The 54,838-nt window shown below is 60.6% G+C and carries 58 protein-coding genes, 2 tRNA genes, 1 pseudogene and 1 riboswitch; of the genes and pseudogenes, 41 read left to right on the top strand and 20 right to left on the bottom strand.

Annotated elements, in window-relative coordinates:
* Window positions 1-266 precede the first annotated feature (266 nt).
* On the top strand, window positions 267-1,085 hold the full coding sequence (locus NR164_RS21335; RefSeq protein ID WP_256823235.1) for a DUF6236 family protein: 819 nt from the start codon (window positions 267-269) through the stop codon (window positions 1,083-1,085).
* Window positions 1,086-1,960: 875 nt separating this feature from the next.
* On the opposite strand, the gene NR164_RS21330 is transcribed toward NR164_RS21335, so the two are convergent.
* The 5 genes from NR164_RS21330 to dapA form a co-directional block, all read right to left on the bottom strand.
* Window positions 1,961-2,050: transfer RNA gene (locus NR164_RS21330), tRNA-Ser, on the bottom strand.
* Window positions 2,051-2,133: 83 nt separating this feature from the next.
* Complete coding sequence (gene purC, locus NR164_RS21325) at window positions 2,134-2,847, bottom strand: phosphoribosylaminoimidazolesuccinocarboxamide synthase (protein ID WP_017844921.1); 714 nt, start codon at window positions 2,845-2,847, stop codon at window positions 2,134-2,136.
* A 27-nt stretch (window positions 2,848-2,874) separates the two neighbouring features.
* Window positions 2,875-3,633, bottom strand: coding sequence for an MBL fold metallo-hydrolase (locus NR164_RS21320; RefSeq protein WP_079443044.1), 759 nt, complete (start codon window positions 3,631-3,633; stop codon window positions 2,875-2,877).
* 4 nt (window positions 3,634-3,637) lie between these two features.
* Window positions 3,638-4,753, bottom strand: coding sequence for an outer membrane protein assembly factor BamC (bamC, locus tag NR164_RS21315; RefSeq protein WP_046384365.1), 1,116 nt, complete (start codon window positions 4,751-4,753; stop codon window positions 3,638-3,640).
* Between the two features lie 17 nt (window positions 4,754-4,770).
* A complete protein-coding gene (dapA, locus tag NR164_RS21310) occupies window positions 4,771-5,649 on the bottom strand; it encodes a 4-hydroxy-tetrahydrodipicolinate synthase (protein WP_017844918.1) in 879 nt (292 codons plus the stop codon).
* 273 nt (window positions 5,650-5,922) lie between these two features.
* Here dapA and NR164_RS21305 point away from each other — a divergent pair, with 273 nt between their 5' ends.
* Together NR164_RS21305 and NR164_RS21300 are read left to right on the top strand one after the other, a co-directional pair.
* The gene (locus NR164_RS21305; protein ID WP_003172487.1) at window positions 5,923-6,483 is read left to right on the top strand and encodes a glycine cleavage system protein R; all 561 of its coding nucleotides are present in this window, start codon (window positions 5,923-5,925) and stop codon (window positions 6,481-6,483) included.
* A 10-nt stretch (window positions 6,484-6,493) separates the two neighbouring features.
* Window positions 6,494-6,967 (top strand): peroxiredoxin, encoded by a 474-nt coding sequence (locus tag NR164_RS21300; protein ID WP_046384366.1) that lies wholly within the window; start codon window positions 6,494-6,496, stop codon window positions 6,965-6,967.
* Window positions 6,968-7,005: 38 nt separating this feature from the next.
* On the opposite strand, the gene NR164_RS21295 is transcribed toward NR164_RS21300, so the two are convergent.
* Both NR164_RS21295 and NR164_RS21290 read right to left on the bottom strand, forming a co-directional pair.
* A complete protein-coding gene (locus NR164_RS21295; RefSeq protein ID WP_017844916.1) occupies window positions 7,006-8,076 on the bottom strand; it encodes an AI-2E family transporter in 1,071 nt (356 codons plus the stop codon).
* A gap of 32 nt (window positions 8,077-8,108) precedes the next feature.
* Window positions 8,109-8,348 (bottom strand): sulfurtransferase TusA family protein, encoded by a 240-nt coding sequence (locus tag NR164_RS21290; protein ID WP_017844915.1) that lies wholly within the window; start codon window positions 8,346-8,348, stop codon window positions 8,109-8,111.
* A 95-nt stretch (window positions 8,349-8,443) separates the two neighbouring features.
* Here NR164_RS21290 and NR164_RS21285 point away from each other — a divergent pair, with 95 nt between their 5' ends.
* Window positions 8,444-9,877, top strand: a complete 1,434-nt coding sequence (locus NR164_RS21285) for a M48 family metalloprotease (protein WP_046384367.1) — start codon at window positions 8,444-8,446, stop codon at window positions 9,875-9,877.
* A gap of 65 nt (window positions 9,878-9,942) precedes the next feature.
* Here the strand turns inward: NR164_RS21285 and NR164_RS21280 are convergent, their stop codons facing one another.
* From NR164_RS21280 to rpoE, 4 genes are all read right to left on the bottom strand, one after another.
* Complete coding sequence (locus tag NR164_RS21280; RefSeq protein ID WP_108524274.1) at window positions 9,943-11,382, bottom strand: DegQ family serine endoprotease; 1,440 nt, start codon at window positions 11,380-11,382, stop codon at window positions 9,943-9,945.
* Window positions 11,383-11,617: 235 nt separating this feature from the next.
* Entirely contained in the window at window positions 11,618-12,580 is a 963-nt protein-coding gene (locus tag NR164_RS21275; RefSeq protein ID WP_046384369.1) for a MucB/RseB C-terminal domain-containing protein, read from the bottom strand.
* A 16-nt stretch (window positions 12,581-12,596) separates the two neighbouring features.
* Window positions 12,597-13,184: a sigma-E factor negative regulatory protein gene (locus tag NR164_RS21270; protein ID WP_046384370.1), complete on the bottom strand. Its 588-nt coding sequence runs from the start codon at window positions 13,182-13,184 to the stop codon at window positions 12,597-12,599.
* A 32-nt stretch (window positions 13,185-13,216) separates the two neighbouring features.
* On the bottom strand, window positions 13,217-13,798 hold the full coding sequence (gene rpoE / locus NR164_RS21265) for an RNA polymerase sigma factor RpoE (RefSeq protein WP_003172477.1): 582 nt from the start codon (window positions 13,796-13,798) through the stop codon (window positions 13,217-13,219).
* 462 nt (window positions 13,799-14,260) lie between these two features.
* On the opposite strand from rpoE, the gene nadB reads away from it, so the two are divergent.
* Window positions 14,261-15,877 (top strand): L-aspartate oxidase, encoded by a 1,617-nt coding sequence (nadB, locus tag NR164_RS21260; protein WP_017844910.1) that lies wholly within the window; start codon window positions 14,261-14,263, stop codon window positions 15,875-15,877.
* Here nadB and NR164_RS21255 read toward each other — a convergent pair.
* Window positions 15,846-16,295, bottom strand: a complete 450-nt coding sequence (locus NR164_RS21255) for a protein YgfX (RefSeq protein ID WP_017844909.1) — start codon at window positions 16,293-16,295, stop codon at window positions 15,846-15,848. The genes nadB and NR164_RS21255 overlap by 32 nt on opposite strands.
* Window positions 16,279-16,533, bottom strand: coding sequence for a succinate dehydrogenase assembly factor 2 (locus tag NR164_RS21250; protein ID WP_017844908.1), 255 nt, complete (start codon window positions 16,531-16,533; stop codon window positions 16,279-16,281). The genes NR164_RS21255 and NR164_RS21250 overlap by 17 nt, the downstream gene beginning before the upstream one ends.
* 139 nt (window positions 16,534-16,672) lie before the next feature.
* Between NR164_RS21250 and NR164_RS21245 the strand changes: the two genes are divergently transcribed.
* On the top strand, window positions 16,673-17,614 hold the full coding sequence (locus NR164_RS21245) for a folate-binding protein YgfZ (protein WP_256823234.1): 942 nt from the start codon (window positions 16,673-16,675) through the stop codon (window positions 17,612-17,614).
* A 36-nt stretch (window positions 17,615-17,650) separates the two neighbouring features.
* Window positions 17,651-18,472, top strand: coding sequence for an HDOD domain-containing protein (locus NR164_RS21240; protein WP_017844907.1), 822 nt, complete (start codon window positions 17,651-17,653; stop codon window positions 18,470-18,472).
* Here the strand turns inward: NR164_RS21240 and NR164_RS21235 are convergent, their stop codons facing one another.
* Window positions 18,473-19,858, bottom strand: a complete 1,386-nt coding sequence (locus tag NR164_RS21235) for a sensor histidine kinase (RefSeq protein ID WP_017844906.1) — start codon at window positions 19,856-19,858, stop codon at window positions 18,473-18,475.
* A complete protein-coding gene (locus tag NR164_RS21230) occupies window positions 19,851-20,522 on the bottom strand; it encodes a response regulator (protein WP_017844905.1) in 672 nt (223 codons plus the stop codon). The genes NR164_RS21235 and NR164_RS21230 overlap by 8 nt, the downstream gene beginning before the upstream one ends.
* 234 nt (window positions 20,523-20,756) lie before the next feature.
* Here NR164_RS21230 and NR164_RS21225 point away from each other — a divergent pair, with 234 nt between their 5' ends.
* From NR164_RS21225 to NR164_RS21200, 6 genes are all read left to right on the top strand, one after another.
* Window positions 20,757-22,049 carry an OprD family porin gene (locus NR164_RS21225; protein WP_046384374.1) on the top strand — a complete coding sequence of 431 codons (1,293 nt, stop codon included), beginning with the start codon at window positions 20,757-20,759 and terminating at the stop codon, window positions 22,047-22,049.
* Between the two features lie 41 nt (window positions 22,050-22,090).
* Window positions 22,091-23,080, top strand: a complete 990-nt coding sequence (locus tag NR164_RS21220; protein WP_164887021.1) for a tripartite tricarboxylate transporter substrate binding protein — start codon at window positions 22,091-22,093, stop codon at window positions 23,078-23,080.
* A gap of 60 nt (window positions 23,081-23,140) precedes the next feature.
* Window positions 23,141-23,599 carry a tripartite tricarboxylate transporter TctB family protein gene (locus NR164_RS21215; protein ID WP_046384376.1) on the top strand — a complete coding sequence of 153 codons (459 nt, stop codon included), beginning with the start codon at window positions 23,141-23,143 and terminating at the stop codon, window positions 23,597-23,599.
* Between the two features lies 1 nt (window position 23,600).
* Window positions 23,601-25,115 (top strand): tripartite tricarboxylate transporter permease, encoded by a 1,515-nt coding sequence (locus tag NR164_RS21210; protein WP_017844900.1) that lies wholly within the window; start codon window positions 23,601-23,603, stop codon window positions 25,113-25,115.
* Complete coding sequence (locus NR164_RS21205; RefSeq protein WP_256823233.1) at window positions 25,108-26,136, top strand: AbrB family transcriptional regulator; 1,029 nt, start codon at window positions 25,108-25,110, stop codon at window positions 26,134-26,136. Before NR164_RS21210 ends, NR164_RS21205 begins: the two co-directional genes overlap by 8 nt.
* A 130-nt stretch (window positions 26,137-26,266) precedes the next feature.
* Window positions 26,267-27,190 (top strand): YncE family protein, encoded by a 924-nt coding sequence (locus tag NR164_RS21200; protein WP_046384378.1) that lies wholly within the window; start codon window positions 26,267-26,269, stop codon window positions 27,188-27,190.
* Between the two features lie 16 nt (window positions 27,191-27,206).
* On the opposite strand, the gene ung is transcribed toward NR164_RS21200, so the two are convergent.
* Window positions 27,207-27,899, bottom strand: coding sequence for a uracil-DNA glycosylase (gene ung, locus NR164_RS21195; RefSeq protein ID WP_046384379.1), 693 nt, complete (start codon window positions 27,897-27,899; stop codon window positions 27,207-27,209).
* A 136-nt stretch (window positions 27,900-28,035) separates the two neighbouring features.
* Between ung and NR164_RS21190 the strand changes: the two genes are divergently transcribed.
* Window positions 28,036-29,148 carry an enoyl-CoA hydratase/isomerase family protein gene (locus NR164_RS21190; RefSeq protein ID WP_256823232.1) on the top strand — a complete coding sequence of 371 codons (1,113 nt, stop codon included), beginning with the start codon at window positions 28,036-28,038 and terminating at the stop codon, window positions 29,146-29,148.
* A gap of 3 nt (window positions 29,149-29,151) precedes the next feature.
* Here NR164_RS21190 and NR164_RS21185 read toward each other — a convergent pair whose 3' ends face one another.
* The gene (locus NR164_RS21185) at window positions 29,152-29,586 is read right to left on the bottom strand and encodes a DUF3757 domain-containing protein (RefSeq protein ID WP_177032279.1); all 435 of its coding nucleotides are present in this window, start codon (window positions 29,584-29,586) and stop codon (window positions 29,152-29,154) included.
* A 154-nt stretch (window positions 29,587-29,740) separates the two neighbouring features.
* Window positions 29,741-30,088: a hypothetical protein gene (locus tag NR164_RS21180; RefSeq protein WP_079443037.1), complete on the bottom strand. Its 348-nt coding sequence runs from the start codon at window positions 30,086-30,088 to the stop codon at window positions 29,741-29,743.
* A 313-nt stretch (window positions 30,089-30,401) separates the two neighbouring features.
* A riboswitch (guanidine-I (ykkC/yxkD leader) is annotated at window positions 30,402-30,503 on the top strand.
* Between the two features lie 60 nt (window positions 30,504-30,563).
* On the opposite strand from NR164_RS21180, the gene NR164_RS21175 reads away from it, so the two are divergent.
* The 23 genes and pseudogenes from NR164_RS21175 (at window position 30,564) to NR164_RS21065 (ending at window position 49,921) form a co-directional block, all read left to right on the top strand.
* Entirely contained in the window at window positions 30,564-31,631 is a 1,068-nt protein-coding gene (locus tag NR164_RS21175; protein WP_256823231.1) for a putative urea ABC transporter substrate-binding protein, read from the top strand.
* A gap of 12 nt (window positions 31,632-31,643) precedes the next feature.
* Window positions 31,644-32,459, top strand: coding sequence for an ABC transporter permease (locus tag NR164_RS21170; protein ID WP_256823230.1), 816 nt, complete (start codon window positions 31,644-31,646; stop codon window positions 32,457-32,459).
* Window positions 32,456-33,220, top strand: a complete 765-nt coding sequence (locus NR164_RS21165; protein WP_017844886.1) for an ABC transporter ATP-binding protein — start codon at window positions 32,456-32,458, stop codon at window positions 33,218-33,220. Before NR164_RS21170 ends, NR164_RS21165 begins: the two co-directional genes overlap by 4 nt.
* Window positions 33,217-33,942 (top strand): urea amidolyase associated protein UAAP1, encoded by a 726-nt coding sequence (locus NR164_RS21160; RefSeq protein WP_017844885.1) that lies wholly within the window; start codon window positions 33,217-33,219, stop codon window positions 33,940-33,942. The genes NR164_RS21165 and NR164_RS21160 overlap by 4 nt, the downstream gene beginning before the upstream one ends.
* Before the next feature lie 9 nt (window positions 33,943-33,951).
* Window positions 33,952-34,581 carry an urea amidolyase associated protein UAAP2 gene (locus NR164_RS21155; RefSeq protein WP_256823229.1) on the top strand — a complete coding sequence of 210 codons (630 nt, stop codon included), beginning with the start codon at window positions 33,952-33,954 and terminating at the stop codon, window positions 34,579-34,581.
* 230 nt (window positions 34,582-34,811) lie between these two features.
* Window positions 34,812-38,435 (top strand): urea carboxylase, encoded by a 3,624-nt coding sequence (gene uca, locus NR164_RS21150; protein WP_256823228.1) that lies wholly within the window; start codon window positions 34,812-34,814, stop codon window positions 38,433-38,435.
* Window positions 38,436-38,494: 59 nt separating this feature from the next.
* Window positions 38,495-38,707 (top strand): cysteine-rich CWC family protein, encoded by a 213-nt coding sequence (locus NR164_RS21145; protein ID WP_046384387.1) that lies wholly within the window; start codon window positions 38,495-38,497, stop codon window positions 38,705-38,707.
* Complete coding sequence (locus NR164_RS21140) at window positions 38,707-39,399, top strand: pseudouridine synthase (RefSeq protein ID WP_256823227.1); 693 nt, start codon at window positions 38,707-38,709, stop codon at window positions 39,397-39,399. The genes NR164_RS21145 and NR164_RS21140 overlap by 1 nt, the downstream gene beginning before the upstream one ends.
* Before the next feature lie 304 nt (window positions 39,400-39,703).
* Complete coding sequence (locus NR164_RS21135; protein ID WP_046384388.1) at window positions 39,704-40,588, top strand: alpha/beta fold hydrolase; 885 nt, start codon at window positions 39,704-39,706, stop codon at window positions 40,586-40,588.
* Window positions 40,589-40,826: 238 nt separating this feature from the next.
* A tRNA-Gly gene (locus NR164_RS21130) sits at window positions 40,827-40,900 on the top strand.
* Window positions 40,901-41,440: 540 nt separating this feature from the next.
* Window positions 41,441-41,863, top strand: a complete 423-nt coding sequence (locus tag NR164_RS21125; RefSeq protein ID WP_079443034.1) for an arsenate reductase ArsC — start codon at window positions 41,441-41,443, stop codon at window positions 41,861-41,863.
* A complete protein-coding gene (locus tag NR164_RS21120; protein WP_017844877.1) occupies window positions 41,860-42,216 on the top strand; it encodes a metalloregulator ArsR/SmtB family transcription factor in 357 nt (118 codons plus the stop codon). Before NR164_RS21125 ends, NR164_RS21120 begins: the two co-directional genes overlap by 4 nt.
* Before the next feature lie 24 nt (window positions 42,217-42,240).
* Complete coding sequence (locus NR164_RS21115; RefSeq protein ID WP_017844876.1) at window positions 42,241-43,524, top strand: arsenic transporter; 1,284 nt, start codon at window positions 42,241-42,243, stop codon at window positions 43,522-43,524.
* 16 nt (window positions 43,525-43,540) lie between these two features.
* Window positions 43,541-44,011: an arsenate reductase ArsC gene (locus NR164_RS21110; RefSeq protein WP_177032268.1), complete on the top strand. Its 471-nt coding sequence runs from the start codon at window positions 43,541-43,543 to the stop codon at window positions 44,009-44,011.
* A gap of 47 nt (window positions 44,012-44,058) precedes the next feature.
* The gene (arsH, locus tag NR164_RS21105; protein WP_017844875.1) at window positions 44,059-44,772 is read left to right on the top strand and encodes an arsenical resistance protein ArsH; all 714 of its coding nucleotides are present in this window, start codon (window positions 44,059-44,061) and stop codon (window positions 44,770-44,772) included.
* Window positions 44,773-44,792: 20 nt separating this feature from the next.
* On the top strand, window positions 44,793-45,215 hold the full coding sequence (gene arsC, locus NR164_RS21100) for an arsenate reductase (glutaredoxin) (RefSeq protein ID WP_256823226.1): 423 nt from the start codon (window positions 44,793-44,795) through the stop codon (window positions 45,213-45,215).
* A gap of 225 nt (window positions 45,216-45,440) precedes the next feature.
* Entirely contained in the window at window positions 45,441-46,520 is a 1,080-nt protein-coding gene (locus NR164_RS21095) for an ArsO family NAD(P)H-dependent flavin-containing monooxygenase (RefSeq protein WP_079443033.1), read from the top strand.
* 27 nt (window positions 46,521-46,547) lie between these two features.
* Window positions 46,548-47,585, top strand: coding sequence for a permease (locus tag NR164_RS21090; RefSeq protein ID WP_079443032.1), 1,038 nt, complete (start codon window positions 46,548-46,550; stop codon window positions 47,583-47,585).
* 19 nt (window positions 47,586-47,604) lie between these two features.
* Complete coding sequence (locus tag NR164_RS21085; RefSeq protein ID WP_017844871.1) at window positions 47,605-47,841, top strand: thioredoxin family protein; 237 nt, start codon at window positions 47,605-47,607, stop codon at window positions 47,839-47,841.
* 349 nt (window positions 47,842-48,190) lie between these two features.
* Window positions 48,191-48,715, top strand: coding sequence for a DUF3833 domain-containing protein (locus NR164_RS21080; protein ID WP_046384389.1), 525 nt, complete (start codon window positions 48,191-48,193; stop codon window positions 48,713-48,715).
* A 23-nt stretch (window positions 48,716-48,738) separates the two neighbouring features.
* Complete coding sequence (locus NR164_RS21075; protein WP_017844869.1) at window positions 48,739-49,044, top strand: DUF6482 family protein; 306 nt, start codon at window positions 48,739-48,741, stop codon at window positions 49,042-49,044.
* Window positions 49,045-49,267: 223 nt separating this feature from the next.
* Window positions 49,268-49,549, top strand: a pseudogene (locus NR164_RS21070) (BrnT family toxin).
* A gap of 3 nt (window positions 49,550-49,552) precedes the next feature.
* Complete coding sequence (locus NR164_RS21065) at window positions 49,553-49,921, top strand: BrnA antitoxin family protein (RefSeq protein WP_256823224.1); 369 nt, start codon at window positions 49,553-49,555, stop codon at window positions 49,919-49,921.
* 81 nt (window positions 49,922-50,002) lie between these two features.
* On the opposite strand, the gene NR164_RS21060 is transcribed toward NR164_RS21065, so the two are convergent.
* The gene (locus NR164_RS21060) at window positions 50,003-51,196 is read right to left on the bottom strand and encodes an MFS transporter (RefSeq protein ID WP_046384391.1); all 1,194 of its coding nucleotides are present in this window, start codon (window positions 51,194-51,196) and stop codon (window positions 50,003-50,005) included.
* A complete protein-coding gene (locus NR164_RS21055) occupies window positions 51,193-52,356 on the bottom strand; it encodes an MFS transporter (protein ID WP_256823223.1) in 1,164 nt (387 codons plus the stop codon). The genes NR164_RS21060 and NR164_RS21055 overlap by 4 nt, the downstream gene beginning before the upstream one ends.
* Window positions 52,357-52,451: 95 nt before the next feature.
* Between NR164_RS21055 and NR164_RS21050 the strand changes: the two genes are divergently transcribed.
* From NR164_RS21050 to NR164_RS21035, 4 genes are all read left to right on the top strand, one after another.
* A complete protein-coding gene (locus NR164_RS21050) occupies window positions 52,452-53,354 on the top strand; it encodes a LysR family transcriptional regulator (protein ID WP_046384393.1) in 903 nt (300 codons plus the stop codon).
* 147 nt (window positions 53,355-53,501) lie between these two features.
* Window positions 53,502-53,684: a type II toxin-antitoxin system HicA family toxin gene (locus NR164_RS21045; RefSeq protein WP_108526025.1), complete on the top strand. Its 183-nt coding sequence runs from the start codon at window positions 53,502-53,504 to the stop codon at window positions 53,682-53,684.
* A 22-nt stretch (window positions 53,685-53,706) separates the two neighbouring features.
* Window positions 53,707-54,117 (top strand): type II toxin-antitoxin system HicB family antitoxin, encoded by a 411-nt coding sequence (locus NR164_RS21040; RefSeq protein ID WP_256823222.1) that lies wholly within the window; start codon window positions 53,707-53,709, stop codon window positions 54,115-54,117.
* Between the two features lie 129 nt (window positions 54,118-54,246).
* Entirely contained in the window at window positions 54,247-54,747 is a 501-nt protein-coding gene (locus NR164_RS21035; RefSeq protein ID WP_256823220.1) for a methylated-DNA--[protein]-cysteine S-methyltransferase, read from the top strand.
* Window positions 54,748-54,838 lie beyond the last annotated feature (91 nt).

The raw sequence follows: 54,838 nt of genomic DNA, 5'->3' as shown, positions 1-54,838 counted from the left end.
GGGATCAAAGGGTCCACGATCACTGCGGCGCCGGTGCGACCGCGACGAGAGCATTCAGCACAAAGTGGATGATCCCGGAGCCAGCCGAGTCGAGTATTTTGCCAGTGGTAGCTATAGAGCCTGGGTTTACTCTCGCTCATCGCCGGGGAAATTTGATGCGTGCGAAACGTTATCAATTAGAACTTTTAAAAGCCTTCACTAGACTCAATCAGCAACCCCTGATAATTTAACTTAAAATCAGACCCAACTTATAAAGCACACACAACATGACTATTGAAAACAACATGAGAGGGATAGTTATAGCACCCTCACTAGATCTCGACACACATAAAAATATTAGCTACTTAGGAACCATTCACCCTGACACCTTTAAAAAATACTTACTTTACTTTGACAAAATTGACATCCCAAAAACTACCAGAATAGGTTTTGAATCAACACCTGACGATAAATTTCTCGAGAGCGCCGGAATCTTAGAACACACGCTGCACGACGAGGGCTCTACATTTCAACCAAAGCACACAAAACTAAACCTAATCGAAAATGCCCTGAAGATACGCCATAGTGTCCAACCTGGGCAGTGGAGCCTGGCGAATCACAAGCTCTCTCCGAGCGAGAACCAGCTTACGAAGAACCCAGGGATCGAAATAAAAATTTATGAATGCCTACCGATTCCAAGCCCAGAATCATCTTTCGATGACATATTAAACTACAAAGACAAGAGAAAAGATGAACTATTAGAATTTCGAAATCATCTGGACAACATCTACCAACTGATTCTTTCTCAGCCAGACACCGAGAGAGGTTTAGCGACAGCAATAGCAAACCTCAAAAAATCCATAACCAACGTCAATGCCTCAGCTACGAAAGGCCTACTACGAAGAGTTGCTTCCAGCTTCAACATCAGCCTTAACATCGAAAGCACTTTTTCGTTGGCCAGTGCTTTACTAGCAGGAGACAAAAGTCAGGTCGCCAAAGAAGCATTGGGTTTCATTAGCTTTGAACCTGCAAAACTATTTACAGCGACTGAAATCCCGAAGGATCTAAAGGCGCTCTCTTATTTGGTCAACCTCAACAAAATATGACATCACTCGTCCAACTTTTATAACTCGATAGCGATGGGGATCCGTCCTATACGGAGATGCAAGCAACCAACCTGAGATCTTTTTACTCTCTAACAGAAAACCTACAAAGTAGGCGTTTCAAGTGTGCTTCCACAACGACACAGTGATAAAGCTTTGACGCACTATCGGCTGACAGCTGGTCAAGTACCGCGTCTCTCAGAGCGTCTCGATAACTCAGCAATCATTCGATCATGCAGTCGCTGGGCCCAGTTGCGATAAGTCCTATCCGCCGATGGCTCCAGTCCCAGCTGCCGCATCTGCTCAGCAACGGACAGCTCCCGTTCCGGTAGATAGCGCAGGCTCGCCAATTTGGCTAACCGCTGGCCCTACTCACCTTGATGTTGCAACCAGGCCAATGCGGCTTCCACCTCGCGTGCCATGTGATCGGGACCGGCTCCCACGAGTAGATCCCGCGAGCCCGGCGTACCACGGGGCACCCCCCCAGTTTTGGCAAGACATTCGAAAGAGAATCGGTGCGCGTTTGGCAGCATCAACACGGACTCGAACAAAGTAAGCATCTTTCAGCTCGAAGTGATATTCGCTTTCGGGGGAGTTCATGGTTTTTTTCACCCCGATCCAAAAGCTGCAGGTACGTGCGCGCTTCGGCGTACTGAATAACGCCTGCTGCGCCTTCTACGGAGACCACCACATTGCTTGAGTAGGCAGCGGCGGGAGAGCCGCGCAACAAGGCGCGGTAGCGGGTATCGCATCACCAAATCCTTATGAGTGATGGAAGGCTGCTGGGCGAGCCTTGAGAATTGCCCTAAACCAAACTCCAACAACGAAAAAGCCCCTGAAATGTTCAACCATTTCAGGGGCTTAGTCGTATTCAATAATGGCGGAGAGATAGGGATTCGAACCCTAGGTACCGGTGAAGGTACAACGGATTTCGAATCCGTCCCATTCGGCCACTCTGGCATCTCTCCAACGGCGCGCATCATAACAGCCTGTCTCTGGAAAGCAAAGCGCCGAAGCGATTTTTTTCCGTGCTATCAGATGCTTGCGTCGATTACAGCGGTACGCCGAGGCGCTTGGCGACTTCTTCGTAGGCTTCGATCACGTCACCGAGGCCTTGGCGGAAGCGGTCCTTGTCCATCTTCTTCTTGGTGTCTTTGTCCCACAGGCGGCAGCCGTCCGGGCTGAATTCGTCGCCCAGGACGATGGAGCCGTCGTGGAACACGCCGAATTCAAGCTTGAAGTCGACCAGCAAGAGGCCGGCGTCGTCGAACAGCTTGCTCAGCACGTCGTTGACCTTGAGGGACAGTTCCTTCATGCGCGCCAGTTGCTCGGCGGTGCCCCAGCCGAACGCCACGACGTGGGATTCGTTGATGAACGGGTCGCCCTTGGCGTCGTCCTTCAGGAACAGCTCGAAGGTGTAAGGGTTGAGCTTGAGGCCCTCCTCCACGCCCAGGCGCTTGACCAGGCTGCCGGCGGCGTAGTTACGCACGACGCATTCGACCGGGATCATGTCCAGCTTCTTGACCAGGCACTCGTTGTCGCTCAGCAGTTTGTCGAATTGGGTCGGAATGCCGGCCGCTTCGAGTTTCTGCATGATGAACGCGTTGAACTTGTTGTTCACCATGCCCTTGCGATCCAGTTGTTCGATGCGCTTGCCGTCGAACGCCGAAGTGTCGTTGCGAAACAGCAGGATCAGGCGGTTGGCGTCGTCGGTCTTGTATACCGACTTGGCTTTGCCGCGGTAGAGTTCTTCACGTTTTTCCATGATGGGCTCCGCTTTGAGTGAGGTGGGCTAGGCGATGTGTCGCCAGTCGAGCCCTGAATCTTGATCGGCCAGTTGCAGCCAGTCCGGGTCGCACCCAAGGGTATCGACAAAACATTGCCGGGCCAGCTGCGGCAGGTTGTTCTTGCTGCTCAGGTGGGCCAGGACCAGGTGTTGCAGGTCTTGCCAGCCCAACTCATACACCAGGTACGCCGCCTGGTGGTTGTTCAAATGCCCGAGTTCGCCGCCCACCCGTTGCTTGAGAAAGTACGGGTAATGACCGCGAGCCAACAGGTCTCGGCAGTGGTTGGACTCGATCATCAATGCATCGAGATCCCGGTAACCGTCCAGCACCTTGGCGCAGTAGGAACCCAGGTCGGTGAGTACGCCGAAACGTCGCTCGCCGCCACTGAATACATACTGCGTCGGCTCCTGGGCGTCATGCGCCACGGCAATCACATCGATGCACAAGGCACCGATCTGCAGTTGCTCGCCACCGGCCAGGAAGCCTGCGGGTTCAATGGGTTTGCGCATCCCGCGCAAGGTGCCGCGACTCAGGTACACCGGAAGATTGTAGCGCCGAGACAGCAAACCCACGCCATGCACATGGTCGGCATGTTCGTGGGTCACCAGAATCGCGCTCAGCTGCGAGGGGTGAACCCCCAGGCGCAGCAGGCGCCGCTCGGTTTCCCTTAACGAGAAACCACAATCCACCAGCACATACGTGTCGTCTTGAGCGACCAGCGTGCCGTTCCCTTGGCTACCGCTGCCGAGAACGGCAAAACGCATCGGATCAGCCCAGGTTGTCCTGAATCACGCCCAACACTTTGCGCGCTGTTTCAGCTGGCGCAACGGTGTTGATGTTCTTCTCGACGGTGACTTGCACGCTGTCGCCAACCTTGCTCAAACGAATCTGATAACGCTCGGCGCGGGTTTCGATCTCTTCCTTGGTCGGCGCGCTGCCGAACAATTTGCTGAAGAAACCTGGCTCGGCGTCTTTCTTCTCGGCTTTTTCCGCCACGTTGATGTAGTACAGGCCCAGGCTGCGGTTGATGTCTTCAACACGCCAAGGGCCTTGTTCCAACGCGCGACCGACACTGGCCCAGGCACGATCCAGGTCTTCACCCAGGTTCAGCACCACGTTGCCGCTGCCGTCTTCGGTGAGGCTGACGCGGCTCGGGGTATCGTAATCGCGTGCGGCGAGCAGGGAGATCGAACCGCCCTTCTCGGAAATACGGCTCATGCTGGCCAGCATCTCGTCGACCAGTGCGGCGTCGACGCCGGTGTTGACCGAGCGGTTGGTGAACTCGACGTTGGATGTGCTGCCGGCAGGACGCTCGGCGCTGACCACATAGACTTCACTGGTATTGCGCTGCACGCCAGGCTCGATGCGTACACGTACACGGGCTTCGCTGTCAGCGGCGATACCGCCAGACTGCAAACGCTTGGCCATGCTGGCGGACAGCTCGCTGCCTTGCTGCCACGCCGTGGTGAACTCACCGGTCTGCGGGCGCTGCTCGTCGATGCGAAAGCCATTGTCCTGGAAGAACTGCACCGCCACCGGCCAGACTTCGGCAGGTGGGCGCTGTGCCACGATCCAACGCGAATCGCCGCTCTTCTGCAGGCTGTAGTCGCTGGTATTCGCCACGGCCGAGATCGGCTGTGGACGCGGCACCACGTACTCACCCTTGGCAGTGTCGTCGGCGACATTGCGCGGAATCGGCAGCAACGGGTCAAGGCGCTTGGCGACGTTGACGTCCGGCGGCAATTGCATCGGTTTGGTTGCTTGTGCTTCCAGGTAATCGCTGCCGCGGTCACGGAAGTAGCCTTCCGGGCCCCAGATCCAACCGCAGCCGCTGGTGCTGGAGATAATCAAGGCAAGTGCGGAAAGTCCGGCCAATCGCTTCATGCGTAGTGCTTCCTCAATTAAACCAGGACGCCGGACTGGCGCAGGGCCTGTCGCAGCGGTTCGTGACAGGCTTCGCTGAGGCGGGTGAGCGGCAGACGGATACCGTCCGGCATCATGCCCATCTCGAACAGCGCCCATTTCACGGGAATAGGGTTGGATTCGATAAACAGTGTCTTGTTGAGCGGCATCAGCTTCTCGTGAATCGCACGCGCGGTCACGGCATCGCCGGCGAGGGCGGCGGCGCACATGTCGCTCATGGCACGCGGGGCCACGTTGGCGGTCACCGAGATGTTGCCCTTGCCGCCCAGCAGGATCAGCTCGACAGCAGTGGCATCGTCGCCGGAATACACCAGGAAGTCGCTGCTCACGCCTGCCAGGATGTCCTTGGCGCGCTGCAGGTCGCCGGTGGCTTCCTTGATGCCGATGATGTTCGGCACGGTGGACAGGCGGATCACGGTCTCGGCCTTCATGTCGCACGCGGTGCGACCTGGCACGTTATAGAGGATCTGCGGGATATCGACCGCTTCGGCAATGGTGCGGAAGTGCTGGTACAGGCCTTCCTGGGTCGGCTTGTTGTAGTACGGGGTCACCAGCAGGCAGGCGTCGGCGCCGGCTTTCTTGGCGTTCCTGGTCAGCTCGATCGCTTCACGCGTCGAGTTGGCGCCCGTACCGGCGATCACGGCGATACGGCCCGCGACACGCTTGACCACGAACTCGATGACCTGGATGTGTTCTTCCACGTCGAGAGTGGCCGACTCACCTGTGGTGCCGACCGCCACAATGGCGTTGGTGCCCTCTTGCAGGTGGAAGTCCACCAGTTTGCCCAGGCTATCCCAGTCGAGACGACCTTGTGCATCCATGGGTGTGACCAGTGCCACCATACTGCCCGCAATCATGCAACCGCTCCTGCCGGAAAAAGAGAGCCGTAATGGTACTGGCGCCAAGATGCTTGTACAAGCGAAGTACCGCCTGAGGATGCGTTCTGGCGCAACTAAACGACGGGCATTGCCATCATTGCGCGAAAGTGCGGGTCGAGACGGGGTAAAAACCCGCCGATCACGCAATGAAAACGCCACCTCCTATCCCTTGGCGACGCTTTTCGCTACCCTTCATGCTTTGATCGATACAGCCCTCACCGTATCGACCGCTCATCGTTTTAGGAAGGCTGCATGTCCACCCCCACAGTTCGCGAACAATTCCTTGTTATCAGTGCCCTCGGCGCCAACCCCATGGAGCTGACCAACGTCCTGTGCCGCGCCAGCCATGAAAACCGCTGCGCCGTCGTCACCTCCCGCCTCACCCGCCATGGCGAGTGCAGTGCGCTGGTGCTGCAGATTTCCGGCACCTGGGACGCCCTGGCACGCCTGGAGACCGGCCTGCCGGGCCTGGCCAAGAAGCACGACTTCACCGTCAATGTGGTACGCAGCGCCGCGCTGGAAAACCGCCCGCAGGCCCTGCCTTATGTGGCGTATGTCAGCTCGGCCTACCGCTCGGACATCGTCAACGAGTTGTGCCAGTTTTTCATCGACCATAACGTCGAGCTGGAAAACCTCACCTGCGACACCTACCAGGCACCGCAAACCGGCGGCACCATGCTCAACGCCACGTTTACCGTGACCTTGCCGGCCGGCGTGCAGATCAGTTGGCTGCGCGACCAGTTCCTGGACTTCGCCGATGCCCTGAACCTCGACGCCTTGATCGAGCCGTGGCGCCCACAGAACCCAATGTAAGGAAGCCCCCATGGCGGTAGTCATCGACAAACCCGTAGCCGATTTCGAAGCCCAGGCCACCAGCGGCCAGACCTTCAGCCTCGCAGCCCTCAAGGGCAAGCAAGTGGTGATCTACTTCTACCCGAAGGACAGCACCCCGGGTTGCACCACCGAAGGCCAGGGTTTCCGTGACCAGTACGCGGCGTTCAAGGCAGCCAACACCGAAGTGTTTGGCGTGTCGCGCGACAGCGTGAAGTCCCATGAGAACTTCAAGGGCAAGCAGGAATTCCCGTTCGAGCTGATCAGCGACAAGGACGAAGCGGTTTGCCAGCTGTTTGATGTGATCAAGCTGAAGAAGCTGTATGGCAAGGAATACCTGGGCGTGGATCGCAGCACCTTCCTGATCGACAAGGATGGCGTGCTGCGCCAGGAATGGCGTGGCGTGAAAGTGCCAGGGCATGTGGACGCCGTGCTGGCGGCCGCCCAGGCTTTGCATAACGCGTGAGCATCATCGGGAGAGGGCGCACGCGCCCTCCCCTCGCTTCAGAGTAAGGGCGCCACCACCGGTTCCTGCCGCGGCCATGCATCCAGCACCGCCTTGAACAGCGTCGCCAGAGGGATCGCAAAGAACACGCCCCAGAACCCCCACAACCCGCCGAACAACAATACCGCGCAGATGATCGCCACCGGATGCAGGTTGACCGCCTCCGAGAACAGCAGCGGCACCAGTACGTTGCCGTCCAGGGTCTGGATGATGCCGTACACCGCCATCAGGTAGATAAACTGGTCGCTCCAGCCCCACTGGAACAAGGCGATCAACGTGACCGGCACCGTCACCACCACCGCGCCGACATACGGCACCACCACTGAAATGCCCACCAGCAATGCAAGCAGCGCCGCGTAGTTCAGGTCCAGGGCAATAAAGGCGATGTAGGTCACGCCGCCACAGATGATGATCTCGATCACCTTGCCGCGAATGTAGTTGGCGATCTGCCGGTTCATCTCCTCGGCCACCCGGGTGATCAGCGCACGCTCACGCGGCAGATAGCCACTTACCCAGCGGCCGATCATCGCGCGGTCCTTGAGGAAGAAAAACACCAGGATCGGCACCAGCACCAGGTAGATCATGATGTTGACCAGCAACGGCAGGCTGGACAGGGAAAAGGTCACCGCCCACTGCCCGAACTTTCCGATCTCGCCGCGCGCCACTTCGATGGCTTGCAATACCTGCTCATCCGACACCAGATGCGGGTAGCGCTCCGGCAACAGCAGCAATAGCGACTGCCATTTGGCGAGCATGCCGGGCAACTCATTGAACAGGGTGATCAACTGGTGCCACAGCAGTGGCACGACCACCACGATAAATACCAGCAACAGCCCCATGAACAAAGCAAATACCAGCCCCACTGCCGCCGCGCCCGGTAAGCGCAGACGCTCCAGGGTGGTGACCAACCCCTGCATCAGGTAGGCCAGCACCATCCCCGCCAGCACCGGGGCGAGCATGCCGCCCAGGGTGAGGACGGCGGTAAAGGCCAGGAACAGCAGGACCGCCAGCACCACGGCTTCCTCGTCGGAGAAGTAGCGCTGAATCCAGTCTCGTAACACTTTGAACATCAATCAACCTCGGGTGGTGGGAAACGGACGCTTCAGGCCTTGCGCAACCAATAACGGTAGACACCGGCGGCGTCTTCTTCATGCACCAGGGTATGACCGGCCAGCCTGGCAAAGGTGCGGAAATCACGCTGGGAACCGGCATCCGTGGCGATGACTTTGAGCACCGCGCCGCTGGCCAATCGATTGAGTTCGAGTTTGGCCTTGAGCAAAGGCAACGGGCAATTGAGGCCGCTGGCATCGAGTTCGGCATCAAAGGCTACAGCGTCGGTCATGGTTTTACTCCGGGCAAGCGTTCAGGTTGCTTAGAATATCTGGTCCGACGCTCAGTGTCCGGCTACAGTAAGCTCTTTGTCGAAAGGCTCTGTGCATGACTTTTTTGCGCCCCACCCTGCTGACGCTGGCCTGCCTGCTGGCCTCCCCGGCCTTTGCCGACGACCTGCCGTCACTTGGCGACGCCAGCTCAGCCATTGTCTCGCCACAACAGGAATACCAACTGGGCCGCGCCTGGCTTGCCTACTTACGCGGCCAGGTCGCGCAGCTCAACGATCCGCAGCTCAAGGATTACGTCGAATCCAGCGTGTACAAACTGGTGGAGACCAGCCAGGTCAATGACCGCCGCCTGGAATTCATCCTGATCGACAGCCCGCAGCTCAACGCCTTTGCCGCGCCTGGCGGTATCGTCGGGGTCAACGGCGGGCTGTTCCTCAACGCCCAGACCGAAGGTGAATACGCCTCGGTGCTGGCCCACGAACTGGCTCACTTGTCCCAGCGCCACTTCGCCCGCGGCGTCGAAGCGCAACAGCGCATGCAGATCCCGATGATGGCCGCGATGCTCGGCGGCATCATTGCCGCCGCAGCCGGTGCGGGCGACGCCGGCATTGCTGCAATTGCCGGCACCCAGGCCGCGGCGATCCAGGAACAACGGCGGTTCTCGCGCCAGAATGAACAAGAAGCCGACCGCATCGGCATCCTCAACCTGGAGAAAGCCGGTTACGACCCACGCTCCATGCCGACCATGTTCGAGCGCCTGATGCGTCAATACCGCTTCGACGCCAAGCCGCCGGAATTCCTGCTGACTCACCCGGTGACCGAATCGCGCATCGCCGACACCCGCAACCGTGCCGAACAGGCCAAGCTCGGCGGCACCGAAGACAGCCTGCGTTATCAATTGATTCGCGCACGGGTGCAGTTGAAATACGAAGACACGCCAGGCCTCGCCGCCAAGCGCTTCCAGGCCCAACTGGACGAAAACCCGAAAAGCGACGTGGCGCGCTATGGTCTGGCCATCGCCCAAATCAAGGGGACCAAGCTCAAGGAAGCCCGGGAAAACCTGGCCCCGCTGTTGGCCAAGTCGCCCAACGACATTACCTACAACCTGGCGCAGATCGAACTGGACATCACCAACAACCGCTTGCCGGATGCCCAGCAACGCACTGACCGGATGCTCACCCAGTACCCCGGCAACTATCCGCTGAACCAGGTGCGAGTGGACCTTTTACTCAAACAGAACCGCACCGCCGATGCGGAAAAGGCCCTGGACGGTTTGCTCAAGTCGCGCCCGGACGATCCGGACGTGTGGTACCAGGTCGCCGAAACGCGCGGCTTGTCCGGCAATATCATCGGCCTGCACCAGGCGCGCGCCGAGTACTTCGCCCTGGTCGGCGACTTCCAGCAAGCCATTCAACAACTGGACTTCGCCAAGCGCCGTGCCGGCAGCAACTTCCCACTGTCGTCACGTATCGACGCACGCCAGCGTGAGCTGATCGAACAGGAACGCTTGGTGAAAGGAATGATGGGCTAAACCCACCGCCCACAAAAAAGCCCCGTCCTCGTTAAACGAAGGCGGGGCTTTTTGATGCGCCGGTGTTACTCAGCCAGCTTGAAGGTAATGAAGCTGGCACGGCCCTGACGCAGGACGCGCATCGAGACCGAACGGTTCTTCGGCAGCGCCTTGGCGATGTCGGTGAACTGCTTGGTGCTGTCGATGGCCTGATTGTTCAGGTGAGTGATCACATCGCCTGGCTGCAGGCCGATCAACGCGGCAGGACCGTCCTGCACTTCCTTGATCACCACGCCGCTTTTCAGGTCGAAGGCCTTCTTCTGCTCGTCCGTCAGCTCGGCCACGGCAATACCCAGGCGATTGCTGCTGCGCTCGGCGCCCGGCTTGGCGCTACCGAGGGCATCAAGGGTCGCGCCTTCTTCCGGAATGGCGCCGACGGTCAGTTCAACGTTCTGGCGTTTGCCTTCACGGATCACTTCCAGCTTGGCTTTGCTGCCCGCCTTGAGCGCGCCCACCAAATGCGGCAGGTCTGCCGACATGACGATCGGCTGGCCGTTCATGCTCAGAATCACGTCGCCGACTTGCAGGCCGCCCTTGGCTGCCGGGCCGTCGTCTTGGATCTGAGCGACCAGCGCACCGGCCGGCTTGTCGAGGCCGAAGGACTCGGCCAGGTCCTTGTTCACTTCCTGGATCACCACGCCCAACCAGCCACGGCTGACTTTGCCGCCGCTTTTGAGTTGGTTGGAAACGTCCATGGCCACGTCGATCGGGATGGCGAACGACACGCCCATGAAGCCACCGGAGCGCGTGTAGATCTGCGAGTTGATGCCGACCACCTCGCCGTTCAGGTTGAACAGCGGGCCACCGGAGTTACCCGGGTTGATCGGTACGTCGGTCTGGATGAACGGCACGTAGTTTTCGTTGGGCAGGCTGCGGCCGATGGCGCTGACGATGCCTTGGGTCACGGTGTGGTCAAAGCCAAACGGCGAACCGATCGCCACGACCCATTGCCCGGCCTTCAGGTCCTGGGACTTGCCCAGTTTCAGCACAGGCAGGTCCTTGCCGTCGATCTTCAGCAACGCCACGTCGGAACGTGGGTCAGTGCCGACCAGCTTGGCTTTCAACTCGCTGCGGTCAGCCAGACGGACGAGGATCTCGTCAGCGTCGGCAATCACATGGTTGTTGGTCAGGATGTAGCCATCGGGCGAGATGATGAAGCCTGAGCCCAGGGACTGCGCTTCACGCTGGCCACCGCCACCGCCACGGGGCGCGCGTTGTTGCGGCATGCCACGCTCGAAGAACTCGCGCAGCATCGGCGGCAGGCCTTCCAGGTCCGGCATCTGCTGGTCGGAGACTTTGCGCTCGGGCAGTTTTTGCGTGGTACTGATGTTCACCACGGCAGGCGAGGCCTGCTCGACCAATTGGGTGAAATCAGGCAGCTCGACCGCTTGCGCGGGCACGGCCTGACCCAACACCAACAATGTGGCGACTATGGATAAATAGGACTTCAAGCGTGGTATCGACATACAGCTCCCGTTACGACGAGCAGGGTTGGGCGACAGGGTTCTGGAAACGCCGGAAACTGTGACCGACATCTCCGTTCCGCGAACAAAACATGGTCAGCGCCGACAAGCCCTGACCTATAAAAAATATGAGAGATTTTTGCAAGTGAAAATGCTGGACCGGACATTTCATGACGCTCGGCAGCCAACCTCGCATGGACGTAGGGTGAAAGGCCAGGATGAACATAAGATTAACGATTCACGGCTTGGCGGCTGGTTTTTTTTCACCGCGCACCGACAGCGCGATGCGCTCGGCGGTGCCCATGGGGATTTCGCCCACTACCGTGACCATCATTTCGCCATCCACCGTATTCAGCCGACGCGACACCGCCACCGTCGGGCCCAACTGGGTACGGGTTTCGGTAACGCCGGATTCGCCGATCGGCTCAAGAAATACCGAAAACCGCGCCAGCCCATCTTCATACATCCGACTGTCGACCGTCGCTTTGGTCTGGGTGTCTTTGCGCGCATTGCTGCTGGTCAACTGGAAACCCGGCGGCAACCATTCCAGATGCCAGTCCTGGGCAGGTTGCACCTCGGGCGCTTTAGCCGTGGCCACTGCAATAGGCGTGCAATCGCCAGTGGGTTGCAAGTCGCGATCATCCGGCGTGACCGAGGTGTTCAATCGCGTGAACTGGAAACGCTCCAGCAACTGCCCCTGATCGTTCACCAGCAGGGATTTAAGGGGCAACGCGGTTTCGCGGTCCAGGTGCAACTCAAAACCATAGCGGTATTGGTCACGCGGAGTGATCGACACAATCACCGCATTTCGACCGGCCACGCGAGATTTACCGATGACGGCCAGTTCATAGAATTGCGCGATTTTTTGCGGATCAAGCGCACGTGAAGGGGCATCACGCGAATTGCCGAGGCCGGCGACAAGAGTGCCGCTGACGCATTGCGTCCGACCGTCTACCCGCACGACTTCTTGAGCCGAACCGTCGAGCTGCAAAAGCCGCTCGCGAACCTGACCGTCCTGGACACGATGCCAGATGTCGTGGGTAGAAAAATTGCCGTTACGCTCGTAGACGAACGTACCTTGGAAGCTTTGCTGTTGCTCAGCACGCCCAAGTCGAGTCAACCAGTCTTGGGCATCATCGGCGTGGGCGGGGAGTGCAAACCAACCACTGAGCAAAAGCGTAAGGAGCGGTATGGCGCGCATAGTGCTCCTCAACGGTTCAACGGTTTTCCAGGCTTGCCGCGCGAGCATAAGGCAGAGCGCTTTCAGTGCCTTTCAAGGCCGATTCCTGTGCGTGTTGGCGCAGGTAGCCTGGAAGACGCTGATCCTGCCAGCCGGATTGCCCTTGAAGCACACCGTTCGCCATCGGGCCGGTAGTGTCGGAGCTTTCCTTGTAGCCTGCCAGTACGGCGGGGCCCTTGACTTGCGGGCCAGCCATGATCGGTTGCTGAGTCTGCTGGGCCAGTTCGGCACCGGCGATTTCGTCCTGGTTGTACAGGCGAACACCAGCCAGAACGGCAACAGTCACCGAAGCGGCCACTGCCAGGCGACCCAGGCTACGCCATGGCCCCCGCGCAGCTTTTGCCGGAACGGCTTCATCAGCCAGTGCAGCAGAAACGGCCGCAGCAATATCCAGACGAGGGATTAGAAGATCCTTGTGCATCACCGCCCGAGCGACTTGGTAACGAGACCAGGTATCACGGGTTTCGGCATCACCGAATGCATTGAGCACCCGACGAAGTTCCAGTTCATCCGCTTCGTTATCCATCACTGCGGACAGCGATTCCTGCAGGGCATCACGACTCATGGCGGTTCCTCTCTTGGCTGTCGCCGCTGTCTTTAGTTTTCCTGCAACAACGGTTGCAAGGCTTTATCGATGGCTTCCCGGGCCCGGAAAATCCGTGACCTTACAGTCCCCACCGGACACTGCATGACGCTCGCAATGTCTTCATAACTCAGACCATCGAATTCACGTAAAGTTAACGCCGTCCGTAAATCTTCTGGCAGTTGCTGAATAGTGCGATGAACGGTGCCTTCGATCTCGTCGCGCAGCAATGCACGCTCCGGCGACTCGAGATCTTTGAGGCCGTGATCACCATCGTAAAATTCTGCATCTTCCGAACTGACATCACTATCTGGTGGGCGGCGTCCGCGAGACACCAGATAGTTCTTCGCCGTGTTGATGGCGATGCGGTAGAGCCACGTGTAAAACGCGCTGTCACCGCGGAAATTGCCCAGCGCACGGTATGCCTTGATAAAGGCTTCCTGTGCAACGTCCTGCGCTTCATGGGTGTCGTGCACAAACCGCACGATCAACCCGAGAATTTTGTGCTGGTATTTCAGCACTAGCAGATCAAAAGCTCGCTTGTCGCCGCGTTGAACGCGCTCGACCAGCTGCTGATCCTCTTCCTGGGTTAGCATGAACACTCCTCGTTGTACTTGAAGGAGGCTTGCATAACTGAACGATCAGGCTTGCAAACATAGACTCGGACTTTCCGCAAAAGTTCTCCCCTCCAAGCAAGTTTCCGGCATGCACTGATTTGGCACACACGAAAAACGCAGCGCGGGCAATGCCGGCTGCGCGAATAATCTTGTCGCCGGTTTCCTGACGCGTCCAATGCTCCCGACGGGCCAATAAACTCAACGTTTTCCCAGCTTTCGGGCAACCTGCTATTGAGTCGGGGCTTATGCAAAAAGTTCCCACTTCAATAACCGGTCCATTTACCTTGGCCGTGCACCGTAATTTCACATTGCCACGAATGCGCGGCTATTGTGCCGCTCCCCCCCTCTATATACTAGTAGCCCGTGTGACCCTTTGATTCGCCGATCCAGGCGTCCTGTTTGCGCCAGCCCCTGTGGATCGCTTTTTGCGGAATCCTTCAAATGAGCCAACAGTTTCAACACGATGTCCTGGTGATCGGCAGCGGCGCAGCCGGCCTGAGCCTTGCGCTGACCCTCCCCAGCCACCTGCGCATTGCGGTGCTGAGCAAAGGCGACCTGGCCAATGGCTCGACATTCTGGGCCCAGGGCGGTGTTGCCGCCGTGCTGGACGACACCGACACGGTGCAGTCCCACGTCGAAGACACCCTCAACGCCGGCGGCGGCCTGTGCCACGAAGATGCGGTGCGCTTTACCGTCGAACATAGCCGCGAAGCCATTCAATGGCTGATCGACCAGGGCGTGCCGTTTACCCGTGACGATCACGCCGGCAGCGATGACGGCGGCTTCGAGTTCCACCTGACCCGCGAAGGCGGGCACAGCCATCGCCGCATCATCCACGCCGCCGACGCCACCGGGGCCGCGATCTTCAGGACCCTGCTCGAACAAGCCCGCCAACGCCCGAACATCGAACTGCTTGAGCAACGGGTCGCCGTCGACCTGATCACCGAGAAACGCCTGGGCCTGTCGGGCGAGCGCTGCCTCGGCGCCTATGTACTCAACCGCAACAGCGGCGAAGTCGACACCTACGGCGCGCGCTTCACCATTCTCGCCTCGGGCGGCGCGGCCAAGGTCTACCTCTATACCAGCAACCCCGACGGCGCCTGTGGCGACGGCATCGCCATGGCCTGGCGCTCGGGCTGCCGGGTGGCCAACCTGGAATTCAACCAGTTCCACCCCACCTGCCTGTATCACCCGCTGGCCAAGAGCTTCCTGATCACCGAAGCCCTGCGCGGCGAAGGCGCGCACCTGAAACTGCCGAATGGCGAGCGCTTCATGCAACGCTTCGACCCGCGCGCCGAACTGGCCCCGCGCGATATCGTCGCCCGCGCCATCGACCATGAAATGAAGCGCCTGGGCATCGACTGCGTCTACCTGGACATCAGCCACAAGCCTGAAGCGTTCATCAAGACTCACTTCCCGACGGTCTACGAGCGCTGCCTGGCCTTCAATATCGACATCACCAAAGGCCCGATCCCGGTGGTGCCGGCCGCGCACTACACCTGCGGCGGCGTGATGGTCGACCAACACGGGCGCACCGACGTGCCCGGCCTGTACGCGATCGGCGAAACCAGCTTCACCGGCCTGCACGGCGCCAACCGCATGGCCAGCAACTCGCTGCTCGAATGTTTTGTCTATGCGCGTTCGGCGGCGGCGGACATCCTTGAACAACTGCCGCAGATCCCCGTCCCGGCCGCCCTGCCCCGCTGGGACGCGAGCCAGGTGACCGATTCGGACGAAGACGTGATCATCGCCCACAACTGGGACGAACTGCGACGCTTCATGTGGGACTACGTAGGGATCGTGCGGACCAACAAACGCCTGCAACGCGCACAACACCGCGTGCGACTGTTGCTGGATGAGATCGACGAGTTCTACAGCAACTACAAAGTCAGCCGCGACCTGATCGAATTGCGCAACCTGGCCCAAGTGGCGGAGCTGATGATCCGCTCGGCCATGGAGCGCAAGGAAAGCCGGGGCCTGCATTACACCCTCGACTACCCGCAGATGCTGCCCGAGGCCCGCGATACTATTCTGGTGCCAACCACCTACGCCGACTGAACTTCAGGCGAACCCGCAGGCGCCGGTGTACATCGGCGGCCTGCGAATCCTTGGGCACACAGATCGACCGCACCGCCCATTCGCCCTGCACCCGATAGCGCAGCACCACGATCAACGGCAACGCCAGGCTGTCGGGACGCAGTTGCACGCGGTGCCAGCCGCGCGCTTCGCTCCACAACTGCCACCCGCTTTCGTCACGGCGCAGGCCGCGAATCGACGAACGGTGAGTCAGCCGGATATGGCGCGGGATAACCCAGGCGGCGTGAGCCAGGCACAGCAACAGGCCAAGGCTTGAATAAGGCAAATCGACAAGCAGCAGCGCACCCAGTGCGGACGACTGGGCCAGGAGATAGGCCGCCAGCAACAGCCGCGAGGCCTGCCAGCGGCATTCAAAGGCGGGATTACTTGGGCTGGACACGATCCAGGATCATCCGAACCATGCGCTGCAGCTCCGGGTCTTCCGATTCGGAGCGTTCCATGAACCAGCCGAACATGTCCTGGTCTTCGCATTCCAGCAGGCGCACGTAACAGTTGCGATCCGCCTCGTTAAGGGTCGAGTAAACCTCTCTGACGAATGGCACCAGCAACACGTCCAGCTCAAGCATGCCGCGACGGCTGTGCCAGTAGAGGCGATTGAGTTCTACATCTTCGACCATGGAACGCTCCTCAAATAGATTGCAAGTATACAGGCCCCAAGGCAGCGGAACAGTCGGCTTTGGTCGCCCCCTACAGAAACTATCCATTTGTCGGGCGCCCCTCTATGATGCACCTAGACTTTTTGACCTGCGATGACCCATGGCCGACTCTGCTTTCTTCTGCCCACTGACCCACGAAGGCGTTCTCGCCGTCCGCGGCGCCGACGCTGCCAAGTTCCTGCAGGGCCAACTCACCTGCAACCTCAACTACCTGAGCGACACCCAGGCCAGCCTCGGCGCGCGCTGCACGCAAAAAGGGCGCATGCAGTCGAGCTTTCGCATCCTGCTGCAAGGTGATGGCGTGCTCTTGGCCATGGCCACCGAGCTGCTGGAACCGCAACTGGCCGACCTGAAGAAATACGCGGTGTTCTCCAAATCCAAACTCACCGACGAAAGCGCCGCCTGGGCACGTTTTGGCCTGGCGAACGCGGATCAGGCCCTGGCGAGCCTGGGCCTGGAGCTGCCGGCCGCGACCGACAGCGTCGTCCGCAGCGAACAATTGATCGCCATCCGCGTATCCCCTGGTCGCGTCGAACTCTGGGCGCCCGCCGAGCAAGCCGAAGCTGTGCGCAGCCAATTGGCCGCGCAGTTGCAAACGACTGACTTGAATGACTGGCTGCTGGGCCAGGTGCGCGCCGGTATCGGCCAGGTCATGCCGCAGACCCGCGAGCTGTTTATCCCGCAGATGCTCAACCTGCAGGCCGTGGGCGGCGTCAGTTTCAAGAAAGGCTGCTACACCGGCCAGGAAATCGTCGCGCGCATGCAATACCTGGGCAAACTCAAGCGTCGCCTGTACCGCCTGAGCCTGAATGCCGCTGAATTGCCCGAGCCCGGCACGCCGCTGTTTTCTCCCAGCCACAACAGCTCGATCGGCGAAGTGGTGATCGCGGCAAAAGCTGACCAAATGGTGGAACTTCTGGCGGTTCTGCAAGCCGAAGCAGCCGAGAGTGGTGATGTGCATTTAGGCACCCTCGAAGGTCCCGGTTTGCAACTACTTGACCTGCCCTACCAATTGGATCGTGATCGAGAGATCCAGCACTGATCGTCGCACCCCTTTGCAACACCTTAGAGAGCATGAATGAACGAGCTGGCGGAAAAAGTCCAACAGGCTTTGATTGCGGCCATCGACAACGATGACCTGGTTCTGCCGACATTACCGGAAGTGGCCCTGAGCATTCGTCAGGCCGCCGAAGACCCGGAAATCGGCATCAGCCACTTGAGCAAAGTGATCGGTCGCGACACCGCGCTGTCGGCGCGCTTGATCAAAGTGGTCAACAGCCCGCTGTTGCGGGCGACGCAGGAAGTCACCGACCTGCACACCGCCATCACCCGGCTGGGCACCAACTACAGCAGCAACCTGGCGATCGGCCTGGTGATGGAGCAGATCTTCCACGCCCGTTCCGAAGTGATCGAACAGAAAATGCGCGACGTCTGGCGCCGCAGCCTGGAAGTGGCGGGCGTCAGCTACGCGCTGTGCCGCAGCCACAGCCAGCTCAAGCCGGACCAGGCAGCGCTCGGAGGCCTGGTGCACCAGATCGGTGTGCTGCCGATCCTGACCTATGCCGAAGACCATTACGAGTTGCTCTCTGACCCGGTCAGCCTCAACCATATGATCGAGAAAAGCCACCCAATGCTCGGCGACAAACTCCTGCGTGGCTGGGACTTCCCGGAGATGCTGGTCAAGCTGCCGGGCCAATACCTGGACCTGGAACGCGACTCCGCCAGCCTCGACTATATCGACCTGGTGCAAGTCGCCGTGCTGTATTGCCATCGCGGCACCGCGCATCCACTGGCGGATGTACCGATCACCAACCTGCCGGCAGTCAAGAAACTGCGCCTGGACCTTTACAGCGACAGCGTGCGTGCGGAACTGGATGAAGCGCGGTCGATGTTCTACTGATCAACCGGCGACAAAACTGACGCGCACTTTCAAGCCCGTCGGTTCACCATCATGCAGACTGATCTGGGCCAGATGCGCGCGACAGATTTCGCCGACAATCGCCAGGCCCAGACCGGAGCCCAGGCCCTGCTGACTGCGGCGATAGAAGCGTTCGAACACGCGGTCGCGCTCGTCCAGCGGAATGCCCGGGCCATCATCTTCCACTTCCAGCACCGCCGGTGCCGTCACGCGCAGGATCACATTGCCGCCAGGCGGCGTATGCGCCAGGGCGTTATCCACCAGGTTACTCAACAGCTCGTTGAGCAGCGTCGGTTCGCCGCGCAGCCACACCGGCTCGTCGGCTTCCAGCGCCAGCGCGACCCCACGCGCATGGGCCAACGGCGCCATGGCCATGCCCAGTTCGCGGGCCAACTGGCTGAGGTCGAGCAATTGCGCCCCGCCTTCGGCAATCGCCCGTGCGCCGTTTTCGATGCGCGCCAAGGACAACAATTGATTGGCCAGATGGGTCAGGCGGTCGGTGCCTTGCGCGGCGGTTTCCAGGGTGCTGCGCCAGGTGGCCGGGTCTTCGGCGCGCAGGCCGAGTTCCAGGCGCGCCTTGAGCGCGGCCAGCGGCGTGCGCAGTTCGTGGGCCGCATCGGCGATAAACTGTGCCTGGCGCTCGAACTGGCCCCGCAGGCGTTCGGTGAAATGGTTGATGGAACGCACCAGCGGGCCGAACTCGAGCTGCACCTCGACCAGCGGCAACGGCCGCAGATCGTCGGGCTGGCGCTCTTCCACCGCCGTGCGCAAGCGCTCCAGCGGGCGCAACGCCGCGCTCACGGCAAACCACACCAGCAATAGCGCGCCGATGGCGAGCATGCCCAGGCGCAGCAAGGTATCGGCCATCAGGCTACGGGCCATGCTGACGCGGGCTTCATCGGTCTCGGCCACGCGGATTTCCGCCATGCCGTTCATGTTCGGTTCGGAAACCGCCTTGAGCAGGCTCACCACGCGCACGGCCTGGCCCTGGTACGTAGCGTTGTAAAACCGTGCCAATGCCGGGTAATCATCGGTGCGCGGCGTGCCAGGCGGCGGGCCGGGGAGGTTTTCGTAACCGGAAATCAGCTTCTGGTCGATGTCATTGACCTGGTAATAAATCCGCCCGGCGCTGTCGTAGGCAAAGGTGTCCAGGGCCACATACGGCACATTCGCGCTCAAGCTGCCGTCGACCTCGGTCAGGCCGGCGGCAATCGTGCGTGCCGAGGCCAGCAAGGTGCGGTCATAGGCGGTGTCGGCGGCTTCGCGGCCGTTCCAGTAGGCGCTCATGCCGCTGGCGACCATCAACAGCACCAGCAACAGCGCGAGGTTCCACAGCAGCCGCCAGCGCAGACTGCTGGGCTTATGCATCGCGCGCTTCCAGCAGGTAGCCGAGGCCACGGAAGGTGACGATGGCGATGGGCTGGCCGTCGAGTTTCTTGCGCAGGCGGTGTATGTAGATTTCGATCGCATCCGGGCTGGCCTCTTCGTCGAGGCCGAACACCTGGGCGGCCAGTTGCTCCTTGCTCATCACCCGGCCCGGGCGCGCGATCAGCGCTTCAAGCACAGCTTGCTCGCGGGACGTGAGGGTCAGCAGCTCGCCGCCGACCGTGAAGCGGCGGGTGTCGAGGTCGTAGACCAGCACGCCGCAGGCCTGCTGGCGCTCGCCGCCGAGCACGCTGCGCCGCAACAGCGCCTTGACCCGCGCCTCCAGTTCCGTCAGCTCGAACGGCTTGGCCAGGTAATCGTCGGCGCCCAGGTTCAGGCCATGCACACGGTCTTTCACATCACTGCGCGCCGTCAGCATCAGCACCGGCAGATTTTTCCCACGCGCCCGCAAGCGCGCCAACACCTCGAAACCGTCCATGCGCGGCAAGCCCACATCGAGGATCGCCGCGGCGTATTCCTCACTGCCCAAGGCCAGGTCCGCGGCCACTCCGTCGTGCAGCACATCGACGGTCAGACCCGTGCTCTTGAGCGCCTGGGCGACACTTTCGGCCAGTTGCAAATGGTCTTCAACCAGGAGGACACGCATGGATTTCTACCTCATTCGGGGGTGGTCGGCGCCACGCTCTGCGAGGCAGTTTACAGGCGCCGCCTGGGCTGTGAAGCCCGAAAACAATGAAAGGCAACTGAAAGGTTAGTGAAAGCTTCACCCTTTAGCATCCAGCCACGGTAGGCCATGCCCGCCGAGCTGCCTGATCCGTAGCACCCGAAAAACGCCTCGAAGCGTTTTCGTCAAATAAGAACAATAACGGAGTACTCAACGATGCTGTCGACACAGCCCCAGGCTTGCACGCCTGTGCGTTTTTCCCGCCTGACCCAAACCGCCCTTGCCAGCGCCGCCACCCTTGCCGGCTTTTCGCCGCTTGCCCAAGCCGCCTTCTTCGAAGACAGCAGCGCGACCCTGGAAACCCGCAACATGTACTTCAACCGCGACTTTCGCGACGGCACCAGCGCCCAGCAATCCAAGCGCGACGAATGGGCCCAGGGCTTCATGCTCAACCTGCAATCGGGCTACACCGACGGCACCGTCGGCTTTGGCGTGGATGCGCTGGGCATGCTCGGCGTCAAGCTCGACTCCAGCCCCGACCGCACCGGCACCGGCCTGCTGCCCACCCACGACGATGGCCGCGCCGCCAACGAGTATTCCAAGCTGGGCCTGACCGGCAAAGTGAAGATCTCCGCCACCGAACTGAAAGTCGGCGCGCTGATCCCCGAACTGCCGATCCTCAAGCCCAACGACGGCCGCATCCTGCCGCAAACCTTCAACGGTGGCCTGATCACCTCGAAAGAGTTCAAGAACCTGGTGTTCACCGGTGGCCGTCTCGACAAGGCCAAGGACCGCGACGACACCAACTACGAGGACATCGCCCTCAACAACAAGAACAGCCGTTTCCTCAGCGGCGCCACCGGCAAGCACTTCAATTTCGGCGGCGTGGACTACAAGTTCGCCGACAAGATCACCGGCAGCTATCACTTCGCCCAACTCGACGACGTGTACCGCCAGCACTTCCTCGGCCTGGTGGCTGCGCGCCCGATGGGCCCTGGCACCTTCGCCACCGATCTGCGCCTGGCGATCAGCGACGACACCGGCGCCGCCCGCGGCGGCAAGATCGACAACACCTCCCTCAACGGCCTGTTCAGCTATGCCCTCAATGGCCATAAGCTCAGCGCCGGCTACCAGCACATGTCCGGCGACAGCGCGTTTCCGTATGTGGATGGCAGCGACCCGTACCTGGTCAACTTCGTGCAGATCAACGACTTTGCCGGCGCTGAGGAACGCTCCTGGCAGGCACGCTACGACTATGACTTCGCCAAGCTGGGGATTCCCGGCCTGAGTTTCATGAGCCGTTACCTGTCGGGTGACCATATCAAGCTCAAGAACGGCGAGACCGGCAAGGAGTGGGAACGCAACAGCGAGATCAAGTACGTGGTGCAAAGCGGCACGTTCAAGGATGTCGCCGTGCGCCTGCGCAATGCGACGTATCGTTCCAACTATTCAGCGCGTGATGCGGATGAAGTACGCCTGCTGGTCAGTTACAGCGTCGCGCTCTGGTAAGCAGTGCCTGGTAATAGCCACTCATAACAACAACGATGGAGATAACCATGACCCTTTCATTGCGTAAATTCGCCCTCGCCGCCGGCTGCATGCTGTTCGCCGGCCAACTGCTGGCCGCCGACGAACCCAAGCGCCCGGAATGCATCGCCCCGGCCTCCCCTGGCGGTGGTTTTGACCTGACCTGCAAACTGGCGCAAAGCGCGCTGGTCAACCAGAAGCTGCTGAGCAAGCCGATGCGCGTGACCTACATGCCCGGCGGCGTGGGCGCAGTGGCCTACAACGCCGTGGTCGCACAGCGCCCTGCAGACGGCGGCACCCTGGTGGCCTGGTCCAGCGGCTCGCTGTTGAACCTGGCCCAGGGCAAGTTCGGGCGCTTCGATGAAAGCGCCGTGCGTTGGCTGGCGGCGGTCGGCACCAGCTACGGCGCCATCGCGGTGAAAAGCGATTCGCCTTACAAAAATCTCGACGACCTGGTGCAGGCGCTGAAGAAAGATCCGAGCAAAGTGGTCATCGGTTCCGGCGGCACCGTAGGTAGCCAGGACTGGATGCAAACCGCGCTGATCGCCAAGGCCGCCGGGATCAACCCGCGCGACCTGCGCTATGTGGCGCTGGAAGGTGGCGGTGAAATTGTCACCGCGCTGATGGGCAACCACATCCAGGTGGGCAGTACCGACATCTCCGATTCCATGCCCCATATCCAGAGTGGAGACATGCGCTTGCTCGCGGTGTTCTCCGAAGCGCGCCTGGACGAGCCGGAAATGAAGGATATTCCGACCGCCAGAGAGCAAGGCTACGACATCGTCTGGCCAGTGGTGCGCGGTTTCTACCTTGGGCCAAAAGTCAGCGATGCCGACTACGCCTGGTGGAAAGACGCCTTCGACAAACTGCTGGCCTCCGAAGACTTCGCCAAGCTGCGTGACCAGCGCGAGCTGTTCCCGTTCGCCATGACCGGCCCGGAGCTGGACACCTACGTGAAGAAGCAGGTAGCGGACTACAAAGTGCTGGCCAAAGAGTTCGGCCTGATCCAGTAATCGCCCCTCTGTCGCACGGCCACGCCCTGCTGAACCAGGGGCGTGGCCCAGGAGTTCAACATGCTCTTACAACGCATATTCGCCGCCGCGCTGCTGCTGGCCTGCGCGGGCCTGGCCTTGATGGCCTGGCCCTACCAGGCGTCGTTTTCCTACGAACCCGTGGGGCCTCGGGCCTACCCGCTGCTGATGCTTGGGCTGATGAGCCTGGCGCTGATCTACATGCTGTTTCGCCCGCAGCCGACCAAACACACTGAGGAAGAACCCGCGCTGGACCGCGCCACCCTGATCAAGATCGGCATCTGCGTGGCGCTGTTGATCGTGTTTGCCGCCACCTTCGAATCCCTCGGTTTCATTCTCAGCAGCATGTTGATCGGCATTCCGATGGCACGGCTGTATGGCGGCCGCTGGTTGCCCGGTGCGGTGATCATCACCTTGATGAGCGTCGGCCTTTATCTGCTGTTCGATAAAGCCATGGATGTTCCGCTGCCCCTCGGCCTGCTCGACGTTCTGGAGAACTGATATGGATACTTTCGGCTATTTGGGCCAGGGCTTCGGCGTGGCACTGTCCCCCTACAACCTGGTGACCGCGCTGTGCGGCACCTTGATCGGCACCGTGGTCGGCCTGCTGCCGGGCCTGGGCCCGATCAACGGCGTGGCGCTGCTGATCCCCATCGCGTTCGCCCTGGGCCTGCCGCCGGAGTCGGCGTTGATCCTGCTGGCGGCCGTGTACCTGGGCTGCGAATACGGTGGGCGTATCAGCTCGATCCTGCTGAACATCCCGGGCGAAGCCTCCACCGTGATGACCACCCTCGACGGTTACCCGATGGCCCGCAAAGGCCTGGCCGGTGTGGCCTTGTCGTTGTCGGCGTGGAGTTCGTTCATCGGCGCGTTTATCGCCACCTGCGGCATGGTGCTGTTTGCCCCGCTGCTGGCCAAGTGGGCGATTGCCTTCGGCCCGGCGGAATATTTCGTACTGATGGTGTTCGCGATTGTCTGCCTCGGCGGCATGGCCGGCGATAAACCGCTGAAGACCTTTGTCGCGGCGCTGATCGGCCTGTTCCTGTCGGCGGTGGGCATCGACGCCAACAGCGGCGTGTACCGCTTTACTGGCGATAACATCCACCTGACCGACGGCATCCAGTTCGTGGTGTTGGTGCTGGGCCTGTTCTCCATCAGCGAGATCCTGTTGCTGCTGGAAAAAACCCACCGTGGCCAGGAAGCGGTGAAAGCCACCGGGCGGATGATGTTTAACCTGAAGGAAGCCTCGTCGGTATTTGCGGTGAACATCCGGTGCGGCCTGCTCGGTTTCATCATGGGCGTATTGCCCGGCGCTGGCGCGACGTTGGCGTCAGCCGTGGCCTACATGACCGAGAAACGCCTGGCCGGGGCCAGCGGTAAATTCGGGCAGGGTGACATGCGCGGTCTGGCGGCTCCGGAAACCGCCATCGGCGCCTCCGCCTGCGGTGCGCTGGTGCCGATGCTGACCCTGGGCGTGCCGGGTTCGGGCACCACCGCGGTGATGATCGGCGCCCTGTCGCTGTACAACATCACGCCGGGCCCGCTGTTGTTCCAACAGCAACCGGATATCGTCTGGGGCCTGATCGCCTCGTTGTTCATCGCCAACATCATGCTGGTGATCCTCAACATCCCGATGATCCGCATCTTCACGCGCATCCTCGCCGTGCCGAACTGGGCGCTGGTGCCGGTGATCGCGATCATTACCGCGATCGGCGTGTACGCGGTTCACGCCACCACGTTCGATCTGTTCCTGATGATCGGTATCGGCATCTTCGGCTACATCCTGCGCAAGCTCGACTTCCCGCTGTCGCCGGTGTTGCTGGGCTTTATCCTCGGCGGCCTGATGGAGCAGAACCTGCGCCGCGCGCTGTCGATCTCCAACGGTGCGCTGGAGATCCTGTGGTCCAGCCCGATCACCTTCGGTGTCTGGGTATTGACCGCCGTGATGCTGCTGTTACCGCTGGCGCGCATCTACCGCAAACGTGCGTTGCAGCGTCGTGCCGTGGCCGATGTCTGAGGCCAGCTTTAAACACTGGTGGGGAACACCGCTGGTCGGCCTGGCCGGCGGTTACCTGGCCAGCCAGATCGGCTGGCCGTTGCCGTATATGGTCGGTTCGCTACTGGCGATCATCCTCGTGCGTTGCCTCACGCCGTGGCAGTTGGCGGAGATTCCCGGCGGGCGCAAAGGCGGCCAATGGGTGGTGGGCATCGGCATCGGCCTGCACTTCACTCCGCTAGTGATCGAACAGGTGATGAGCCACTTCGGTTTGATCTTCTTCGGCGCGCTGGTCACCAGCCTGTCGAGCGTGGTCGGCGTGTGGTTGATGCGCCGCAGCGGCGAAGACCGCGCCACCGCGTTTTTCGCCAGCATGCCAGGCGGTTCCGGCGAGATGGTCAACCTCGGCGCACGCAATGGCGCGGTGCTCAGCCGGGTCGCGGCGGGGCAAAGCCTGCGGGTGTTGGTGGTGGTGCTGTGCGTACCGGCGATCTTCAAGTACGTGCTGGACGGTGGCGCGCCGCAGTTTCATCCCGCCCCGGTGAGCTGGGCCTGGCTGGCGCTGCTGTTTCCCGCCGGTGCGCTGGTGGCCTGGGGCTGGCAGCGCTTGCGTCAGCCGAACCCGTGGCTGTTCGGGCCCCTGTTGGTCAGTGCCACCGCCAGTGTGGCGTGGGACCTGCACATCGGCCTGCCCGACGGCGGCAGCCAGATCGGTCAGTGGCTGATCGGCAGCGGGTTGGGCTGCCACTTCAATCGTCAGTTCTTCCGCAGTGCGCCGTCGTTCATGGCGCGCACCTTGATCGGCACCGCCTTGACCATGCTGCTGGCGACGCTGGCCGCCGTGGGCTTGAGTACGATGACCCAACTGGACCTGCGCTCATTGACCCTGGGCATGATGCCAGGCGGTATTGCCGAGATGAGCTTGACCGCGGAAACCCTGCAACTGTCGGTGCCGTTGGTGACGGCAATGCAGGTGATGCGCTTGTTGTTCGTGTTGTTTCTGGCGGAGCCGCTGTTCAGGCATTGGAACCGCCAAACCTGATTACCTTCAAGAAGGAACCCTTCATAGATCACTACCGCTCATCCGAACTGTCAACCTTTACAGCTAGCGGCATTCACACGTCCAAGCCTTCAATCAATGGTGCGCAAGAGCGCCCCTGAGGATTGTGATCATGGTGCCACCTCCCCCTTTAATCATCGACGAGCCCGCAGCCATCATCAACACGGTGGCTGTGCAGGGCTCCCCCAATCGGCTTGTGCTCAACACAGACGGCACGCGCCTGTATGTTGCCAGCGCTACCCTCCCCCAGGGTATTACGGTCATCGACACGGCGAGCTTCAGCGTTCTGACCACGATTATCGATGTGGGCTCGCCGATTTGGCTCGCCATGCATCCCGCCGAGCAACGCCTCTATGTCAGCGATAATAGCCAGGCAGGCGATACGCCGATCAGGGTGATCGACACATCGACCGATACCGTCATTGATCACATCAAGGGGTTCACAACCGTCAATGGCATGGCGCTGAACTCTACTGGTGTGCGCCTGTATGTGGCTGACCATGGCGCTTCGGAGGTGGTGGTGATCAATACCGCCAACCATCAGCGCATTGCCGCCACCGCAGTGGGCTTGCCCCGGGAAATTGCAATAGCACCCGGCAACGCTCGCTCGCACGTTGCCTCGGATTTCGATGGATGGACCAGCATCAACCTGGGCACCAACAGAATCGTTACCCAAACCCCTACCGTTGCCGGCGAACCCACCACCATTGCCCACGCTCGCTTCAACGCACGCGTCTACATCACCTACCGTGACCGTGGTGAACTGTATATCGGCGACACTTCCACCACACAGGCCAGCACCGTACTGGGCGGTTTGCTGAGCCCCTATCAGGTGGCGTTTCACACGATGCTCGAATTCGCCTACGTCACGGAAACCGACGGCGACCGGGTGAGTGTCCTCAATACCCGTACTCAGGCGATAACCGGCTCGATCCAAGGCTTCAACAAACCGCGCGGGATCGTCGTGGCGCCCAACGGTAGGACCGCATACGTGGCGAATATTGGCAACGCCACGGTGTCGCAAGTCAGGTTGTGAGACGACGCAGTCGGGCTTATAGCGCCGGCAACCGCCACTCAATCGGCGTCTCGCCATTCTGCTCAAGAAACTTGTTGGTGCGGCTGAAATGCCCGCAGCCCAGAAAGCCGCGATACGCCGACAACGGCGACGGGTGGACCGACGTCAGCACCAGATGCTTGGTCGCATCGATCAGCTTCTGCTTGCTCTGCGCATGCGCGCCCCACAGCAGGAACACCAGGTGCGGCTGGTGCTCGCTGACGACTTCGATGATCCGATCGGTAAAAAACTGCCAGCCCTTGCCCGCATGGGCGTTGGCGTTGGCGCGTTCCACGGTCATGGTGGTATTGAGCAGCAATACGCCCTGGTCGGCCCAGCTTTGCAGGCAACCGTGGTTGGGGATGTCGATATTCAGGTCGCGCTTGAGCTCTTTATAGATATTGACCAGCGACGGCGGCGCCGGCACGCCCGGTTGCACCGAGAAACACAGACCGTGGGCCTGGCCGGGGCCGTGGTAGGGGTCCTGGCCGAGGATCACCACCTTGACCTTGTCCAGCGGCGTGGAATTGAGCGCGTTGAAGATCAGCGGGCCAGGCGGGTAGATCTCCTTGCCGGCCGCGTGTTCCTGGCGCAGGAACTCACGCAACTGGGCCATGTAGGGCTGCTCGAACTCATCGCGCAGGGCGTGTTTCCAGCTGGGTTCGAGTTTGATACGGTCGCCTTCGCTCATGATTGACTGGTCTTGTAAAAAAGAATGAGGCGAACCCTAGGAAAGCCGACCCCGCTTGTCAATTGATCTGACACACAACCGGCACTTTCCCATGAAGGGATCATACTCAACCTTCACCTTCCCGATTGAGGTCACGATGAACCTGCACTTCGAAGAGCTGACCGGCAGCGGCGGCGCGCGCATCGGCATCGCCAGCCTGGACGCCGAAAAGGCCCTCAACGCCCTCTCCCTGCCGATGATCCTGGCCCTGGGCGATCGCCTGGACGCCTGGGTCAAAGACCCGAACATCGTCTGCGTGCTGTTGCGCGGCAAGGGCCCCAAGGCATTTTGCGCCGGCGGCGAAGTGCGCAGCCTGGCCATGGCCTGCCGTGAACAACCCGGCGTCGTGCCGGAGCTGGCCGCGCAGTTTTTTGCCGCGGAATATCGCCTCGACTATCGCCTGCACACCTACCCCAAACCGTTGATCTGCTGGGGCCACGGCTATGTGCTGGGCGGCGGCATGGGCCTGCTGCAAAGCGCCTCGGTGCGTATCGTCACCCCCAGCAGCCGCTTGGCCATGCCCGAGATCAGTATCGGCCTGTATCCGGATGTGGGCGCCAGTTGGTTCCTGTCACGCATGCCGGGCAAACTGGGGTTGTTCCTTGGCCTGACCGGCGCGCACATCAACGGCCGCGACGCGCTCGATTTGGGCCTGGCCGACCGCTTCATGCGCGACGACCAACAAGACGAACTGCTCGAAGGCCTGTTGCAACTGAACTGGCAGGAACAGACCGCGATGCAGCTCAACAGCCTGCTCAAGGCCTTGGCCCAGGAAGCCATCGACCAGCAACCCGAAGCGCAATGGCTACCACGCCGGGCGCAGATCGATGAGTGGCTGGATGTCAGTGACGTGCGCAGTGCCTGGCGGGCCTTGAGCCCGTTGCGCGAGCACGCCGACCCGTTGCTCAGCCGCGCCGGCAAGACCCTCAGCGAAGGCTGCCCGCTGACCGCGCACCTGGTGTGGGAACAGCTCCAGCGCGCCCGCCACCTGTCGCTGGCCGAGGTGTTCCAGATGGAATACACCTTGAGCCTCAATTGCTGCCGCCACCCGGAATTCAGCGAAGGGGTCCGCGCGCGGTTGATCGACAAAGACCAGCAGCCTCATTGGCATTGGCCGGATATCAATGCCATTCCGCAGGCCGTGGTGCAGGCGCATTTCAACAAAGCCTGGGAAGGCCGCCATCCGCTCGCGGATTTTTCCTACTTTTGACAGTCAGTTTTTTGGCTTTTTAACCGTGAATGCGCAATTGTCCGGCTGACTGTCCTGGCAGATATACACCGGCAGGCCGAAGGGGTCGCTGGCAAGGTGCCAATGCAAAGTACCGGTCAGCGACATCGTCTCCACCTCTGCCGATTTGCCGTACCGCAAGTCCACTCTCTGACCGTCACCGGTCAGGTAGCTGCACTTGTCTACATAGCCGTTTTCCCGATCCTGTGCCTTGCCCGGGGTAAAAATGGCGCCAATGAATTGGTCGACAAAGTCCCGATAGCCGATCTTCGGGCTTTGCCAGACGAGTGTTCCTACCGTCGCCTGGAAGTAGCCATCGACATACTTGATTGCCGAGGGATAAGGGCAGCCTTGGTTCGCTTGCACGTGTGCAACGCCGCCGACCATGAGGAGTAAAACGCACATCAACTGTCTGATCATCGGGGGTTCCTTCGCTCACTGGGCGGTCAAAGAGGCGCAACGGCCGCTCCCAGTTGAATGCACTAGAAACCCAAACGATAGCTGTTAAATCTGACAGTACTGCTAAATGCTACGAAAAAGCGGCGCTGCCTGCGCCGCTTGCCTTCAAGAGCGGTCAACGATGACCGCCGCGACCAGCGCCACGATCGCCACCGCGACCGTGCCCGCCATTGCCCCAGCGATCCCCCCAACCCTGGTTTGGATAAGCCCGGTAACCCATGCGGGGCGCCGGCTGGTAATAACGTGGCACCGGCTGGTAATAACGCGGCGCCGGCGCGTAGTAACGCGGCGCCGGGTAATAGTCACGCCGATATTGATACGCCGGGCCGCCGCCGTAGTAATACACCGGCGCGGGCGCGGTATAGACCTCGGAACGGTAATAACCTGGGCCTCCATCGTAATAGGGCACGCACGCAGAAAGGGACAGACCGAGCACAGCGATAAGAAGCAGTCGTCGATACATGGCGGCCTCCTGGACCGCGAAAGAGCACCGCCAGCGACGCTGGGGGGCGGCATTCAACTTTTGCTGAATGACGAAATATCTGACATCAAAAAGCGAAACTGGTGCGATTTCGACACAGACTGAAACATCTGTTTCGGACGAACCGAATGCCTCATTGCAGTGCGACGGCGCACCAGTGCAACGCAGCCGCACGCACTCGAGCGTCGGGCGTTGCGCGCAAACCCGCGACCTACACGCCCGCGCCCTACTTGGCATGACTCTCGCTTAGCCTCTTGCGTGCAGGATTCATCACAGGTTCGCGGCACCACAATTTGCAATGGCTGACTAGGGTTCCGGCTCGCGAAACGCGAGTGGCTGGTCCGAGAGTCGGCGACCTCCAGTTGAGGTTACACGGCGGGATAAAAGCCCGGGAGACAAGCCACCGTTCACGGTGCCGCGTTGCTCCTGCTCGCCCTCGATCAACTGGAGAAGCCCCATGCCCTCAATCCGTTTACCCGCCCTGCTCGCCGCCGCCTTTGCTGCTGTGCTGAGCGTCCAGACCCAGGCCGCCGTCAAAGACCACTTCAGCGTGTGCTGGACGATCTATGCCGGCTGGATGCCGTGGGAGTACGCCGGCAGCCAAGGCATCCTCGACAAGTGGGCCAAGAAGTACGGCATCACCATCGACGTGGTGCAACTCAATGACTACGTCGAGTCCATCAACCAGTACACCGCCGGCCAGTTCGACGGCTGCACCATGACCAACATGGACGCCCTGACCATCCCCGCCGCCGGTGGCGTCGACAGCACCGCGCTGGTGGTCAGCGACTTCTCCAACGGCAACGATGGCGTGGTGATCAAAGGCAGCGGCAAGACCGTCGCCGACCTCAAGGGCATGAACGTCAACCTGGTGGAACTGTCGGTGTCGCACTACCTGCTGGCCCGCGCGCTGGAGTCGGCCGACCTCACCGAAAAAGACCTGAAAGTGGTCAACACCTCCGACGCCGACATCGCCGCTGCCTTCAACACCGACCAGGTGCAAGCGGTGACGACCTGGAACCCGATGCTCTCTGCGATCAACGCCAAACCCGGCGTCACCCAGGTGTTCGACTCCAGCAAAGTGCCCGGCGAAATCATGGACATGATGGTGGTCAACACCCAGACCCTCAAAGACAACCCGGCCCTGGGCAAAGCCCTCACCGGCGCCTGGTTCGAAGTGGTCGCCCTGATGAACGCCAAAGGCGCCGCCAGCAGCGAAGCCCTGGAACACATGGCCAAGGCCTCGGGCACCGACCTCAAGGGGTTCCAGTCGCAACTGGACACCACCAAGTTGTTCGCCACGCCCAAGGAAGCCCTGGCCTTCGCCACCAGCACGCAGTTGCCAGCGACCATGCGCAAGGTCGCCGAGTTCTCGTTTGAACACGGCCTGCTCGGCGAAGGGGCCAAGGACACCAGCGCCGTGGGCATGAGCTTCGCCAATGGCGTGACCAGCGGCGACAAGGCCAACCTCAAGCTGCAGTTCGACCCCCGCTACGTGCAGATGGCCGCCGACGGCACGTTGTAAGAGGACCCGGCCATGCGCCTGATCAACCGTCATCCGGACCGCTCCAGCCGCCTGTTGTTGGTGCTGCTGCCGTTCGCCCTGCTGCTGTTCGCCTACTTCGTGGGCTCGGCCGAGCGCCTGGCGGATAACCCCAACGACAAACTGCTGCCCAGTGCCGGGCAAATGCTCGAGGCGGTCAAGCGCCTGGCATTGAGCGCCGACAGCCGCACCGGCGAATACGTGCTGTGGCAGGACAGCGCGTCGAGCCTGCGCCGCCTCGCGCTCGGCCTGGGCATCAGTGCCCTCGCCGGCCTGTGCCTGGGCACCGCCGCCGGGACGTTGCCATTGTTCGGCGCGCCGTTGTCGCCGTTGCTGACGGTACTGTCGATGGTGCCGCCGCTGGCGATCCTGCCGATCCTGTTCATCGTGTTCGGCCTGGGGGAATTGTCCAAGGTGATGCTCATCGTCATCGGCGTCACCCCGTGCCTGGCCCGCGACCTGGAACAGCGCGCACGCGAAATTCCTGTGGAACTGCTGGTGAAGGCACAGACCCTCGGCGCGTCGACCTGGACCCTGATGCTGCGCGTGGTGTTGCCACAACTGTTGCCGCGCCTGCTGATCTCACTGCGGCTGATGCTGGGCTCGGCGTGGTTGTTCCTGATCGCCGCCGAAGCCATCGCCTCCACCGACGGCCTGGGCTACCGGATCTTCCTGGTGCGCCGCTACCTGGCGATGGACGTGATCCTGCCCTACGTGGTGTGGATCACTCTGCTCGCCTGGCTGATGGACTGGGGCCTCAAGGCCCTGACCCGGCGCGCGTTCCCCTGGTATGAAGGAGCGCGGGCATGAGCTTTATCAGCGTCAACAATGTGTGGCAGCGCTACGGCGATCAGGTGGTGCTGGAGGGTTTGAATCTGCAGGTCGCCGAGGGCGAATTCTGCACCCTGGTCGGCACCTCCGGCTGCGGCAAATCGACGTTTCTGCGCCTGCTGCTGGGCCAGGAAACCGCGAGCAAGGGCCACATCCTGCTCGACGGCCAACCGCTGGCCGGCGAACCGGATGCCAGCCGTGGCGTGGTGTTCCAGCGCTACTCGGTGTTCCCGCACCTGAGCGTGCTCGACAACGTCGCCCTCGGCCTCGAGCTGCCGCGCGCGCCGTTGCTCGGACGGCTGTTCGGCAAAGCCAAAAAAGCCGCGCGCGAACAGGCCGCCGCGCTGTTGCACAAAGTCGGCCTCGGCCACGCGTTGGACAAGTACCCGGCGCAGCTCTCCGGCGGCATGCAACAACGCCTGGCCATCGCCCAGGCCCTGATCATGAAACCGCGCGTCTTGCTGCTGGACGAACCCTTCGGCGCCCTCGACCCGGGCATCCGCAAAGACATGCACCAGTTGCTGCTGGAGCTGTGGCGCGAAACCCGGCTGACGGTGTTCATGGTCACCCACGACCTCAGCGAAGGCTTCAGCCTCGGCACGCGCCTGCTGGTGTTCGACAAGGTCCGCGTCGACCCCCACGCCCCCGGCGCCTATGGCGCCCGTATCACCTACGACATCCCTTTGAACGGCGAGCGGCGCAAGGCGCTCGCCGCCGAACTTGGAGCGACTTCCAAATGACCGATTCGACTCAACTGTTCCCGCCGTTCGCCGAAGAAATACTGCCCGGCGGCGGCCACCGCTCCTTCGTGCTCAAGCGCGGTCAACTGCTGCGCCTCACCGACCTGCGCGGTGGCGCCAACGTCAGCCTGACCCTGCTCAACGCGAACGAAAAAACCGAACGCCTGAACCTGCCCGACAGCCTCAAATGCCAACACACCGCCAAGCTCACCCGCGGCCATTGCCTGTACTCGGACATGGGCCGCGTGCTGGCCGCCATTACCGCCGACACCTGCGGCTGGAGTGACAGCATCGGCGGCGTGCTGTGCGCGGCCGAGGTGGCCGAGAAGTACGGCCAGGGGCGCTATCAGGAACTGCGCAACGGTTTCTATCGCAACGGCACCGACAACCTGCTGGTGGAATTGGGCAAGTGGGGCCTGGGGCTGTCCGACCTGCTGATGACCCTCAACCTGTTCAGCAAAGTCAGCGTGGACGACAACGGTGGCCTGCACTTCGTACCGGGCAATTCCAAGGCGGGCGACTACATCGAACTCTACGCGCCGATGGACACCCTGGTGGTGCTCACCGCGCTGCAGCATCCGATGGACCCCAACCCCGACTACGCCCCGCAACCGCTGAAACTGAGCTGGATGAACGCCGACCCAAGCGTCGCCGAACACTGCCGCACCTCGCGCCCGGAAAACGCGCGCGGTTTTATCAACACCGACCGTCTGTTCGCCTGAGGAGCTGCCATGTCTATCGCACTGAAACAACCCGACACGGCGGTGTACCGCGCCACCATTCCCGCCGGCGAGCCGTGGCTGATGGAGGTCAAGGCCGGACAGACCCTGCGCATCCTTGACCTGGAGGGCAACCAGGCGGTCGACACGCTGTTCTTCAGCGTGAAAAACCCGCGCGAGCGCTACGACGTGCAACGCACCTTGCGCCGCCAGAACAGCGTGTACCTGGGCGCCGGCAGCGTGCTCTATTCCAACCTCGGCCAGCCGATGCTGACCCTCGTCGCAGACACCTGCGGGCGCCACGACACCCTCGGCGGCGCCTGCGCCCAAGAGAGCAACACCGTGCGCTACGCCCTGGAAAAACGCTACATGCACAGCTGCCGCGACAACTACCTGCGGGCCTGCGTCCATGACGGTCGCCTGGGCAAACGCGACATTGGCCCGAACATCAATTTCTTCATGAATGTGCCGGTCACGGCCGACGGCGGGTTGACCTTCGAAGACGGCATTTCCGCCCCCGGCAAGTACGTCGACCTGCGCGCCGAGATGGACGTGATCGTGCTGATCTCCAACTGCCCGCAATTGAACAACCCGTGCAACGCCTACAACCCGACGCCTGCGGAGTTACTCGTATGGAACTGACACTCAAGCGCTTGCGCAGTTGGTTATTTGCACTCTGCCAGGCCCGAGCCGGGCAGTGTCTTCAAAACCGCTGAACCCTGTGGGAGGGGGCTTGCCCCCGATGGCGGCAAGTCAGCCAAACACGCACCCACTGGCTCACCACCATCGGGAGCCCCTCCCACACTCACGACACGCACTGCGGACGACCGCAGTGCTCCTTCACTTTGCGGGACGGCCCGCAGGGTTTTGCCATGTTCGAAAAACTCTTGATCGCCAACCGTGGCGCCATCGCCTGCCGCATCCTGCGCACCTTGCGCGAGCTGCATGTAAAGGGCGTCGCCGTGTACGCCGAAGCCGATGCGGCCAGCCTGCACATCCAACACGCCGACGAAGCCTACAGCCTCGGTGAAGGCGCCGCGGCCGGCACCTACCTGGCGGTGGACAAAATCCTCGCCATCGCCAAGGCCAGCGGCGCCACGGCGATTCATCCCGGCTACGGCTTTCTCTCGGAAAACGCCGCCTTCGCGCAAGCCTGCGAAAACGCCGGCATCGCCTTTATCGGGCCGACCCCGCACCAGCTGCGCGTATTCGGCCTCAAGCACACCGCACGGGCGCTGGCCAAGCAACACCACCTCCCCTTGCTCGAAGGCAGCGAACTGCTCGACAACCTCGACGCCGCCATGCTCGCCGCCGACCGCGTGGGCTACCCGGTCATGCTCAAGAGCACCGCCGGCGGCGGCGGCATCGGCATGCGCGTATGCCGCCACGCCGCGGAGTTGAACGAGTGCTTCGACGCCGTCAAGCGCCTGGGCCAGAACAACTTCAGCGATGCCGGCGTGTTTATCGAGAAGTACATCGAGCACGCTCGCCACCTGGAGGTGCAGGTGTTCGGCGACGGCGCGGGCGAGGTGATCGCCCTTGGCGTGCGCGATTGTTCGGTGCAGCGGCGCAACCAGAAAGTCCTCGAAGAAACCCCGGCGCCGAACCTGCCCGAAGGCATGGCCGAGGCCCTGTGCTCGGCCGCCATCACCCTGGCCAAGGCGGTCAACTACCGCAGCGCCGGCACCGTGGAATTCATCTTCGATAGCGCAGACAGTCGCTTCTACTTCCTGGAAGTGAACACGCGGTTGCAGGTGGAACACGGCGTCACCGAACAGGTGTGGGGCGTGGACCTGGTGCGCTGGATGGTGCAACTGGCGGCGGGAGAGATGCGGCCATTGAGTGAGTTGGCGTTGAAGCCCCAGGGCCATGCGATCCAGGCACGCTTGTATGCGGAAGATCCAGGCCGCGATTTCCAGCCGAGCCCGGGGCTGTTGACCTGCGTGGATTTTCCGCAGGCCGAAGGCTTGCGCATCGACACTTGGGTTGAAGCCGGTTGTGAGATCCCGCCGTACTTCGACCCGATGATCGCCAAGCTCATCACCTGGGCGCCCACCCGCGAACAGGCGCGCCTGGATTTGCATCGCGCCTTGAGCGACAGCCAGCTCTACGGCGTGGAAACCAACCGCGATTACCTGCGCCAGATCCTGCTGGCCGCGCCCTTTGCCGGTGGCCATCCGTGGACGCGCTGCCTGGAAGATCTGGTCTACGTTGCCCACACGTTCGAAGTGCTCAGCGCGGGCACGCAAACCAGCGTGCAGGACTATCCCGGACGCCTCGGTTATTGGGCCGTGGGCGTACCGCCATCGGGGCCGATGGACAGCCGCGCGCTGCGCCTGGGCAATCGTCTGCTGGGCAATCGCGAAGGCGCGGCAGCCTTGGAGATCACCATGAGCGGGCCGCTGTTGCGCTTCAACTGCGCCGCCGTGGTGGCGGTGACCGGGGCGGATATTCCGCTGCTGCTGGACGATCACCCCGTGCCGATGAACACCGCGCTGCGGATCGAAGCCGGATCGCTGTTGAACCTCGGCACCCTCGCCGGGGCCGGCGCGCGCAGTTACCTGTGCCTGCGCGGCGGGCTGCAAGTGCCGGACTACCTGGGCAGCCAAAGCACCTTCACCCTGGGCCAGTTCGGCGGGCATGGCGGGCGCGCGTTGCGCGCGGGCGACGTGCTGCATCTGTTGCCGCTGGTCGACGTCACCGCAGGCCGGCAACTGGTCGCGCAACCGCTGGCGCAGGTCCGCACGCTACGGGTGATTTACGGCCCCCATGGCGCGCCGGAATACTTCCGGCCCGAGTACATCGACACCTTCTTCACCACACAGTGGGAAGTGCATTTCAACTCCAGCCGCACCGGCGTGCGGTTGATCGGCCCCAAGCCGTTGTGGGCGCGTACCGATGGCGGCGAGGCCGGGCTGCATCCGTCGAATATCCACGACAACCCTTATGCGATCGGCGCGGTGGATTTCACCGGGGACATGCCGGTGATCCTCGGGCCGGACGGGCCGAGCCTGGGTGGGTTCGTGTGCCCGGTGACGGTGATCGAAGCCGACCTGTGGCAACTCGGGCAACTCAAGGCCGGCGACAAGCTGCGCTTCGAAGCGGTGAGCCTCGAGACCGCCCGCGATCTCGCGCTGAAATGGGATCAAATGCCGGAGCCAGGCTTGCCCGCGATGCAGGCGACGCGCGCTCACAGCAACACCGAGGCGATGCCATCGCGAGCAAGCCCGCGCCCACATTGGCCCGCGTCGCCTGTGGTGTTGGATATCGGCCAGGAAGATACGCGTCTGGTTGCCCGATTGGCCGGCGACACCCACCTGCTGCTGGAAATCGGCGCGCCCGAGCTCGACCTGGTGCTGCGCTTTCGCGCCCACGCGCTGATGCAGGCCCTCGAAACCCACGCACGGCACGGCGTGATCGACCTGACGCCGGGCATCCGCTCGCTGCAGGTCCACTACCAGCCGGAACAATTGCCCCTGGCCGACCTGCTGGCGCTGATCAGCGGCGAATGGACGGCCGTGTGCGCCACGCCCAACCTGCAAGTGCCTTCGCGCATCGTCCACCTGCCGCTGTCCTGGGATGACCCGGCGTGCCAGTTGGCCATCGACAAATACATGACCACCGTGCGCAAGGACGCGCCGTGGTGCCCGAGCAACCTGGAGTTCATCCGCCGCATCAACGCCCTCGCCGACCTCGACGCGGTGCGCCACACCGTGTTCGAAGCGAGCTATCTGGTGATGGGCCTGGGCGATGTCTACCTCGGCGCCCCGGTGGCCACGCCGCTGGACCCGCGTCATCGCCTGGTGACCACCAAATACAACCCGGCCCGCACCTGGACCGCCGAGAACTCGGTGGGCATCGGCGGCGCGTATTTGTGCGTGTACGGCATGGAAGGCCCCGGCGGTTATCAGTTCGTCGGGCGCACGTTGCAGATGTGGAACCGCTATCGCGAAGTCGCGGCCTTCGACGGCAAACCGTGGCTGCTGCGGTTTTTCGACCAGATCCGCTTCTACCCGGTGAGTGCCGAAGAACTGGTAAAGATTCGTCGGGACTTTCCGCTGGGGCGCTTTGCGTTGCACATCGAGGACAGCGTGTTGAACCTGGCGGACTACCAGGATTTTCTGGCGCGTGAAGCCACCGGTATCGATGCGTTTCGTGAGCACCAGCAACAGGCGTTCAATGCCGAGCGCGAACGCTGGATCGCCAGCGGCCAGGCGCACTTCGACAGCGAGGAAGCGCCAGCGCCGCTCGCGCAGGACACGCCGCTGAAGGCCAACGAGCACAGCATCGACAGCCATATCGCGGGCAATCTGTGGCAGGTCCGGGTGGCGGTGGGCGAACGCGTTGCGGCCGGCGATGTGCTGGTGGTGCTGGAGTCGATGAAAATGGAGATTGCGCTGCCGGCGCCGTTCGCCGCAGTGGTGCGGGAAATCACCGTGCAGCCCGGCAGCGCGATTGGCGCCGGCCAGCGGGTCGTGGTGCTGGAACGGGACTGAGCGGCGCTGTATCGTGCAGGGACCTTCGGCGCCCTGCCCGATCCAGCCTGAACCGAACGATGACCACAGCCACCCTCTGCCCCGCCTGCGGCGCCCGCAACGACTGCACCCTGGCCGACCCGCGCACCGCCGACCAGACCTGCTGGTGCTACAGCGTCACCATCGACCCGGCGGTGCTCGAAGCCCTGCCCGATGCATTGCGCAACCAGGCCTGCCTGTGCCCGCGCTGTGCCCAGGTCGATGCACAGTTGCGCGGGGCTGAGCCGTTGTAATGCGGGTTGATCGATTCCTCAGCAACCTGCCGCGTTTCAATCGCCAGCAAGTGCGCCTGCTGTTGGTGGAACGGCGGGTGAGCGTCGATGGCGGGCCCGTCAGCGATCCTCACCACGAGGTGCGCGAATTCAGCCGGGTGTGCGTGGACGATGAGGTGCTGCAGGCGGGTAAACCGGCGCGCTATTTCATGCTGCACAAACCCCAGGGCTGCGTCAGCGCCACCTGCGATCCCCAGCACCCGACCGTGCTGGATTGGCTGGACGAACCGGACAAGGACGAGCTGCACATCGCCGGCCGCCTGGACTTCAACACCACCGGGCTGATGCTGATCACCAACGACGGCCAGTGGTCGCGGCGCCTGACGCAACCGACCACCAAACTGCCCAAGGTCTACCTGGTGGAGACCGAACAACCGATCGGCGCGGAATACGCCGCCACCTTCGCGGCGGGCGTGTATTTCGCGTTTGAAGACCTGACGACTCAACCGGCCCAGCTGGAGCTGTTGGCGCCTCGCCTGGCACGCTTGAGCATCATCGAAGGTCGCTATCACCAGGTGAAGCGCATGTTCGGGCACTTCGACAACAAGGTGCTGCGCTTGCATCGGGAACGCATGGGGCCGCTGGCGTTGGATGACGCGCTGGCGCCCGGTGAGTATCGAGCGTTGAGCGCCGATGAAATCCGCCAGGTCTGACGACCGTTCGGCCGGTGATGGCTAAAACCCATCCCTGCGACTTGCGACATCCCGAACCGACTGCTTGAATCAAAACGTCAGCCAAAAGATGACTGGCGAGTCGCCTATAACCTCCAAGAAACACCTTGCCGCGCCCGCGCTTGATCCACGGGCCTTCCCGGCAAACAACCCGCCCTGGTAACACCCGTCGGCCAGCCGTCATCGGCGCGACATGGGCGCTCATCTTCAAGGCGTATGCCTACCTGTCACAAAGCTCGTGCAGAGTGATCTGCGCGCCCTACCCGCTTGCCAGGAGTCTTACGACATGAGGCCAGAAATCGCTGTGTTGGATATACAGGGTCAGTATCGGGTTTACACGGAGTTCTATCGCGCGGACGCGGCTGAAAAGACCATCATCCTGGTCAACGGCTCCATGGCCACCACGGCCTCCTTCGCCCAAACCGTGAAAAGCCTGTACCCGCAGTTCAACGTGGTTTTGTACGACCAGCCCTACGCCGGTCGCTCCAAAATCCATAACCGCCATGAGCAGATGCTGACGAAGGAAGTCGAAGGCCAGATCCTCCTGGAACTCATCGACCACTTCGCCGCCGAACACGTGTTGTCCTTCTCCTGGGGCGGCGCCGCCACCCTCGTCGCCCTCGCCCAGCGCCCGCGCCGCGTGGAAAAGGCGGTGATCAGCTCGTTCTCGCCGGTGATCAACGCGCCCATGCGCGACTACCTCGAACGCGGCGTCGACTACCTCGGCAAGCTTGACCGCGACCGCGTCGGCCACCTGGTCAACAGCACCATCGGCAAACACCTGCCGTCGCTGTTCAAGCGCTTCAACTACCGCCACGTCAGCAGCCTGGCCGAGCATGAATACGGGCAGATGCACTTCCACATCAGCCACGTACTCAACAGCGACCGGCTGTGCTACCTCAAGGCCGCGCGCCAGATCACCGTGCCGGTGCTGTTCATGAACGGTGAATGGGACGAATACACCAGCGCCGAGGATGCCCAGCAGTTCGGGCAATACGTGCCAAACAGCAGCTTCAGCACGATCCAGGCGACCGGGCATTTTCTGGACATGGAGCACAAAGCAGCCTGCCGCGACAGCCGCGACGCCGTGGTCGGCTTTCTGAAGCCCACGCGGCAGACCAGCCGATTGCGCTATCACCAGGGCCAGGCGCAGCATGCCTTTGCGCTCTGAAACACAGCCGACTGTAGGAGCGAGCATGCCCGCGCCTACAGTCGGTCGGCTCGTTGCCTACGCAAACACGCGCAACCTGCACATTTCTCAAAGAAAAACTTCAAATCGCGGCGCACATCTGGTACAAAGTCAGCCGCTCTGAGCGGGTGTCGTATAATGGCATTACTCCAGCTTCCCAAGCTGATAACGAGGGTTCTAATAGGACACCCCGTTTTGTGAGCAAAGAAATATGTGTAATGCGGGTATAGTTTAGTGGCAAAACGAAAGCTTCCCAAGCTTTAGTTGAGGGTTCGATTCCCTCTACCCGCTCCACAACACAGCACCACGCCCCAGCAAATATGGATTGCCCCTCCCCTCATCCCTGATCAGCATTCCCTCCATCCCGGCCTACTTTCCAATCGCACAGCCCCTCCCCTCCGTGCCAATGAACGACCATCCGCGATCACATTAGGTTGTGAATAAAGAAACTCTGAAAACGCACGCCAAACGGTCAACTATCGGACACAGTGAATACGCGCTAGGCAGTGAGACCTGCATGAGGCAGGAAATCATAGATTACCTACGCCGCGCATCAGACCAAAGCCATCGTGTGAACTCAAAAAAGGTTCGGCCTGGAAGATCAATATCGTCTGCTGGAAGGTCAGCAGATTCCAACGCAGCGCGAAAGCGTTGCCATTGCTCTCTGGCTATCTCCGTGGACTGGATCATCATCTTCCTCTCCATGCTTTTATCTCCTTTATGCCGCTTTACATGGACTGTTACGGCTCAAGCCGAAGCAGCATTCATCATATTCGCTTTACCGAATATTCGCTAAAGCGTATATTCGATTTTCCATATACATCGAGTTCAACCATGAGCCCTGCGATCAAAGTGCTTTTCGTATGCGTTGCCAACTCAGCCCGCTCCCTGCTTGCAGAGGCTTTGCTGCGGCACACCGACCCGCGCTTCGAGGCCTTCAGCGCAGGATCCGAACCGTCTGAGGTTGATCCGCGCACGACTCAAGCATTGGAGGCAGTTGGAGTCGATGCAACGGGCCTGCGCAGCAAGTCCATCAGCGAGTTTCAAGCTGATCGATTCGATTACGTAATCACTCTTTGTGATAAATCCGCAAGCGAGTGCCTACCAATGCCCAGTGCAGGTGAAGTCATTGCCTGGGACTTTCCTGACCCAGTAAATAGCGATGATCCCGGCGCATTTCGCCACACGCTCCACGACATCCACGAGCGAATCAAGCTCTTCGTTTTGCTTAAGACCAAACACTTGGAGGATCTATGACAGACCCCATGAACCCCATCACGCTATTCAAGTGCCTGGCAGACGACACCCGAACCAAAATTACGATGCTCGTCGTGAGTGAAGGCGAGTTATGTGTCTGCGAGCTGACAGCCGCTCTTGAGATGAATCAGCCCAAAATTTCTCGTCACTTGGCGCTGCTTCGTTCAGCAGGCTTGCTGATGGATCGTCGCCAGGGTCAGTGGGTGTACTACCGCCTGAATCCCGATTTGCCTGCGTGGGTAACTGCGGTTTTGAAAGAAGTCGTAGACGCCAATCAGCAATGGCTGGAAACCGAGACTAAACGCCTGTGCGCTATGAACGACCGTCCGATCAATCAGGCCGTGTGCAGTTGATTCACGCCCAACCGGATTAACGAAATGCTGATTGCCGTATTGATATTTATCGCCACCATCGTACTCGTCATCTGGCAGCCCAAGGGGCTCGGAGTTGGTTGGAGTGCCACGTTGGGTGCCATCGTGGCGTTGCTGGCAGGCGTCGTTACTCTTGCAGACATACCCGAGGTCTGGCGCATCGTCTGGAATGCTACCGGGACTTTCATTGCGGTCATCATCATCAGTTTGCTGCTTGATGAGGCAGGCTTTTTCAAATGGGCTGCGCTGCATGTGGCCCGATGGGGAGGCGGGAGCACCCGCAAGCTGTTCGCATTTATCGTCCTGCTGGGCGCAGCGGTGTCGGCCCTGTTCGCCAATGACGGAGCAGCATTGATCCTCACACCCATTGTGATCGCGATGTTGCTGGCGTTGCGTTTTTCTCCTGCGGCTACTTTGGCATTCGTCATGGCCGCCGGTTTTATCGCCGATACGGCGAGCTTACCGCTGGTGGTTTCCAACCTGGTCAACATCGTTTCTGCCGACTACTTCGATATCGGCTTCAACGAATATGCTTCGATCATGGTGCCGGTAAACATCGTCAGCGTGGCGGCGACATTAGCCATGCTGCTGTGGTTTTTCCGCAAAGATTTACCAAAGACCTATGACCTCAACCAACTGGACAATCCGGACGAGGCAATCCACGACCGGGCCACTTTTGTAGCCGGCTGGTGGGTGCTGGCACTACTCCTGATCGGCTTCTTTGTCATTGAGCCATTGGGGGTACCAATCAGCGCCATTGCAGCGGTCTGTGCATTCATTCTCTATGTCATCGCGGCTCGTGGTCACGCCATCAACACAAGCAAGGTGCTCAAAGAGGCGCCATGGCAGGTGGTGATTTTTTCTTTGGGTATGTACCTGGTTGTTTATGGCCTGAAGAACGCCGGCCTGACCGACCACATCGCGCAAATCCTGAACGTGTTCGCCGGTTATGGCGTTTGGGGCGCATCCCTGGGTACAGGGCTGCTAACAGCGTTGCTGTCATCGATCATGAACAACATGCCCACCGTTCTGGTAGGCGCCTTATCCATTCATGCCGCCGAAGTCGATGGTGTAGTCCAGCAAGCGATGGTTTACGCCAATATCATCGGCTGCGACCTGGGCCCGAAGATCACCCCAATTGGGAGCTTGGCCACTCTGTTGTGGCTGCACGTGCTGGCCCGGAAAAACATAACGATCAGTTGGGGTTACTACTTCAAGACCGGGATCGTGCTGACCGTGCCCATCCTCGTCGCCACATTGTCCGCCCTGGCACTGCGCCTCAGTTTCTGAATCAAGGAATCATCTGATGAAAGTCTTGTTCATGTGCACCCACAACAGCTGCCGCAGCATTCTGTCCGAGGCGCTTTTCAACCACTTGGCACCCGAGGGTGTAGAAGCCGTCAGCTCAGGAAGCTTTCCCAGTGGCCGGGTGAATCAACGGGCATTGCAAACGCTGGAGGCGGCGGGTATTTCCACGGTGGGCTTGAGCAGCAAGGCTTCGGATGCTTTTGAAGGCTCGCCTCCAGACATCGTGATCACTGTCTGCGACCGGGCAGCGGGTGAAGCATGCCCAATCTTCTTTGGGCCAGCTTTGAAGGCGCATTGGGGGCTGGCCGACCCGTCTGAGGCTAGCGGGTCGGAAGCCGAGATCACCGCAACGTTTGAAGCCACACTGGCCAAAATTCACGAACGCGTGAGTGCGTTTCTTGCACTGCCGCTCAAGACCATGAGCCCTGACCAACTGAAAGCTGAACTGAACCGCATCGGTTCGCTTTAAAGATCAACCGAGGCGGCGTCCTAGCCGGCGCCGTGGTAGGAGTTTATATGCAAGATACATTGCCGAACGTACACACCGACCTGATCGACATTCCGTCGTTGGAGCAACTGGAGCCGCGTACACCGTCACTCCATAAGCCTCGAATTCTGCTTTTGTACGGATCGACGCGAGAGCGCTCTTTCAGCCGGTTAGTCACGCAAGAGGCGGCACGCCTGCTGAATGAGTTTGGCGCTGAAACCAAGATCTTTGACCCATCGGGTCTGCCGCTGCCGGATGACGCTCCCGATACACATCCCAAGGTCGCTGAGCTGCGCGAGCTGATGCAATGGTCTGAGGGGCAGGTGTGGTGCTCCCCTGAGCGTCACGGCTCGATGAGTGCAGTATTCAAAGCCCAAATTGACTGGGTTCCGCTGGCGATTGGCGCTGTACGACCTACGCAAGGCAAAACCCTTGCTGTGATGCAGGTCTGCGGCGGCTCGCAATCTTTCAACGTGGTCAATCAGTTGCGCGTACTGGGTCGATGGATGCGGATGTTCACCATCCCAAACCAATCTTCGGTGGCCAAGGCGTTCACCGAGTTCGACGAGGTAGGCCGCATGAAGCCGTCCTCGTACTACGACCGACTGGTGGACGTGATGGAAGAGCTAATGAAGTTCACGCTGCTGTTGCGGGGTCGCCAGGACTACTTGGTTGATCGCTACTCCGAGCGTAAAGAGTCCGCTGAAGAGCTGTCCAAGCGCGTCAACCAGCGCTCCATTTAACGTCACCGCGAGGAAACTGTATGAGTCAGATAACGATCTACCACAACCCGCAATGTGGCACCTCTCGCAACACCTTGGAGCTGATCCGCAACAGCGGAGAAGAGCCGACTGTTATCGAGTACCTACAGACCCCACCTGACCGCACCACGCTTGTCAGGTTGATCAAGGATATGGGTATCGAGGTGCGGGCCCTGCTTCGTATCAAAGGCACTCCCTACGAGGAGCTGGGACTCGGTGATACGTCACTTAGTGATGATCAGCTCATCGATGCCATGATGGCTCACCCCATTCTGATCAATCGCCCCATCGTCGTGACGACCTTGGGTACACGCTTGTGTCGGCCTTCAGAGGCAGTCCTCGACCTTCTGCCGCAAGAGCAGCGCGGCAGCTTCGTCAAAGAAGACGGACAAGTCGTCATTGATGAGAATGGCCGCAGGGTTTAAACCAATGTGAAGCAGATGGGCCTGGAGGGATGCTGGTGAATCAAAACTCGAAATTTGATGCAGTGGTCATTGGCGGTGGCCAATCCGCGCTCACCGTTTGCATGAGGCCTAATTGCCGGCTGGCCAATGGCAGCTTTAGCATCCTCAACATATGAGCTAGATCAGTTGGGTTCAAACTTGGTTCGCTATACTGTCTACCGCCCAACATCGACTCAAGGTTTTCCCATGGCTCCTTCGCCCAGCGACCAACGAGATGTAGTCATTATCGGTGGGGGGCAGTCAGCCTTGGCGGTAGCGTATTTCCTGCGCCGAACTCAACTTTCGTTCGTCATCCTCGACGCCGAGGAAGAGCCCGGTGGTGCATGGCGGCATGGCTGGAACTCGCTGCGTTTATTCTCCCCGTCCACTTGGAGTTCGATCCCAGGCTGGATGATGCCTCCTGCGCAGGAAGGGTATCCAACGCGAAATCATGTGATCGACTATCTCAGCCAATATGAGCAGCGCTATCAATTCCCGGTTGAGCGCCCGGTTCGGGCCGTTTCTGTAGAGCGTATAGAGTCTGGCTTACGAGTGCGTTCTGACGCCAAGTATTGGGATGCCAAGATTGTAATCAGCGCTACCGGCACTTGGAGCAATCCGTATATCCCTCACTACCCTGATGCCGAGTTATTCGCCGGTCGGCAATTGCATTCCGCGAACTATGTCGATGCACAAGCGTTTGCTGGCAAGAAGGTTTTGGTGGTGGGTGGTGGCAATTCAGGAGCGCAGATTTTGGCAGAAGTCTCCAAGGTCGCTGAGACCACTTGGGTGACTCCTACCGAGCCGGTGTTTTTGCCTGATGAAGTGGATGGGCGGGTGCTATTCGAACGTGCCACTCAGCGCTTGAAAGCTCAGCAGGAGGGGCGTGTCATTGATCAGCCCGTCGGCGGGTTGGGAGACATTGTCATGGTGCCGCCAGTTGTAGACGCCCGTGAGCGTGAAGTTCTCAAGTCTGTACGCCCTTTTGAACGCTTCACTCGCGACGGTGTGATGTGGGCCGACGGCTCCGAATCTGCAGTGGACGTGGTGATCTGGTGTACCGGATTCAGGCCCGCACTTCAGCATCTTGATTCGTTGGGGGTGATCGACACTGAAGGTCGTGTTGAGGTCGACGGCACTCACTCGATCCTGGAACCAAGACTATGGCTGGTGGGCTATGGCGAGTGGACAGGTTCGGCTTCCGCCACACTGATCGGTGTAACACGCACAGCACGCAGCACAGTCAATGAGATCGCGACCTATCTTGACGAGCCGTCCGTGGCCTAGTGCGCCTACACCCCAGGAGTAGAGGACATGAATGAAATGATCGTGCGCTGGCCGGAGCGCAATCCCCGCCTGTTTTTAGCGGTTGCAGCGCTTGTCTGGTTCGGATTGTATGAAGCCCTGATACCTGTTTCAGAGGTTTTGGTCGCAGCGCTTCCGGTTGATCGAAATAGCCACCTTGGAGGCGCCTTACAGTTTTTTTTCTACGACACGCCCAAAGTGTTGATGCTGTTGACTGGCATCGTGTTCTTGATGGGCATGCTCAACTCCCACTTCACGCCTGAACGCACCCGCGCAATATTGGCAGGGCGAAGCGAGGGCACGGCCAATGTCATGGCGGCCTCGCTCGGTGTGTTTACCCCATTTTGCTCGTGCTCAGCCGTTCCTCTTTTTATAGGTTTTGTTCAAGCTGGCGTGCCCCTGGGGGTAACGTTCTCCTTCCTCATTTCTGCGCCCATGGTGAATGAGGTCGCGCTGACACTGCTGCTTGGCTTGTTCGGCTGGAAAGTTGCGTTGCTGTATCTCAGCCTAGGGTTGTTTATTGCGATTGTGGCTGGCTGGGTCATTGGCCGCCTGAAAATGGAGGCCTATCTGGAAGATTGGGTTCGTGACATGCCGAGGATCCAGGCAACTGCCGGGGACACCCGCATGCCCCTGTATGAGCGGATAAGTGCCGGGTTTGGCAGCGTGCGTGAAATCGTCGGAAAAGTCTGGCCTTACATCCTCGCCGGTATTGCCATTGGCGCGGGCATTCACGGGTATGTGCCAGAGGATTTCATGGCCAGTTTCATGGGCAAGGAAGCCTGGTGGTCGGTTCCGCTCGCGGTTCTTATCGGCATCCCCATGTATACCAATGCGGCAGGCATCATCCCCATTGTGCAGGCACTACTCGCAAAGGGCGCGGCACTGGGCACTGTGCTGGCCTTCATGATGAGTGTCATCGCTCTATCTCTTCCGGAGATGGTGATTTTGCGCAAGGTGCTTAAAGTTCGCCTGATAGCCACCTTCATTGGGGTCGTCGCCGTCGGCATTCTCATCGTTGGTTACGTCTTCAACTTCGCTTTGTAATCCACCTACCGAGGTTTTTATGAAAGACATCAAGGTTCTGGGCACCGGTTGTGCAAAATGCAAATCGACAGTCGCCATCATCGAACAAGTGGCGAGTGCGAAAGGCATCCCCGTAAAGCTGGAAAAAATCGAAGACATGCAACAGATCGTCAGCTACGGGGTCATGTCCACCCCGAGTGTTGTGATTGATGGAAAGGTTGTTCACTCAGGAGGCATCCCGACCCGTGACAAGGTTGAAGAGTGGCTCAGCGCTTAGAGGGACTAGAGGCTCCTCAGGCCACAGTGGGGTGACCGCTGCTGGCTGAGAACGCAGCTCGCCTACCTACACACCTACACAACCTTCGTACCTCCTTGTCCATTAAGGGTTCGATTCCCTTCACCCGCTCCACTCAGATATTGGTCTCGCGTCAGGATGGTTTTGACGGGGGATGTAAAAAACCGGTCCTTGGTGGCCGGTTTTTATGGGTGAAATATAGAGTCGGGCGCTTCAAAGCCTCGGAAGCCTTCAAAATAAACACCGCAAAACATGTACAAAACAATATTTTTGTACAACTATCAGTCCTTGAACCTCAGCACCCCGCCCCACTCGATCAAGGAGCCGGTCCATGGCACGCCTACTGGTTTCACTGCTTCTGGTATTGAGCCTGTGCAGCTGCGGCAACGTAGAGGTCGACCACTACGCCGACCAGCAACCGCAGTTGGACCTGGAGCGTTTCTTCAGCAAACCCGTCAAGGCCTGGGGCATATTCCAGAAGCGTTCGGGGGAAGTGACCAAGCGCTTTGAGGTGGATATCGCCAGCCGACGCGAGGGCGATGCGTTGATTCTCGACGAGCGTTTTCTCTACAGCGATGGCACGCGCCAGCAGCGGGTGTGGACGTTAACACCGGATGGCCCTGGGCGCTGGCGCGGGCGCGCGGGGGATGTGGTTGGCGAGGCGATTGGCGAGGTGGCCGGCAACGCATTGCGTTGGCGCTACCGCCTCAACCTGGCGGTGGATGGCTCGGTCTACGAAGTCAGTTTTGACGACTGGATGTACTTGATGGACGAAGACACGTTGATCAACCGGTCGAGCATGTCCAAGTTTGGCGTCGAATGGGGCCAGGTCACGCTGTTCTTTCGTCGCCAATGAACGACCCACTGCGAGGCTGAATCATGAATATGCAAATGCTGACCGAACTGGCCGTAAAGGGTGAGATACGCGAGCTGGAGCTGCTGTCGCTGGAGGGCGGTTTCTACATCGCACGCGTCAGGCTCGAGCATACGGCGATGACGCTGCTGGACGAGGATGCGAAACCGATGCGTATCGGCTCCACCACGCATTTGCGCGACCTGTTGCAACGGGTTCCGGCGTTTCCTTGTGTGCTGGTGCAGCACTGCGTCCACGATGAAATGTGCGGTACACGTGAAGGCCCCATCGGTGCGTTGCGTATTCCGTTTACGTTGGCCCAGTCCTTCTAGGGTGCATTTCATTCTTTGGCTGGCCTTCCCCTTGGTATGGGTGGCCTGGAAAGGGAAACCTACCGCACGCGATCCTGTGCCGCTTCTGTCAGTAACACCTCCTACACGCTAATTCTCTGCTCCCCACACTCCAAGTCAACGTCGACGGACAGATTCAAACGTCCATAGATCTGAAGATCAGCGGTCCCGACAACCGCTTTTATATACATATAAAATATGCATAATTAAAACCTTCAGAATTCAATATGACGCCGCGAAAAACACACTCAATAAAGCAAGCACAACGGCTTGAGCCGGGCGGATACGGAACCGGTGTTTTATGACGAATCAGCATTGGTATGGCAAACCCATGACCATGACGAGTATCGCTGGTGCATCATCGGGAAGGACGCGAAAGGAAGAATATTGGTGGTCGCCTATACCTATCGGGACCCGAACTTTGTGAGACCTATCAGCGCAAGACTCGCATCCAGAAATGAACGACCGGAAGTATCTGGAGGCTTGAATCATGAAAGACGAATACGACCTCAGCACCACTAAACGCGGCGCTGTCGCCAGCAGTAAAGGCAAAACCCGGATCACCATCATGCTCGACGACTCAGTGATCAAGGCGGCTCGCGAAAGGGCTGAAAACGCCGGTACGGGTTACCAGACCGTCATCAACAACATTCTTCGGCAAGCGCTGATTTCTCAGGATGTTCATGATCTGGCGCCCACGCCTAAAAAACCGCTGAAGACACTTCAGGTCATCAACAGCGGAATCAGTCAATCCGAAGTGGAGGCGCTGGAACAGCAATTGATCGCCGTTGCAGGAGAGCTGAATCGCGTGTTGGGTACGCCTAAGTTCGGCAAACAGAAAAACAAACCCTCGCTGTGATAGATAAAGCCCTACGCCCTTCCAAATAAAGACAGCGAGGGGCAAGGCGAACAAGCACCGACGGCCGTAAGCCAAACCCGCTTAAACCTCGTTTCTTAAACTCCTTCGCACCTCCCACACCAACGGCAACGTCACCAGCAACATCCCCGCCAACACCATCACCGCCACCGGCACGCCCAGCGCATCGCCTACGCCCCCCATCAGCACCGGCGCCAGCGCTCCGCCGCCAATGGTGCCGGTGTAGAACAGCGCAAAGGCCCGTTCCCGTTTGCCGGGGCTGACCAGGTCCGGCACGGCGCCGTACAGCACCGACGAGGTGCCATTGAGCACCAGCCCCAACACCGGCAACATCAGCATCAGCCCAACCAGCGGCAGATACAGCGCGGCGACGATCAGCAGCGCCGTGCTGGTTTCCGTCAGCCAGACGGTTTTCATCATGCCGATACGCACGCCGAGATAGCCGCAGAACAGTTTGCCGAATGCACCGCCGATGAACAGCAGCGTCAACGCCAGGCCGATACCGGCCGTGCCCGCGCCTTTGGCTTGCAGCAGGAACGGCAGGAAGGTGAGAAAACCCATTCGCACGGCGCTGTCGATAGTGCCGGTAAGGATCAATGCGCGCAGGCCGGCGGCGGAGCCTGTTGCGGTGCAAGGCTGGGGCTTGGTTGTGGATGCGGCTGCGTGTGGCTGACCGGGGATCAGCCACCACAGCAACCCCGCCGCCGCCAGGCCGAGCAGCCCCAACAGTGTGGCGCTGGCCCGCCAACTGATCAGCGTGAGCAACAGGCCAACCAGGCCGGGAATCAGGGTTTTGCCGATGTCGCCGGAAAAGTTGTAGTGGGCCAGCGCTTGCTTGACGCCACCACCCTCCTCATACGCGTCCGTGATCATCGAGGAAGCCAGCGGGTGCTGGGTGCTGGCGCCCAGGCCGCCAAGCAGCAGCGCCAACAACAGCACGGTCAACCCGCTGGCTTGCCCGGCCAACAGGTAAGCGACACCCGCCAGCACGGTGCCGCCCACCAGCATCGGAGTACGCCCCCAGCGTGTGGCGGCGCGGCTGGCCATCAGTTGGAACACGGCCATCATCCCGGAATAGGCGCCGCGCAACAGGCCGATCTGGACGTAGGACAAGGCGAATTGCGCTTGCCAGATAGGCAGCAGAACGTAGATCACATCGGTGAGGCCATCGTGTACGGCATGGGCGCTGCAGCCGGCGATGAGCGCGCGGCGGCGGGTGGATGTTTCAGCAGCAGGCAAAGCGACGGTGTCGTTCATGGTGTGCGGATCAATTGAGGTTTAAGGGGCTTCCAGCCAGTCAAGGCGATCAGCAACGTCAGCAGTTGGAACACGATGATCAGCGCCACACACCCGGCCCAGCCCCAGCGCTCCCAGATCAGCGCCGGGACGACGGCCCCGCAACTGCCGCCCAGGTAGTACGCGGTGAGATAGACCCCCACGGCCCCCGCCTTGTTGTCGCGAGCGCTGCCGGTAATGAACGCATTGGCGGCAGCCTGGGCCAGAAACACACTGGTAGAACTGAGCGCCAGCCCGATCACGATGCACCACAGCGACGGCATCAGGGTCAGCGCCGAGCCGCTGATGCCAAGCACCGCCGCGACACTCAGCAGTTCGGCGGGTGGGCGGGCTTTGCTCAGGCGCCCGGCGATGGGGATCACAACCAGGGCCAGCAAGAACACCATGTACAGCGTTCCCAAGGCCGCAGGCCCCAAGTTAAAAGGCGGTAGGCCAAGGTACAAACCTGCGTAGGTAAACGCCGCAACCTGGGAAAACAGCACGCAAAAACCTACGGCATACGCCGCGACCAAGGGTTTGCGAAACAGCCCCGACGAAAACGCTTCAACCTGCATCGCTCGCGGCCGACCGGCGGGCAGCAGAAACTGGATAAACCCGCCCACCATCAGGCTCAACACGGCCAGCAGCTCAAAGGCTTCGCGCCAGCCCACGTACTCGGTCATCACACCGGTGACGAACCGCCCCGCGAACCCTCCCAACACGGTGCCCGCAACATACAGGCTGGTGACTTCAGTGACCGTCCCACCACGCCAGCGCTCGCCGATATAGGCCACGCTGGTGGCGAATACCACCGGAATCAACATGCCTTCGACAAAGCGCCACATCAGCACTTCGGCGAAGCTATCGGCATAGGCAGTCATCAACGTCGGCAGCGCCAGCAGCAGCGCGGCCGTGCTGATCACGCTGCGCGGCTCCAGGCGTGCGGTCAGGCGGCTGACGAAAGGTGCGGTGATCGCCACCGCCAGCGTGGTCACGGTGATGCTCCAGCCCGCCGTCCTGGCGCTGATCTGAAAGTGCGCGGCAAACGTCTGCAGGATGCTCTGGGTCGCATACAGGTTGAGAAACGCCGCGCAGCCACACAGGAACAGGGCAAGGCGGGCACAATGCAGGCGCGCGTTCATGAAACCTCTCGTTTTATTTTGAAAGGTCTTTATAGAATGGCGGGCGGGGCTTAAACCAATACCGAATTCGCACCGATTGATACCCAAGGATCAGGATGCTCGACCTACGCAAGCTGCGTTACTTTCTGATGGTCGCCGAAGAATTGCATTTCGGCCGCGCCGCCCTGCGTCTGCACCTGGCCCAGCCGCCATTGACCCGGCAGATTTCCGCGCTGGAGGCAGAGCTGGGTTTCAAACTGTTCGATCGCACCAGCCGCACGGTCGCCCTCACCGCCCAGGGCCGGGCGTTTTTGCCCTATGCCCGGGGTGTGCTGGAACAGGTCGAATTGGCCCACGTCATCGCCGGCAAACTCGCGGCCGGAACGGCCGGGCAATTGGCGTTGGGGTATGTCAGTTCAATCGCCCTGTCGGATCTGTTCAGCCAGGCGATCCAGGCTTTCGCGCAACGCTTCCCGGATGTGCAATTGACCCTGGTGGAATGCGCCTCCGGCAGCCTCGGCGCGCAGGTCGCCGATGGGCGGCTGGATATCGGCTTGAGCCGGCTGTTACCGCAAAACGACCACGTGCAGGCGCTGTCGCTGGGCGAAGAGCGGCTGGTGGCGGCGGTATCCAGCGACAGCCCGCTGGCCGAGCAGGCAACCGTCAGCCTGGCGCAGCTCTGCGCGTACCCGGTGATACTGTTTCCCGCGGACTATGGGTCAGGACTGAACCAGACCGTCGAGCAGCTTTATCGCCAGCATGGCGTGCCCCTGCGCGCGGGGCCAACGGGGCGCCAGATCACCTCGATCATCGCCCTGGTGGCCGCCGGGCAAGGGGTGGCCTTGGTGCCGGCCTGCACGCAGAGCTTGATGAACAAGGGCGTGACGTACAGGCCGTTGGTGGAGGTGGATGCATGTGCGCGGTTGTTGGTGCTGACCCCGACTGAAAGACCGAGTGCATTGGTTGATGCGTTTCTCTCCGTCATCGGAGAAGCGTCACTCCTGCGAAAACCCCAGTAATACCTCTGACCGACGCCCGTCCTGCGCGCTCATACGCTTGATTCGCCCCCCACCGAACTATCGCTCACCGACCGCGGGTAGGTAGAGTGTTGATAATTTATCTTCAGTGGTTATAGCCACCACCAACACACACCACAAGGAGGTGCTGTGGATAGCCGATATTTAATAGGCCATATCGTCGCCGACGGCTGGTATCTGGTGCGCGTCAGAGGTAGCCATCACCCCTTCAAGCACCCGACGAAACCGGGGCTGGTGACAATTCCTCATCCGAAAAAGGACTTGTTGGACAAGCCCGCCAAAAGCATGTTGAAACAGGCTCTGCTGAGTTAACTGTCCTTGGAGGACAACGAACATGCTGTACCCCATCGCAATTTCTACTGGTGACGAAGACCATGCCTGGGGCGTGGAAGTCCCGGACATTCCTGGTTGCTACTCCGCCGGTGACGACTTGGACGACGCCATGGCCATGGCCCGTGAAGCGATTGAAGGCCACTTCGAAATTCTCGCCGAAGACGGTGCGCCGATTCCCAGCGCGCAGAAAGTCACCCTGCATGCAGCCAACCCCAAGTACGCCGGTTGCATGTGGGCAGTGGTGGACATCGATGTCACCAAATACCTGGGCAAGGCGCAGAAACTCAACATCACCCTGCCAGGCTATTTGCTCAATCGTATCGATGAATACGTACTGCACCATCCCGAGGAAAAAAGCCGTTCGGGGTTCCTCGCGTCCGCAGCGCTCAAGGTGCTGCAACTGGATCGATAGCGGCATCTGAATGCCGCCGACAGACTCGTTCCGGCGGAATTTGACCGCAAGAAACGTAGTTTGCCTCCAGGCCGATGGAACTACCGTAGCGCTGTACCCTTTTACGTCCGTTCTTCGAGGAGCCCGTTGATGGCCTACGAATACACACTCATGCCCTCCCCCGTCGGCGAACTGACCCTGGTGTCCCGCCACGGCAAACTCAGCGCCATCCTATGGGAAACAGAGCGCGCGAACCGTGTACGCCTGGGGGAATTGCACGAAGTAAAAGACAACCCCGTGCTGTTGGAAACCGAGCGCCAGTTGCAGGAATATTTCGCCGGAGCCCGTCATCGGTTCGAGCTGGAGCTGGACTTCACCGGCACCGACTTTCAGAAACAAGTCTGGCAGGCACTGCTGACCATCCCCTTCGGCGAAACCCGCAGCTACAGCCAGATCGCCCAGCAGATCGGCAACCCGAAAGCCGTGCGCGCCGTGGGCGCGGCCAATGGGCGTAATCCGATCTCGATCATTGCGCCGTGCCATCGAGTCATTGGCGCATCGGGCGGCTTGACCGGGTTTGCCGGCGGGCTTGCGGCCAAGCAGTATCTGCTCGCACTGGAAGGCACAGGCCAGGCGGAACTGCGGGTCTGAGTGCGCCGGCGACCAGGACCGACTTGAACCCGGCATAAAAATCTATGGTCACCCCCATTTTTGCAATACTGATCAACGGGTGGTGTGGTTG

The organism is Pseudomonas sp. Pse79 (assembly GCF_024519615.1).
GTDB classification, from domain to species: domain Bacteria; phylum Pseudomonadota; class Gammaproteobacteria; order Pseudomonadales; family Pseudomonadaceae; genus Aquipseudomonas; species Aquipseudomonas veronii.
This window is presented reverse-complemented; position numbering and strand designations above follow the sequence as displayed.

Excerpts from the sequence above, each read along its gene's own strand:
- NR164_RS21335 (WP_256823235.1), top strand. The coding sequence starts at position 267 with ATGACTATTGAAAACAACATGAGAGGGATAGTTATAGCACCCTCACTA.
- purC (WP_017844921.1), bottom strand. The coding sequence starts at position 2,847 with ATGGAAAAACGTGAAGAACTCTACCGCGGCAAAGCCAAGTCGGTATAC.
- NR164_RS21320 (WP_079443044.1), bottom strand. The coding sequence starts at position 3,633 with ATGCGTTTTGCCGTTCTCGGCAGCGGTAGCCAAGGGAACGGCACGCTG.
- bamC (WP_046384365.1), bottom strand. The coding sequence starts at position 4,753 with ATGAAGCGATTGGCCGGACTTTCCGCACTTGCCTTGATTATCTCCAGC.
- dapA (WP_017844918.1), bottom strand. The coding sequence starts at position 5,649 with ATGATTGCGGGCAGTATGGTGGCACTGGTCACACCCATGGATGCACAA.
- NR164_RS21305 (WP_003172487.1), top strand. The coding sequence starts at position 5,923 with ATGTCCACCCCCACAGTTCGCGAACAATTCCTTGTTATCAGTGCCCTC.
- NR164_RS21300 (WP_046384366.1), top strand. The coding sequence starts at position 6,494 with ATGGCGGTAGTCATCGACAAACCCGTAGCCGATTTCGAAGCCCAGGCC.
- NR164_RS21295 (WP_017844916.1), bottom strand. The coding sequence starts at position 8,076 with ATGTTCAAAGTGTTACGAGACTGGATTCAGCGCTACTTCTCCGACGAG.
- NR164_RS21290 (WP_017844915.1), bottom strand. The coding sequence starts at position 8,348 with ATGACCGACGCTGTAGCCTTTGATGCCGAACTCGATGCCAGCGGCCTC.
- NR164_RS21285 (WP_046384367.1), top strand. The coding sequence starts at position 8,444 with ATGACTTTTTTGCGCCCCACCCTGCTGACGCTGGCCTGCCTGCTGGCC.
- NR164_RS21280 (WP_108524274.1), bottom strand. The coding sequence starts at position 11,382 with ATGTCGATACCACGCTTGAAGTCCTATTTATCCATAGTCGCCACATTG.
- NR164_RS21275 (WP_046384369.1), bottom strand. The coding sequence starts at position 12,580 with ATGCGCGCCATACCGCTCCTTACGCTTTTGCTCAGTGGTTGGTTTGCA.
- NR164_RS21270 (WP_046384370.1), bottom strand. The coding sequence starts at position 13,184 with ATGAGTCGTGATGCCCTGCAGGAATCGCTGTCCGCAGTGATGGATAAC.
- rpoE (WP_003172477.1), bottom strand. The coding sequence starts at position 13,798 with ATGCTAACCCAGGAAGAGGATCAGCAGCTGGTCGAGCGCGTTCAACGC.
- nadB (WP_017844910.1), top strand. The coding sequence starts at position 14,261 with ATGAGCCAACAGTTTCAACACGATGTCCTGGTGATCGGCAGCGGCGCA.
- NR164_RS21250 (WP_017844908.1), bottom strand. The coding sequence starts at position 16,533 with ATGGTCGAAGATGTAGAACTCAATCGCCTCTACTGGCACAGCCGTCGC.
- NR164_RS21245 (WP_256823234.1), top strand. The coding sequence starts at position 16,673 with ATGGCCGACTCTGCTTTCTTCTGCCCACTGACCCACGAAGGCGTTCTC.
- NR164_RS21240 (WP_017844907.1), top strand. The coding sequence starts at position 17,651 with ATGAACGAGCTGGCGGAAAAAGTCCAACAGGCTTTGATTGCGGCCATC.
- NR164_RS21235 (WP_017844906.1), bottom strand. The coding sequence starts at position 19,858 with ATGCATAAGCCCAGCAGTCTGCGCTGGCGGCTGCTGTGGAACCTCGCG.
- NR164_RS21230 (WP_017844905.1), bottom strand. The coding sequence starts at position 20,522 with ATGCGTGTCCTCCTGGTTGAAGACCATTTGCAACTGGCCGAAAGTGTC.
- NR164_RS21225 (WP_046384374.1), top strand. The coding sequence starts at position 20,757 with ATGCTGTCGACACAGCCCCAGGCTTGCACGCCTGTGCGTTTTTCCCGC.
- NR164_RS21215 (WP_046384376.1), top strand. The coding sequence starts at position 23,141 with ATGCTCTTACAACGCATATTCGCCGCCGCGCTGCTGCTGGCCTGCGCG.
- NR164_RS21210 (WP_017844900.1), top strand. The coding sequence starts at position 23,601 with ATGGATACTTTCGGCTATTTGGGCCAGGGCTTCGGCGTGGCACTGTCC.
- NR164_RS21205 (WP_256823233.1), top strand. The coding sequence starts at position 25,108 with ATGTCTGAGGCCAGCTTTAAACACTGGTGGGGAACACCGCTGGTCGGC.
- NR164_RS21200 (WP_046384378.1), top strand. The coding sequence starts at position 26,267 with ATGGTGCCACCTCCCCCTTTAATCATCGACGAGCCCGCAGCCATCATC.
- ung (WP_046384379.1), bottom strand. The coding sequence starts at position 27,899 with ATGAGCGAAGGCGACCGTATCAAACTCGAACCCAGCTGGAAACACGCC.
- NR164_RS21190 (WP_256823232.1), top strand. The coding sequence starts at position 28,036 with ATGAACCTGCACTTCGAAGAGCTGACCGGCAGCGGCGGCGCGCGCATC.
- NR164_RS21185 (WP_177032279.1), bottom strand. The coding sequence starts at position 29,586 with ATGATCAGACAGTTGATGTGCGTTTTACTCCTCATGGTCGGCGGCGTT.
- NR164_RS21180 (WP_079443037.1), bottom strand. The coding sequence starts at position 30,088 with ATGTATCGACGACTGCTTCTTATCGCTGTGCTCGGTCTGTCCCTTTCT.
- NR164_RS21175 (WP_256823231.1), top strand. The coding sequence starts at position 30,564 with ATGCCCTCAATCCGTTTACCCGCCCTGCTCGCCGCCGCCTTTGCTGCT.
- NR164_RS21170 (WP_256823230.1), top strand. The coding sequence starts at position 31,644 with ATGCGCCTGATCAACCGTCATCCGGACCGCTCCAGCCGCCTGTTGTTG.
- NR164_RS21165 (WP_017844886.1), top strand. The coding sequence starts at position 32,456 with ATGAGCTTTATCAGCGTCAACAATGTGTGGCAGCGCTACGGCGATCAG.
- NR164_RS21160 (WP_017844885.1), top strand. The coding sequence starts at position 33,217 with ATGACCGATTCGACTCAACTGTTCCCGCCGTTCGCCGAAGAAATACTG.
- NR164_RS21155 (WP_256823229.1), top strand. The coding sequence starts at position 33,952 with ATGTCTATCGCACTGAAACAACCCGACACGGCGGTGTACCGCGCCACC.
- uca (WP_256823228.1), top strand. The coding sequence starts at position 34,812 with ATGTTCGAAAAACTCTTGATCGCCAACCGTGGCGCCATCGCCTGCCGC.
- NR164_RS21145 (WP_046384387.1), top strand. The coding sequence starts at position 38,495 with ATGACCACAGCCACCCTCTGCCCCGCCTGCGGCGCCCGCAACGACTGC.
- NR164_RS21140 (WP_256823227.1), top strand. The coding sequence starts at position 38,707 with ATGCGGGTTGATCGATTCCTCAGCAACCTGCCGCGTTTCAATCGCCAG.
- NR164_RS21135 (WP_046384388.1), top strand. The coding sequence starts at position 39,704 with ATGAGGCCAGAAATCGCTGTGTTGGATATACAGGGTCAGTATCGGGTT.
- NR164_RS21125 (WP_079443034.1), top strand. The coding sequence starts at position 41,441 with ATGAGCCCTGCGATCAAAGTGCTTTTCGTATGCGTTGCCAACTCAGCC.
- NR164_RS21120 (WP_017844877.1), top strand. The coding sequence starts at position 41,860 with ATGACAGACCCCATGAACCCCATCACGCTATTCAAGTGCCTGGCAGAC.
- NR164_RS21115 (WP_017844876.1), top strand. The coding sequence starts at position 42,241 with ATGCTGATTGCCGTATTGATATTTATCGCCACCATCGTACTCGTCATC.
- NR164_RS21110 (WP_177032268.1), top strand. The coding sequence starts at position 43,541 with ATGAAAGTCTTGTTCATGTGCACCCACAACAGCTGCCGCAGCATTCTG.
- arsH (WP_017844875.1), top strand. The coding sequence starts at position 44,059 with ATGCAAGATACATTGCCGAACGTACACACCGACCTGATCGACATTCCG.
- arsC (WP_256823226.1), top strand. The coding sequence starts at position 44,793 with ATGAGTCAGATAACGATCTACCACAACCCGCAATGTGGCACCTCTCGC.
- NR164_RS21095 (WP_079443033.1), top strand. The coding sequence starts at position 45,441 with ATGGCTCCTTCGCCCAGCGACCAACGAGATGTAGTCATTATCGGTGGG.
- NR164_RS21090 (WP_079443032.1), top strand. The coding sequence starts at position 46,548 with ATGAATGAAATGATCGTGCGCTGGCCGGAGCGCAATCCCCGCCTGTTT.
- NR164_RS21085 (WP_017844871.1), top strand. The coding sequence starts at position 47,605 with ATGAAAGACATCAAGGTTCTGGGCACCGGTTGTGCAAAATGCAAATCG.
- NR164_RS21080 (WP_046384389.1), top strand. The coding sequence starts at position 48,191 with ATGGCACGCCTACTGGTTTCACTGCTTCTGGTATTGAGCCTGTGCAGC.
- NR164_RS21075 (WP_017844869.1), top strand. The coding sequence starts at position 48,739 with ATGAATATGCAAATGCTGACCGAACTGGCCGTAAAGGGTGAGATACGC.
- NR164_RS21065 (WP_256823224.1), top strand. The coding sequence starts at position 49,553 with ATGAAAGACGAATACGACCTCAGCACCACTAAACGCGGCGCTGTCGCC.
- NR164_RS21060 (WP_046384391.1), bottom strand. The coding sequence starts at position 51,196 with ATGAACGACACCGTCGCTTTGCCTGCTGCTGAAACATCCACCCGCCGC.
- NR164_RS21055 (WP_256823223.1), bottom strand. The coding sequence starts at position 52,356 with ATGAACGCGCGCCTGCATTGTGCCCGCCTTGCCCTGTTCCTGTGTGGC.
- NR164_RS21050 (WP_046384393.1), top strand. The coding sequence starts at position 52,452 with ATGCTCGACCTACGCAAGCTGCGTTACTTTCTGATGGTCGCCGAAGAA.
- NR164_RS21040 (WP_256823222.1), top strand. The coding sequence starts at position 53,707 with ATGCTGTACCCCATCGCAATTTCTACTGGTGACGAAGACCATGCCTGG.
- NR164_RS21035 (WP_256823220.1), top strand. The coding sequence starts at position 54,247 with ATGGCCTACGAATACACACTCATGCCCTCCCCCGTCGGCGAACTGACC.